This window comes from Qipengyuania sp. SM2512 (genome assembly GCF_054954005.1).
In genome coordinates this window covers 3081961-3137683 of sequence record NZ_CM143134.1, presented here as the reverse complement: position 1 = coordinate 3137683, position 55723 = coordinate 3081961, and the positions used below count along the sequence as shown (strand labels likewise).

56 protein-coding genes and 2 tRNA genes (2 of these 58 running past the window's edge) are annotated in these 55723 nt (G+C 65.1%); 39 read left to right on the top strand and 19 right to left on the bottom strand.

Translation table 11 applies throughout. The annotated features are described in order from the left end of the window. The 4 genes from ACQ5J0_RS15440 to ACQ5J0_RS15425 form a co-directional block, all read right to left on the bottom strand. Positions 1-1822 carry the 5' portion of a hypothetical protein gene (locus ACQ5J0_RS15440; protein ID WP_462568462.1) on the bottom strand. 200 nt of this gene lie to the left of the window's left edge, so 1822 of the gene's 2022 nt are visible here — the first part of the coding sequence; its start codon is at positions 1820-1822; the stop codon falls past the left edge of the window. A 243-nt stretch (positions 1823-2065) separates the two neighbouring features. Continuing rightward, positions 2066-3259, bottom strand: a complete 1194-nt coding sequence (locus ACQ5J0_RS15435; RefSeq protein ID WP_462568461.1) for an alkaline phosphatase — start codon at positions 3257-3259, stop codon at positions 2066-2068. 14 nt (positions 3260-3273) lie between these two features. After that, the gene (locus ACQ5J0_RS15430) at positions 3274-6201 is read right to left on the bottom strand and encodes a TonB-dependent receptor (RefSeq protein ID WP_462568460.1); all 2928 of its coding nucleotides are present in this window, start codon (positions 6199-6201) and stop codon (positions 3274-3276) included. Positions 6202-6241: 40 nt separating this feature from the next. Further along, a complete protein-coding gene (locus ACQ5J0_RS15425; protein ID WP_462568459.1) occupies positions 6242-7696 on the bottom strand; it encodes a purple acid phosphatase family protein in 1455 nt (484 codons plus the stop codon). Between the two features lie 200 nt (positions 7697-7896). Here ACQ5J0_RS15425 and ACQ5J0_RS15420 point away from each other — a divergent pair, with 200 nt between their 5' ends. The 3 genes from ACQ5J0_RS15420 to ACQ5J0_RS15410 are packed head-to-tail and all read left to right on the top strand — an operon-like array spanning position 7897 to position 10667. Then, complete coding sequence (locus ACQ5J0_RS15420) at positions 7897-9039, top strand: beta-ketoacyl-ACP synthase III (RefSeq protein ID WP_462568458.1); 1143 nt, start codon at positions 7897-7899, stop codon at positions 9037-9039. Positions 9040-9087: 48 nt separating this feature from the next. Beyond that, positions 9088-9840, top strand: a complete 753-nt coding sequence (locus ACQ5J0_RS15415) for a phosphatidylserine decarboxylase (RefSeq protein WP_462568457.1) — start codon at positions 9088-9090, stop codon at positions 9838-9840. 29 nt (positions 9841-9869) lie between these two features. Next, positions 9870-10667, top strand: a complete 798-nt coding sequence (locus ACQ5J0_RS15410) for a CDP-alcohol phosphatidyltransferase family protein (protein ID WP_462570139.1) — start codon at positions 9870-9872, stop codon at positions 10665-10667. On the opposite strand, the gene ACQ5J0_RS15405 is transcribed toward ACQ5J0_RS15410, so the two are convergent. Continuing rightward, positions 10633-10890, bottom strand: a complete 258-nt coding sequence (locus tag ACQ5J0_RS15405) for a hypothetical protein (RefSeq protein ID WP_462568456.1) — start codon at positions 10888-10890, stop codon at positions 10633-10635. The genes ACQ5J0_RS15410 and ACQ5J0_RS15405 overlap by 35 nt on opposite strands. A gap of 337 nt (positions 10891-11227) precedes the next feature. Here ACQ5J0_RS15405 and rpsB point away from each other — a divergent pair, with 337 nt between their 5' ends. The 12 genes from rpsB (at position 11228) to rpmE (ending at position 23249) form a co-directional block, all read left to right on the top strand. Then, complete coding sequence (rpsB, locus tag ACQ5J0_RS15400) at positions 11228-11977, top strand: 30S ribosomal protein S2 (protein ID WP_462568455.1); 750 nt, start codon at positions 11228-11230, stop codon at positions 11975-11977. Between the two features lie 101 nt (positions 11978-12078). Further along, positions 12079-13017, top strand: coding sequence for a translation elongation factor Ts (tsf, locus tag ACQ5J0_RS15395; RefSeq protein WP_462568454.1), 939 nt, complete (start codon positions 12079-12081; stop codon positions 13015-13017). Positions 13018-13304: 287 nt separating this feature from the next. Then, complete coding sequence (gene pyrH, locus ACQ5J0_RS15390; protein WP_462568453.1) at positions 13305-14024, top strand: UMP kinase; 720 nt, start codon at positions 13305-13307, stop codon at positions 14022-14024. Positions 14025-14109: 85 nt separating this feature from the next. Beyond that, complete coding sequence (gene frr, locus ACQ5J0_RS15385) at positions 14110-14667, top strand: ribosome recycling factor (RefSeq protein WP_462568452.1); 558 nt, start codon at positions 14110-14112, stop codon at positions 14665-14667. Between the two features lie 103 nt (positions 14668-14770). Further along, positions 14771-15412: a polyprenyl diphosphate synthase gene (uppS, locus tag ACQ5J0_RS15380; protein WP_462570138.1), complete on the top strand. Its 642-nt coding sequence runs from the start codon at positions 14771-14773 to the stop codon at positions 15410-15412. Next, the gene (locus ACQ5J0_RS15375; RefSeq protein WP_462568451.1) at positions 15399-16211 is read left to right on the top strand and encodes a phosphatidate cytidylyltransferase; all 813 of its coding nucleotides are present in this window, start codon (positions 15399-15401) and stop codon (positions 16209-16211) included. Before uppS ends, ACQ5J0_RS15375 begins: the two co-directional genes overlap by 14 nt. Further along, complete coding sequence (locus ACQ5J0_RS15370) at positions 16208-17365, top strand: 1-deoxy-D-xylulose-5-phosphate reductoisomerase (protein ID WP_462568450.1); 1158 nt, start codon at positions 16208-16210, stop codon at positions 17363-17365. The genes ACQ5J0_RS15375 and ACQ5J0_RS15370 overlap by 4 nt, the downstream gene beginning before the upstream one ends. Positions 17366-17406: 41 nt before the next feature. Beyond that, positions 17407-18510, top strand: a complete 1104-nt coding sequence (gene rseP, locus ACQ5J0_RS15365) for an RIP metalloprotease RseP (protein ID WP_462570137.1) — start codon at positions 17407-17409, stop codon at positions 18508-18510. Between the two features lie 225 nt (positions 18511-18735). Beyond that, complete coding sequence (bamA, locus tag ACQ5J0_RS15360) at positions 18736-21432, top strand: outer membrane protein assembly factor BamA (RefSeq protein WP_462570136.1); 2697 nt, start codon at positions 18736-18738, stop codon at positions 21430-21432. Beyond that, a complete protein-coding gene (locus ACQ5J0_RS15355) occupies positions 21432-22112 on the top strand; it encodes an OmpH family outer membrane protein (RefSeq protein ID WP_462568449.1) in 681 nt (226 codons plus the stop codon). Before bamA ends, ACQ5J0_RS15355 begins: the two co-directional genes overlap by 1 nt. 29 nt (positions 22113-22141) lie before the next feature. Then, complete coding sequence (gene fabZ / locus ACQ5J0_RS15350; protein ID WP_462568448.1) at positions 22142-22642, top strand: 3-hydroxyacyl-ACP dehydratase FabZ; 501 nt, start codon at positions 22142-22144, stop codon at positions 22640-22642. Between the two features lie 382 nt (positions 22643-23024). Beyond that, positions 23025-23249 carry a 50S ribosomal protein L31 gene (rpmE, locus tag ACQ5J0_RS15345; protein ID WP_462568447.1) on the top strand — a complete coding sequence of 75 codons (225 nt, stop codon included), beginning with the start codon at positions 23025-23027 and terminating at the stop codon, positions 23247-23249. A gap of 126 nt (positions 23250-23375) precedes the next feature. On the opposite strand, the gene ACQ5J0_RS15340 is transcribed toward rpmE, so the two are convergent. Next, positions 23376-24020 (bottom strand): prolyl hydroxylase family protein, encoded by a 645-nt coding sequence (locus tag ACQ5J0_RS15340; protein WP_462568446.1) that lies wholly within the window; start codon positions 24018-24020, stop codon positions 23376-23378. Between the two features lie 221 nt (positions 24021-24241). Here ACQ5J0_RS15340 and ACQ5J0_RS15335 point away from each other — a divergent pair. From ACQ5J0_RS15335 to ACQ5J0_RS15290, 10 genes are all read left to right on the top strand, one after another. Then, positions 24242-24318 (top strand) — tRNA-His (locus ACQ5J0_RS15335). A gap of 93 nt (positions 24319-24411) precedes the next feature. Continuing rightward, positions 24412-25476 (top strand): Leu/Phe/Val dehydrogenase, encoded by a 1065-nt coding sequence (locus tag ACQ5J0_RS15330; RefSeq protein WP_462568445.1) that lies wholly within the window; start codon positions 24412-24414, stop codon positions 25474-25476. A gap of 50 nt (positions 25477-25526) precedes the next feature. Further along, a complete protein-coding gene (gene ccmC / locus ACQ5J0_RS15325) occupies positions 25527-26261 on the top strand; it encodes a heme ABC transporter permease CcmC (RefSeq protein WP_462568444.1) in 735 nt (244 codons plus the stop codon). Beyond that, a complete protein-coding gene (locus tag ACQ5J0_RS15320; protein ID WP_462568443.1) occupies positions 26258-26413 on the top strand; it encodes a hypothetical protein in 156 nt (51 codons plus the stop codon). The genes ccmC and ACQ5J0_RS15320 overlap by 4 nt, the downstream gene beginning before the upstream one ends. Then, entirely contained in the window at positions 26410-26880 is a 471-nt protein-coding gene (gene ccmE / locus ACQ5J0_RS15315; RefSeq protein WP_462568442.1) for a cytochrome c maturation protein CcmE, read from the top strand. The genes ACQ5J0_RS15320 and ccmE overlap by 4 nt, the downstream gene beginning before the upstream one ends. Continuing rightward, complete coding sequence (locus tag ACQ5J0_RS15310) at positions 26877-28916, top strand: heme lyase CcmF/NrfE family subunit (protein WP_462568441.1); 2040 nt, start codon at positions 26877-26879, stop codon at positions 28914-28916. Before ccmE ends, ACQ5J0_RS15310 begins: the two co-directional genes overlap by 4 nt. Continuing rightward, positions 28913-29443, top strand: coding sequence for a DsbE family thiol:disulfide interchange protein (locus ACQ5J0_RS15305; RefSeq protein ID WP_462568440.1), 531 nt, complete (start codon positions 28913-28915; stop codon positions 29441-29443). The genes ACQ5J0_RS15310 and ACQ5J0_RS15305 overlap by 4 nt, the downstream gene beginning before the upstream one ends. Then, entirely contained in the window at positions 29440-29880 is a 441-nt protein-coding gene (locus ACQ5J0_RS15300) for a cytochrome c-type biogenesis protein (protein ID WP_462568439.1), read from the top strand. The genes ACQ5J0_RS15305 and ACQ5J0_RS15300 overlap by 4 nt, the downstream gene beginning before the upstream one ends. Further along, a complete protein-coding gene (locus tag ACQ5J0_RS15295) occupies positions 29877-30545 on the top strand; it encodes a tetratricopeptide repeat protein (RefSeq protein ID WP_462568438.1) in 669 nt (222 codons plus the stop codon). Before ACQ5J0_RS15300 ends, ACQ5J0_RS15295 begins: the two co-directional genes overlap by 4 nt. Positions 30546-30676: 131 nt before the next feature. Further along, positions 30677-32626, top strand: a complete 1950-nt coding sequence (locus ACQ5J0_RS15290) for a potassium transporter Kup (protein ID WP_462568437.1) — start codon at positions 30677-30679, stop codon at positions 32624-32626. A gap of 10 nt (positions 32627-32636) precedes the next feature. Here ACQ5J0_RS15290 and ACQ5J0_RS15285 read toward each other — a convergent pair whose 3' ends face one another. The 5 genes from ACQ5J0_RS15285 to ACQ5J0_RS15265 are packed head-to-tail and all read right to left on the bottom strand — an operon-like array spanning position 32637 to position 37804. Further along, positions 32637-33311, bottom strand: a complete 675-nt coding sequence (locus tag ACQ5J0_RS15285) for an inner membrane-spanning protein YciB (RefSeq protein ID WP_462568436.1) — start codon at positions 33309-33311, stop codon at positions 32637-32639. Continuing rightward, a complete protein-coding gene (gene ftsY, locus ACQ5J0_RS15280; protein WP_462568435.1) occupies positions 33311-34234 on the bottom strand; it encodes a signal recognition particle-docking protein FtsY in 924 nt (307 codons plus the stop codon). Before ftsY ends, ACQ5J0_RS15285 begins: the two co-directional genes overlap by 1 nt. Next, positions 34231-35403 (bottom strand): MiaB/RimO family radical SAM methylthiotransferase, encoded by a 1173-nt coding sequence (locus tag ACQ5J0_RS15275; protein ID WP_462568434.1) that lies wholly within the window; start codon positions 35401-35403, stop codon positions 34231-34233. Before ACQ5J0_RS15275 ends, ftsY begins: the two co-directional genes overlap by 4 nt. Then, positions 35400-36224 (bottom strand): diaminopimelate epimerase, encoded by an 825-nt coding sequence (dapF, locus tag ACQ5J0_RS15270; RefSeq protein WP_462568433.1) that lies wholly within the window; start codon positions 36222-36224, stop codon positions 35400-35402. Before dapF ends, ACQ5J0_RS15275 begins: the two co-directional genes overlap by 4 nt. A gap of 50 nt (positions 36225-36274) precedes the next feature. Further along, on the bottom strand, positions 36275-37804 hold the full coding sequence (locus tag ACQ5J0_RS15265) for a putative bifunctional diguanylate cyclase/phosphodiesterase (RefSeq protein ID WP_462568432.1): 1530 nt from the start codon (positions 37802-37804) through the stop codon (positions 36275-36277). A 347-nt stretch (positions 37805-38151) separates the two neighbouring features. Here ACQ5J0_RS15265 and ACQ5J0_RS15260 point away from each other — a divergent pair, with 347 nt between their 5' ends. Continuing rightward, positions 38152-38562 (top strand): EVE domain-containing protein, encoded by a 411-nt coding sequence (locus ACQ5J0_RS15260; protein WP_462568431.1) that lies wholly within the window; start codon positions 38152-38154, stop codon positions 38560-38562. Here ACQ5J0_RS15260 and ACQ5J0_RS15255 read toward each other — a convergent pair. After that, positions 38542-40242 (bottom strand): thiamine pyrophosphate-binding protein, encoded by a 1701-nt coding sequence (locus ACQ5J0_RS15255; protein ID WP_462568430.1) that lies wholly within the window; start codon positions 40240-40242, stop codon positions 38542-38544. The two genes, ACQ5J0_RS15260 and ACQ5J0_RS15255, sit on opposite strands and share 21 nt — an antisense overlap. 144 nt (positions 40243-40386) lie before the next feature. Here ACQ5J0_RS15255 and ACQ5J0_RS15250 point away from each other — a divergent pair, with 144 nt between their 5' ends. Then, positions 40387-40578, top strand: coding sequence for a hypothetical protein (locus ACQ5J0_RS15250; protein WP_462568429.1), 192 nt, complete (start codon positions 40387-40389; stop codon positions 40576-40578). On the opposite strand, the gene ACQ5J0_RS15245 is transcribed toward ACQ5J0_RS15250, so the two are convergent. Continuing rightward, positions 40575-41888, bottom strand: coding sequence for an MFS transporter (locus tag ACQ5J0_RS15245; RefSeq protein WP_462568428.1), 1314 nt, complete (start codon positions 41886-41888; stop codon positions 40575-40577). The genes ACQ5J0_RS15250 and ACQ5J0_RS15245 overlap by 4 nt on opposite strands. Positions 41889-42003: 115 nt before the next feature. On the opposite strand from ACQ5J0_RS15245, the gene pgsA reads away from it, so the two are divergent. After that, complete coding sequence (pgsA, locus tag ACQ5J0_RS15240; RefSeq protein ID WP_462568427.1) at positions 42004-42597, top strand: CDP-diacylglycerol--glycerol-3-phosphate 3-phosphatidyltransferase; 594 nt, start codon at positions 42004-42006, stop codon at positions 42595-42597. 116 nt (positions 42598-42713) lie between these two features. Here pgsA and ACQ5J0_RS15235 read toward each other — a convergent pair whose 3' ends face one another. Both ACQ5J0_RS15235 and rnd read right to left on the bottom strand, forming a co-directional pair. Beyond that, a complete protein-coding gene (locus ACQ5J0_RS15235; protein ID WP_462568426.1) occupies positions 42714-43610 on the bottom strand; it encodes a LysR substrate-binding domain-containing protein in 897 nt (298 codons plus the stop codon). Further along, positions 43607-44899 carry a ribonuclease D gene (gene rnd, locus ACQ5J0_RS15230; protein WP_462568425.1) on the bottom strand — a complete coding sequence of 431 codons (1293 nt, stop codon included), beginning with the start codon at positions 44897-44899 and terminating at the stop codon, positions 43607-43609. The genes ACQ5J0_RS15235 and rnd overlap by 4 nt, the downstream gene beginning before the upstream one ends. A gap of 166 nt (positions 44900-45065) precedes the next feature. On the opposite strand from rnd, the gene aspS reads away from it, so the two are divergent. The 8 genes from aspS (at position 45066) to ACQ5J0_RS15190 (ending at position 52168) form a co-directional block, all read left to right on the top strand. After that, the gene (aspS, locus tag ACQ5J0_RS15225) at positions 45066-46883 is read left to right on the top strand and encodes an aspartate--tRNA ligase (RefSeq protein ID WP_462568424.1); all 1818 of its coding nucleotides are present in this window, start codon (positions 45066-45068) and stop codon (positions 46881-46883) included. A gap of 130 nt (positions 46884-47013) precedes the next feature. Next, positions 47014-47250 (top strand): acyl carrier protein, encoded by a 237-nt coding sequence (locus ACQ5J0_RS15220; RefSeq protein WP_057883643.1) that lies wholly within the window; start codon positions 47014-47016, stop codon positions 47248-47250. 98 nt (positions 47251-47348) lie between these two features. Next, positions 47349-48608, top strand: coding sequence for a beta-ketoacyl-ACP synthase II (gene fabF, locus ACQ5J0_RS15215; protein ID WP_462568423.1), 1260 nt, complete (start codon positions 47349-47351; stop codon positions 48606-48608). Position 48609: 1 nt separating this feature from the next. Next, positions 48610-49581: an endolytic transglycosylase MltG gene (gene mltG, locus ACQ5J0_RS15210; RefSeq protein ID WP_462568422.1), complete on the top strand. Its 972-nt coding sequence runs from the start codon at positions 48610-48612 to the stop codon at positions 49579-49581. 8 nt (positions 49582-49589) lie between these two features. Continuing rightward, a complete protein-coding gene (locus ACQ5J0_RS15205; RefSeq protein WP_462568421.1) occupies positions 49590-50099 on the top strand; it encodes a 2'-5' RNA ligase family protein in 510 nt (169 codons plus the stop codon). A gap of 90 nt (positions 50100-50189) precedes the next feature. Beyond that, positions 50190-50266 (top strand) — tRNA-Met (locus tag ACQ5J0_RS15200). Between the two features lie 219 nt (positions 50267-50485). Then, positions 50486-50944 (top strand): hypothetical protein, encoded by a 459-nt coding sequence (locus tag ACQ5J0_RS15195; protein WP_462568420.1) that lies wholly within the window; start codon positions 50486-50488, stop codon positions 50942-50944. Positions 50945-51439: 495 nt separating this feature from the next. Further along, positions 51440-52168, top strand: coding sequence for a DUF4145 domain-containing protein (locus ACQ5J0_RS15190; RefSeq protein ID WP_462568419.1), 729 nt, complete (start codon positions 51440-51442; stop codon positions 52166-52168). A gap of 6 nt (positions 52169-52174) precedes the next feature. On the opposite strand, the gene ACQ5J0_RS15185 is transcribed toward ACQ5J0_RS15190, so the two are convergent. Beyond that, a complete protein-coding gene (locus ACQ5J0_RS15185; RefSeq protein ID WP_462568418.1) occupies positions 52175-52405 on the bottom strand; it encodes a hypothetical protein in 231 nt (76 codons plus the stop codon). A gap of 173 nt (positions 52406-52578) precedes the next feature. On the opposite strand from ACQ5J0_RS15185, the gene ACQ5J0_RS15180 reads away from it, so the two are divergent. Further along, the gene (locus tag ACQ5J0_RS15180; RefSeq protein WP_462568417.1) at positions 52579-53079 is read left to right on the top strand and encodes a hypothetical protein; all 501 of its coding nucleotides are present in this window, start codon (positions 52579-52581) and stop codon (positions 53077-53079) included. A 32-nt stretch (positions 53080-53111) separates the two neighbouring features. After that, entirely contained in the window at positions 53112-53552 is a 441-nt protein-coding gene (locus tag ACQ5J0_RS15175) for a hypothetical protein (protein ID WP_462568416.1), read from the top strand. Positions 53553-53916: 364 nt separating this feature from the next. Here ACQ5J0_RS15175 and ACQ5J0_RS15170 read toward each other — a convergent pair whose 3' ends face one another. The 3 genes from ACQ5J0_RS15170 to ACQ5J0_RS15160 all read right to left on the bottom strand — a co-directional run bounded on the left by ACQ5J0_RS15170 (position 53917) and on the right by ACQ5J0_RS15160 (position 54984). After that, positions 53917-54216, bottom strand: a complete 300-nt coding sequence (locus tag ACQ5J0_RS15170; protein WP_462568415.1) for a hypothetical protein — start codon at positions 54214-54216, stop codon at positions 53917-53919. Positions 54217-54656: 440 nt separating this feature from the next. Continuing rightward, complete coding sequence (locus tag ACQ5J0_RS15165) at positions 54657-54848, bottom strand: DUF6961 family protein (RefSeq protein ID WP_462568414.1); 192 nt, start codon at positions 54846-54848, stop codon at positions 54657-54659. A 13-nt stretch (positions 54849-54861) separates the two neighbouring features. Further along, positions 54862-54984 (bottom strand): hypothetical protein, encoded by a 123-nt coding sequence (locus tag ACQ5J0_RS15160; RefSeq protein WP_462568413.1) that lies wholly within the window; start codon positions 54982-54984, stop codon positions 54862-54864. A gap of 56 nt (positions 54985-55040) precedes the next feature. Between ACQ5J0_RS15160 and ACQ5J0_RS15155 the strand changes: the two genes are divergently transcribed. Continuing rightward, positions 55041-55723, top strand: the 5' portion of a protein-coding gene (locus ACQ5J0_RS15155; protein WP_462568412.1) for a S1/P1 nuclease. It continues 121 nt past the right edge of the window; only the first 683 of its 804 coding nucleotides appear in the window; its start codon is at positions 55041-55043; its stop codon lies beyond the right edge, outside the window.

Below are 55723 nucleotides of genomic sequence, written 5' to 3'. Positions count from 1 at the left end.
TGCGCGTTTCCTCATCGACGAAGAGCGCAAGCAATCCGCCATCGTCGGCAACGATATCGGCGGCGGGCTGCTGCGAATCCACCGCGTCGGTAATCACCGCGCGATCGGAAATCCTGATCGGCTGCGTCGGCGCGGCATTGCCTTGCACCTGCCGTTCCCACAGGCTGCCATCGGCCAGCCTGTAGGCGATGGTGAGCGTATCGGTCTGGTCATCGTAGGCGAGGGGAAGCACGGCGCCGTATTCGGATCGGCCGGTCCCCGCACCCCGGGCCAGTTCCCGGCGCGCGGTGAGCGTGCCGCCCGGAAGCAGGCGGCGATACCAGATGGTCCCATCCTCGCTGAAATAGGCGAGATGGACGACGTCGCCGCGACCGACGACTGCCTGAGGACCGGCATTGATGACGTCCACGCCCGGATCCACGGCGACCGGCGCGCTCCAGCTGCCATCGGCGGCGCGGATCGCATAATGCAGTCGATCGCCCAGGAATATGGCGACCACGCTCCCATCGGAGCGGACCGCCATGGTCGCGGTCTGCGCGATCGCTTCGGCGCGCGCCGCCACTTCGTCGACGATGTCCCAGCTGTCCGGATGCGTGGGGTGATCGGAGGTGCGGAAGACGTGGTAGCGCACCGAGCTGGTGACCTGATGAACGATATGGATCCGGCCATCCACCATTCGCCCGTCGACCGATTCCAGATCGCCGGTTTGCGGCCGGTTGGCACCATCGACCTCGCGCCAGCTCGCTCCGCCGTCGCTGGATTTGAGCATCATGAACTTGTTGTCGGTTTCGGCCGGTTCCATGATGAAATACAGATCGCCGTTGCGCGCCTGCCAGGGGCCGATCCGTCCGGGGTTCTCGACATAGGTGCCGCCCAGATGGCCGGGGGGAACGGCCAGCGTGATCCGCGCGACACCGCTTTGCGCAAGCGTGTCGCCGAGCGCGCCGATCATCCGGAATTCGAACCGCTCGCCATCCTCGTTGAGCGAGGGTCCATCGGCGAAGCGGCGAATCACCAGCGGCCATTCGAATTCGCCGTGATGGCCGGCGGAACCCCAATGCGGGGTCCGCTCTCGCAGCGACAGGCCGGCGCCGGGCGTGAAGGGAAGCGGGGAGCCTGCGAGCAGGTCGTCGGTGGCCGCGCCATGGGGATAGGCCGGTGCGGCAATGATGCTGATACCCGGGGTGCGCGCGACGCCTTCGATGGCGAGTTCGGCTATGTCCACCGCGCCGCCCGCCGGGACCGACAGGCCGGTTGCTCCCTCGATTGCATCCAGCGGCACGGCGAGCAGGGTTTCATCGTCGAGGCTGACTTCGATCCGGCCGTCCTCCAGCTCGATTTCGGCGTCGTGCCATGTCGATCGCGCAAGGGCGACGGCTTGCCGGGCGAGAACGGTTTCCCGGCCATCGATCACGCGGATCAGGGTTACGCCCCGATCGGGTTCGATGCGCAGCAGGCCGTGGCTTTTGGCATCGACGTGGCCGAACACCAGGGCGAACCCTCGCGTATCGTCGGCGGGCAGGCGGAAACGCGCGGCGTAGCCGAATTGCGGCAGGGGCCACGGCGCGGGATAGGTGGCGAGCAGGCCGGCCGCGCCGCCCTGTGCGCGCAACACGCGGTCGGCGCCGTCCTGACGGATAAGGAGATCATCGGTCGATTCGGACTGGATGAGCCAGCCGGGAGGAGTAACCCCGGGCGCGTGATCTGCGAATTCCAGTTCGAGCTCTCGCTTCGGATAGGGGAAGGACTGCGCGTCGAGCGTGGCCCATTCCCCGCCGTTGCGGCGTGCCTGCAATCGGAAACCGGTCGCGGGCTCGCCCACCTGGCTTCCATCCGCAGGCGGAAGGGCTGGTCGGCCGCGATCGTTGCCGCCGCCCCCGTCGCTCCGGCCCAGCCGGTATCTTCATTGAGCGGCGCGGCGAGATCGGCGCGGACGCGGTATGTCAGGTCCCGGCCCGGTGTCGGGGCGCAGCCGATCGCCGCGCTGGCCAGTCCAGCGAGGAACAAGGGCCGGAGGGCATGCGTGCGGCGAGCCGTTGCCGGAACGAGCGCGGGACCCATGACCTCAGTCGTTCGCGGCATCGGGGCTCCAGTTCCAGGCATTCAGCATGACTTCGAAGAGATGGGTGTTGGGGAAATAGCCGCGCACGCGGTCCGCGCCCGCCCCGATCGCGAGCGCCGGGACTTCCTCGGCGGTGTGGCTGTCGTTGACCATGACGTTGTCGAGCCGGACCGGACCTTCCTCGCTGCCCGAAGCCTTCCACGCGTCGTAGCCGGCCAGCAGGTCCGCCCCGCGCTTGCCGCCATCGACCTGCAGTCCGAAGGAATGATCGGCGGTGAACAGCAACAGCGTGTCGTCCAGATCGACCCGGCTTTCGACCTCGGCGATGAGCTTGTCGAAATCGGCCATGTTCTGCAGGCCCTCGCGCGGATCGTCGGTATGGGCGTCCCACTCGACCACGAGGAAATAGCCGGTCGGCGATCGCTGCAGCAGTTCGAGCGCTCGCAGGGTGGCGGCGCGCACGTCGATTGCGTCGGCAACCACGATGGGGCGCTCGTTGCCGCCGGGGACGGCCTCGATCGTTTCGTAGACCGGGCGGCCATGCTGCTGCGCCAGCGGCGCGAAGCCGGTTCCCAGCGCTCCGAGCTGGTCGCCGATGCGCTTGCGGCCCGCGCCGATCATCACGTCGACCCCGTCGCCGAACCGCGGGGCGAAGGCCTGCGCAAAGATCTCCCCCTGCTTGCCGCGATCATTGGCATGGGCATAGGTGGCGGCAGGCGTCGCATCGGCGATCGATTGACTGCTGACCACACCGGTCAGCAGACCGCGTTCCTCGGCATATTCGAGCAGCGTCTTGGTGGGTGCGCCGTCACGTTCGCCGCGTATGGCATCGGACGACTGGCTGATCACGCCGTTGCGGGTCTTCACCCCGGTCATGATGGCGGACATCCCATTGGCGGAGTCCGAGACGAAGGAGTCCACCGGCGAGGTCTCGCTGAGGCCGAGATGCGGCCATTGCTGGATGCGGAGTTTGAGCGGCTCGCCATATTCCAGCAGGCTCGCGCCGTTGAGCACCGAGACGCCGGCAGCATCGGCGACGAACAGGATGATGTTCCTGGCCTGCGCAGCCGGCTCCGCCTCTGCCTGGCCGACAGGGGCGGCCGGCGCGGCCATATCCTGCGCGTGCAGCGGGGCCGCAAAAAGCGGGAGGGAAGCGGCGAGCGCCAGCGCGAGGGCCGGGCGGAAAGTCCTGGTCACAATCAATTCTCCGATCAGAAGGTGTAGCCGAGGCCGACGGTGATCTTCCGCCCGGTCAGGTTGGCGTCCTCGGTGAAGGGTTCGTAGCCCTGGTAGGAGAACTGGGATTCGTCGGTGACGTTGATGACATTGCCGAAGATCCGCAGCCCGCCGCCGAACCGGTAGGATGCCGAGAGGTCGAGCCGCTCTTCGGGCCCGAAGAACTCGTCGCTCTCGATATCGCTGCCCAGACCTTCGACATAGTCCGAGCGGTTGATGTAGTCCGCGCGGGCGTTGAAGCCCTTCCATGCCCATTCCAGCGTCGCGGTGAACAGGAAGTCGGAAAAGCCCGGCAACGGCAGATCGTCGCGATCGGCGCGATCGGGGTAATTGGCTTCGGTTTCGGTGAAGGTCGCGCTGACCCCGGCGGTCAGGCCGCGCAGCGCACCGGGGAGAAAGACCAGCCGCTGGCGGGCGATCAGTTCGAGACCGTAATTCTTCGCGCTGGTGCCATTGGTGGGGACTTCATATTCAAAATCGCCATCCACGTCGGGAATAGGAATGCCGTTCGCGTGCAAATCGTTGAAATCGTAGACCCGGTCGTAGGAGAAATTGGAGATGTCCTTGTAGAACAACCCGACCGAGTAGAGGCCGCCGGTCTTGGTGTAATACTCCGCCTGGGCATCGAAGTTTTCCGACACCGCGGGCTGCAAATTCGGGTTGCCGTCCACGATGTCGCCGTCTTCGTTGATGAACCGGCCGCTGGCCAGTTCGCTGCGGCGCGGGCGGCCATAGCTGCGGTTGTAGCTCTCGCGCAGGATCAGATTGGGCGTGAGCTCATGGCGGAAGTGGATCCCGGGTAGCCAGAAATCGTAGGAGTTCTGCGTCCGCAACTCGCCGACCGATCCCTCGCCGTCGAGGAAGCTGACGGCGAAGTTGGTGTTGTCGAACGCGACGTTCTCGTAGCGCAGACCGGCGATGATCGTGTGGATGCCCGAGCGGATCGTGCCCATGCCGTAGCCCGCCACGGTTTCCTCGGTCGAATTGAAATCGCCGAAGAAGCTGTCTTCCAGCGTGTCTTCCTCGTTCAGTTCGAACAGTTCCGGATTGCTCGCCAGCAGCGCCACGCCTCGCGAGGGGAAGACATTGTAGATCTTGGCGCCGCCCATATGCACGTCGTCGGTCGGATCGAGGATGCTGGCATAGGGGAAGGCCTCGTCCATCTCATAGACCGCGACGGTCTGGTCGCGGGTCGCCTCGCTGCGGAAATATTTGCCGCCGGCCTTCAGGGTCAGCTCGCTCCGGCCGAAATCGAAACTGCGCTCGAGATCGGCGCGCGCGCTGTAGACTTCCTCGACCGCGAGTGCGCTGCCGACGGCCAGTTCGCCCTCGGTCACCAGCGACAGGTCGGTGCTGTCCTGACCGCTGATCTCGCTGATCACGACATCGCCGCGGGTCACGTCGTTGAGCTGGTATTCGAACTGCAACCAGGGGCTGTCCGGCTCCACGAGAAAGTTGAGCTCGTTGTCGGTGGCGAAATCCTGTCGACTGCGCGAGTAGAACAGATCGTAGGTCAGCAGGCTCTGCGTCATCTCGTGACGACCGCCGAAATTGACCGAGTACAGCTCGGTGGTGCGGTCCTCGTCGGTGCCGATCCAGCCGCGCGAGCCTTGCGAGCCGCCGTCGCCGGGCGTGCCCCGGCCCGAAGTGGGGGTCAGTTCGGCGTAGGTCTTGCGACCGCCGAGCGCGTTCTGGAAGCGCGTGTCGATGTCGATATCGGTTTCGAACACGTCGTTGGAACGGTCCGAATGGCTGTAGAAGCCGCGCAGGTAGAACGAATTGAATTCGTCGGTGCGGTAGTCGAGGTCGATATTGGCGGTGTTGACCTTGGTAACCTGCCGGTCGATTTCCCAGTGCGAGGATTCCATGAACCACACCGGATCGTCATACTGATCCAGGCCGAGTTCGGGATTGTTTTCGGGCGTGACCTGCACCCAGTCCATGTCGCGGTTATAGGATGAACGGTCGATCTCGTAGCTGCCGACGGATACGCTGACGCCGAAATTGTTCATGTCGCCGCCGAGCGCGAAGATGTCCGAATAATTGGCGCTGACCGAATAGCCCAGCTCCTCGGGAAGGTCGCTGTAGACGCCGGCGGCCTCGATATCGATCCGCTGGCCGCTGCGCTCGAAGGCGCTGCGGGTGACGACGTTGATGATGCCGCCGATCGCATCGCCGTCGCGATCGGGCGTGGCCGCCTTGATCACCTCGATGTTCGAAATGCCATCGGCCGAAAAATCGCCGGTGCTGAGGCCGCGCGCGCCGCCGGCGGAAGGCAGCCGGTTGCCATTGATCTGGAAGGAGTTGAAATCGCCCTCGACGCCGCGGATGTTGACGCCGGTCGGTTCGCCGCTCTGGTTGGTGTTGACGCTGATCCCGGGCAGCCGCTGCAGCGCATAGCCGATATTGCCATCGGGAGCCGGACCGAACACCTCTTCGGAGTAGATGTTGACGATGCCGTCGGCGGTGCGCTGCTGGTTGATCGCCAGCGCCTGCCCCGTCGCAGCCGCGCGGACCACGATCTGCTCACCGGCCAGCGCCGCGCTGTCGAGACCGATATCGGCGACCGCGCTGCCGCGCGCCGCCACGTTGACGGTCTGGCGGGCGTTGTCGAAGCCGACATAATCCACCTCGATGGTGCTCGAACCGGCGGGAACCTGAACCTGATAGCGCCCGTCGTCCTCGGTCACATCACGTTCGCCGGTCCCGGCCACGCGAACGACCGCGCCTTGCAGCGAATTCCCGGTGCGTATGTCGAACACGCGGCCCGTGACCGTGGCCTGGCCCACTTCGCTGCTGGCAGCGGCCGGAGCCTCCTGCGCCTGAGCCGTGCCTGTTGCCAGAGCGGCAAGTGCGGAGGACGCGAGCAGGGCAAAGGCCTTGCGGCCGGACAGATCCGTCATGGTTGTTCCCTTTGGTAAGTTATTGTTTGTTGTTTGAAAATTAGTCCCGCACGCTCTCGTAAGGCAGCGTGTTGGAAAAGCGTCGTTCGGCCGGAAGGTCGGACCTGCGGGGCGCGATGGTCTTGATGCCGGTATCGGATTTGGTCAGCTGGACCTCGTCGTAAAGCTCGCCATCGGCGGTGTAGGCGGCATAGTGCAGCGCCTCTCCGTCGATCCCGATCACCTGACAGAACTGCGTGTTCTCGCCCATCCGCTCGAGCGTGACGCCGGTGGGCGCGTACTGGTCCCAGCCGCTCTCGTTGAACTTGTACTGCTTGGGGCCGGAGACCGAATTCACGAACATCGTCGCGATGGCGTTCCGGTCTGCCGTATCGGTGGCGGCGGTGCGGTTCGGTGTCTGGCTCCGATCGCCGACACTGCCCCGGGCATAGGTATGATCGTGCCCCTGCAGGACCAGATCCACCTTGTGCTTGAGCAGAATGGGCAACAGGATTTCGCGTCCCTCGGGATTGTCCCGATCTCGGCCCGAGGAAAAGATCGGGTGATGCGCGGTCACGATCCGCCAGCGCGCACCGCTCTGCTCGAGCTGCCGGTCGAGCCACGCAGCCTGCTCGCTCATGTCGTCGATATTGGTGTTCAGGACGAAGACGTGCAGGTCGGCCGAATAGCGCACGGCATAGACGGTCTCCTGCAGCTCGGCCGAGAGACCCGGCTCCTCGGGCAGCCGGAACTGAGGGCGCCAGAGGATGGAGAGCAATTCCAGCTCTTCCTCTTCGGTCAGCGGGTAGTCGTCATATTCGTGATTGCCGGTCACCGGGATGGCGGGGATCATGCCGTGGATGAAGCCGCTGGCCCGGAACCAGTGCGCCCATTCGAGATCGCGCGAGCCGCGATTCACGAGATCGCCGGCGTGGAGAATGAAGCGGGCATCGGGCGCGCTCTGGAATGCGGCACGGATGACGCGCGGCCAGTGGGAGGCGAGCCCGTTTTGCGCATCGCCCAGATCGATGAAGCGCAGCGGACCCGAAAGCGGCGCGGTGCGGGTGTGAAACCATTCGGACCAGTGTCCTTCGGCGCCCTGCACGCGGTAGGCATACAGCGTATCGGGTTCGAGGCCGTCGAAGCGCAGCGAGTGGTGGCTGGTCGCCGGCAGATCCTGGTTGTGCTCGACCGAGAAGATCTTTCCGGCATGTTCGAACCGGGCGAGATCGAGGCGCTGGGTCTCGGCCACCACCGAAGTGGCGAGCTGATCGAAGCGCGCATCGGGAAGCGCCCTGGCGATCTCCGCCCTCGTCGCCCCGACGCTCTCGGCGGTACGCCAGCTCACGCCGATCGAGGTCGCCGGATCGCCATCCATGGTCACCACGATCCGGTCGGGCCATTCGCTCGGCTGCTGCCACGGCGCCTGGTCCGATTGGTGTGCGCCCTTATGAGATGCGGCAGGAGCCGCCGAGCAGGCCAGAGCCGCTGCGGCGACGATCGCGATTCGTTTCATTTCGGCCCCCTGTTCTGTGGAGGCCGCTAGGAGGCGGACATTGCGGCCGTGCGTCGGTTCAGCGTCGCATCGAAGACAATGCTGCGGATATTTTGCTTCCCCGCATTCGCCAGTGCCGGCCGCGCCAGCCGCAAGTGCCGGGGGCATACAGCGTGCGCGTGGCCTTGCCGTAGCGGCTGCGCGGGATTACGCGTTTCGCCATGAGAGCAGATATCGTGCCGACGGGTCGTCCCGTCATCTCCGCCACCGGGTTGTTCACGCCGGCGGAGAGCATCACCAACGAGGAGCTGGTCGCCAGCTTCAACCTCTATGTCGAGCGCTTCAACGCCGAGCACGCTACGGGAATCGCCGCCGGCGAGGTGGAAGCGCTGCAGCCGAGTTCGGTCGAGTTCATCGAGAAGGCGAGCGGGATCAAGGCGCGCCACGTCATGACCAAGGCGGCGGTGCTCGATCCTGCGATCATGGCGCCGCGGCTCGACGAGCGCGGCGACGACGAGCTGTCGATCCTGGCTGAGATCGGCGTTGCGGCGGCGCGCGATGCGCTGGCGCGCGCCGGGCGCGATCCGGGCGATGTCGATGCGGTGCTGTGCGCGGCATCGAACATGCAGCGGCCCTATCCGGCGATGGCGATCGAGATCCAGCAGGCGCTGGGGATCAACGGTTTCGCCTTCGACATGAATGTCGCCTGCTCTTCCGCAACCTTCGGGATCCAGACCGCTGCCGATTACATCCGCGCCGGCAACGCCCGCAGCGTGCTGGTGGTGAGCCCCGAGATTACCAGCGGCCATCTCAACTGGCGCGACCGCGACAGCCATTTCATCTTCGGCGATGGCGCCACCGCGGTGCTGGTCGAGGATGCGGCTATGGCGCCGGCGGTGCATTGGGACATTCTGGGCACGCGGCTCAAGACGGTGTTCTCGAACAATATCCGCAACAATTTCGGCTATCTCAACCGCGCCCATCCCGAAACCGCGGATGCGCCGGACAAGCTCTTCGTCCAGGAAGGCCGCAAGGTGTTCAAGGAGGTCGTCCCGATGGTCGCGCAGATGATCGTCGAGGAGGCCGAGCGGCTCGCGCTCGATCCGCAGGACCTGCGGCGATTGTGGCTGCACCAGGCCAATGCGGGGATGAACCGGCTGATTGCGCAGCGCGTGCTGGGTCACGAGGCCAGCGAGGACGAGAGCCCGACCGTGCTCGACACCTATGGCAACACCTCGAGCGCAGGATCGATCATCGCCTTCCATCTCCACTGCGAGGATCTGCAGTCCGGCGACACCGGGCTGATCTGCAGTTTCGGAGCGGGCTATTCCGCGGGAACGGTGTTCCTGCGCAAGGCTGGCTAGCGCGCCCGGGCGCTTGCGGCTGGGCGGCGCGTACCCTAGACGGTGCCGATGGCAGGCGAACTCCTCGACAATCAGGGCCGCGGCGATGTTGCCTGGTCCTTGCCCCGCATCCATCCCGAAGGTCGCAAATACGGACTGATCGCGATCGCGGTCAGCCTGGTGTTCCTGCTGCTGTTCGATTGGGAGATCGTCGGCTGGCCGCTGCTGGCGCTATCGGCGGGCATCTTCGCCTTCTTTCGCGATCCGGAACGGGTTGTCCCGCACGAGGATACGCTGATCGTCTCGCCGGCGGACGGGCTGGTCTCGCTGATCGCGCTGGTCGAGCCCCCCGAGGAACTCAAGATCGACGATGGCAGCGGGATCGATGGTCTTCCCGACGGACCGGTGACCCGGATTTCGATCTTCATGAGCGTGTTCGACGTCCACATCAATCGTGCGCCGATCGCGGGGGTGATCCGCCGGCTGGTCTATCTCCCGGGCAAGTTCCTGAACGCCGATCTCGACAAGGCGAGCGAGGAAAACGAGCGCCAGCACATATTAATCGAGCGCGCCGACGGGACGCGGATCGGCTTCACCCAGATCGCCGGCCTGGTGGCGCGGCGGATCGTGCCCTTCGTCAAGCCGGGCGACACGGTCGGGGCAGGGCAGCGCGTCGGGCTGATCCGCTTCGGCAGCCGGGTCGATGTCTATCTTCCGGCGGGCACCGATTCCCGGGTTCTGCTGGGACAGCGCTGCATCGCGGGCGAGACCGTGCTGGGCGAAATCGGGACACAGAAACTGATCGAAGGGGTGAGCCAGTGAGCGCCGATCCACGCGGGGAGCGGCCGCGGCTGGGCCCCAAGGCTACCGAGGACGAAGCTTTCGAGCTGGGCCAGACGCGTCCACGCGGTTTGACGCTGCGGGCGCTGCTGCCCAATGCGATCACCGCCGCCGCGCTGTGTTCCGGACTGACCGGCATCCGGTTCGCCATTGCGGGGCAGTGGAGCCTGGCGGTTTTCGCGATTATCCTTGCAGGGCTGCTCGACGGGCTCGACGGGCGGATCGCCCGCATGCTCAACGCGCAATCGCGCTTCGGTGCCGAGCTGGACAGTCTGGCGGATTCGCTGTCCTTCGGGACCGCGCCCGCGATCATCATCTATCTCTGGTCGCTGCACGACATGTCGCGGCTCGGCTGGTTCGCGGCGCTGGCTTTCGCGATCTGTTGCGCGCTGCGATTGGCCCGCTTCAATGCCCAGATCGACACCGACGAGCAACCGCACAAATCGGCCGGGTTCCTGACCGGCATCCCCGCGCCCGTGGCGGCGGGCCTGGCGTTCCTGCCGTTCTACTTCTGGATGGCGACGGGGCAGGAGTTCTTTCGCGATCCGCTGCTCGTCGGCCCGTGGCTGGCGGTCATCGCAGTGCTGATGATCTCGAACCTGGCGACGATGAGCTGGGCATCCTTGCGTCCGCGCCGGACCATCCGGTTGGAACTGCTGGCATTCGTCGGGCTGCTTTTTGCAGCACTCTTGCTCGAGCCCTGGTGGACACTGGTCGCGATCTGTCTCGGCTACCTGGCTGCGCTTCCCTATGGCTGGATGCGCTATGCAAAGATCAGGCGGCAGCGCGCAGCGAGGCCCGCTGAATAGGCTGGCGCGACCTCAGCGCGCGAGCGGGCTGCGTATTTTGGTTCCGCACGCCGGTGGGTGCTTGCGGAGACGTGCGTTCGCCATCGCCCATCTGCCGCTTCAATGCTCCATAGGCCGACCACCAGCGCAGGGCGCTATCGGCCAGCACCGCCAGGCAGGCAATCGCCAGAAAACCAAGGACCGTAAACAGAACAAGAGCAAGCATCGGCTGTCTTTCCTTCACTCGATGCGATCCCAACCCGGTTGACAGGATGTGGATAGCCAGTGGAAAACTTTCATCGCCCGCATTTCGTTCCGGCGATGCGCCATATGTTCCCTATTTGTTCCGGGTGGTCAAGCGGAAATGCGGCTGGCGGGCGCAGTTCGGCGACGAATTGACGGTGGATTTGCGCGGTCATCCGCGCTAAGGGCCTGCCGTCCATCGCGGATTCGGCCACTTCCGGCACGGCTCCAAGCGGACAAATCCACATGGCAGGCGCTTCATACCGGTGCCCGATAGCGGGAATGCTCCGCATCTCGGGTTCCAGCCTTCCAGAGGTCAAACCGGAAAGGAAATACTTATGGCGGCTCCTACCGTCACGATGCAGCAATTGATCGAGGCCGGTGCCCATTTCGGCCACCAGACCCACCGCTGGAACCCGCGCATGAAGCCGTATATCTTCGGCGCGCGCAACGGCATCCACATCATCGACCTGTCGCAGACCGTACCCCTGTTCGCACGTGCGCTCGACTTCGTCGCGCAGTCCGCGCGTTCGGGCGGGAAGGTGCTGTTCGTCGGCACCAAGCGTCAGGCGCAGGATACGATCGCCGAAGCCGCCCGCGCCTCGGGTCAGCACTTCGTCAACCACCGCTGGCTGGGCGGCATGCTCACCAACTGGAAGACCATCTCGGGTTCGATCAAGCGTCTCAAGACGCTCGAGGAGCAGCTTTCGGGCGACACTTCGGGTCTGACCAAGAAGGAAGTTCTCCAGCTCACCCGCGAACGCGACAAGCTCGAGCTCTCGCTCGGCGGCATCCGCGACATGGGCGGCATTCCCGACGTGATGTTCGTGATCGACGCCAACAAGGAAGAGCTCGCGATCAAGGAAGCCAACGTCCTCGGCATTCCGGTGATTGCGGTGCTCGACACCAACACCGACCCCACCGGCATCGCCTTCCCGATCCCGGGCAATGACGACGCCAGCCGCGCAGTTCGCCTCTATTGCGACGCGATCGGCGAGGCGGCCCGCTCGGGCAAGGGCGAGGGCGTGATCGACAGCGGCCAGGACTTCGGCGCGATGGACAATCCGCCGGAAGAAGCCGCGGCCTGATTGCGGCGCGGGTGCGTCATGCACCCGTCAAAACTCCAGTCTAGGCGCCGGTCCGAGTTGTCTCGGCCCGGCGCCGCATATCATTCGAGAAGGATCCCACCATGGCGAATTTCACCACCGCCGACATCAAGGCGCTGCGCGAGCGGACCGGCGCGGGCATGATGGATGCCAAGAAGGCGCTCGTCGAATGCGACGGCGACCTCGAGGCGGCTGTCGACGCGCTGCGCGCCAAGGGCCTCGCCACCGCGCAGAAGAAGTCCAGCCGCACCGCAGCCGAGGGTCTGGTCGGCGTCGCCGTCGCCAATGAGTCCGGGGGCACCAAGGGCGTTGCAGTCGAGATCAATTCCGAGACCGACTTCGTCGCCAAGAACGACCGCTTCCAGGATTTCGTCCGCAAGGTCACCGAAACCGCTCTCAAGGCGTCGGGCGATGATGTCGAGGCGCTCAAGGGTCTCGACTATCCCGACGGCGGGACCGTGAGCGACAAGCTCACCGACAATGTCGCCACCATCGGCGAGAACCAGCAGATCCGGCGGATGAAGACCGTGTCGGTCTCCAAGGGCATGGTCGTGCCCTATATGCACAATGCGGTTGCGCCTAACCTCGGTAAGATCGGCGTGCTGGTCGCGCTCGAGAGCGAGGCGGGCGCCGATGTGCTCGAGGCGCTCGGCAAGCAGCTGGCAATGCACATCGCCGCGGCTTTCCCGCAGGCGCTCAATGCCGAGGGTCTCGATGCCGAGACGATCGAGCGCGAGCGCAAGATCGCGGCCGAGAAGGCAGCCGAGAGCGGCAAGCCGGCCGAGGTCCAGGAAAAGATGGTCGACGGTGCAATCAAGAAGTTCGCCAAGGAAAACGCGCTGCTGAGCCAGGTTTTCGTGATGGACAACAAGACCGCGATTTCCGACGTAGTTGCCAAGGCGGGCAAGGATGCCGGCCATGCGATCGAGCTGAAGGATTATGTCCGCTTCCAGCTCGGCGAGGGCATCGAGAAGGAAGAGAGCGATTTCGCCGCGGAAGTGGCGGCTGCCGTCAAGGGCTGAGCGCCCAACCAACTCCTGCAATTTGCGGCCGCCGGATTTCGATCCGGCGGCCGTTTTTGTGCGCCTTTCCCGATTCGCGGGTAGTTGGTTGATGAAACACAACCGGGGGAAGGGTGCGTGGCCGGCCCGGCGGGCGAATCGCGCCTGCAATGGCCCGCGGCGAGGCTAGCGGGCGTTTCGCGTGTAGGAAATCCCGATCTGGCCCGGCGCCCCTTTCCCCTTTGCGCCTCCGCCGCGAGGGGGCTAAGGAGCCGCAACCCTTGGATTTAACGGACAGCTCTCGCCCCATGACCATGCCCCCGATCAAACGCGTCCTGCTCAAGCTGTCGGGCGAAGTGTTGATGGGGGATCAGCAGTTCGGGATCGATCCCGCCTTCGTCATGGAACTCGCCAAAGAGGTGAAAGCCGCGCAGGCGGGCGGGCTCGAGATCTGTCTCGTCATCGGCGGCGGCAATATCTTCCGCGGGATGGCGGGCGCGGCACAGGGGATGGACCGGGCGCAGGCCGATTACATGGGCATGCTGGCGACGGTGATGAACGCGCTGGCGATGCAGAGTGCGCTCGAGCAATTGGGCGTGCCCACCAGGGTCCAGTCGGCGATCGAGATGGACAAGGTGTGCGAGCCGGTGATCCGCCGCCGCGCCGAGCGCCATCTCGAAAAGGGCCGCATCGTGATCTTCGCCGCGGGCGTGGGCGCCCCCTATTTCACCACCGACAGCGGCGCCGCGCTGCGCGCCGCCGAAATGCGCTGCGACGCGCTGCTCAAGGGCACCAGCGTCGACGGTGTCTATGATTGCGACCCCAAGCACAACCCGCAGGCGAAGCGTTACGATACGGTCACTTACGACCGGGTGCTGGCGGATAATCTCAAGGTGATGGATGCCAGCGCCGTTTCGCTGTGCCGCGACAACGACATCCCGATCGTGGTTTTCTCGATTCGCGAGAAGGGCAATCTGGCGCGCGTGCTGGCAGGCGAGGGCGCCCGGACCATCGTCGGCAAGGCGTAGAAGCGAGCGAGACAGCGCGCGCCGCCACGGATAGATCCCAGCGACAACAGTTTCAGAACCGACCAACAGACCGAGGATTTCAACCATGGCCAAATACGACAAAAGCGATATCGAGCGCCGCATGGCGGGCGCGGTGGAGAGCCTCAGGGGCGATCTTTCCGGCCTGCGCACCGGGCGCGCCAATCCCGCGCTGCTCGATCCGGTGACGGTCGAGGTCTATGGTTCGATCATGCCGCTCAACCAGGTGGCGACGGTCAACGCGCCCGAGCCGCGCATGCTCGCGGTGCAGGTCTGGGACAAGGCCAACACCACCGCAGTGGAAAAGGGCATCGCCCGCGCCAATCTGGGTCTCAACCCGATGACCGACGGTCAGACCATCCGGCTGCCGCTGCCCGATCTGACCGAGGAGCGCCGCAAGGAGCTGGCCAAGCTCGCGGGGCAGTATTCCGAGAACGCCAAGATCGCGATCCGCAACGTGCGCCGCGACGCGATGGAAGCGCTCAAGGAAGACGAGAAGAAGAAGGAAATCTCCGAGGACGACCGCAAGCGTCTCGAGGACGAGGTCCAGAAGCTGACCGACAAGCATGTCGCCGAGGCCGATCAGGTCGCCGAGGCGAAGGAGAAGGAAATCCTCACTCAGTGAGACTCGCTCCGTCCCATCCGGCCCAGCGCCTGCCCGCGGGGTCGCACCAGTGACCGGGCCTGCGAGTGCCGACTCCGGTCGCGCGCGCCATGTCGCGATCATCATGGATGGCAATGGCCGCTGGGCCAAGCGGCGGCATCTGCCGCGCGCGATCGGCCATCAGCGCGGGGTCGAAGCGGTGCGCCGGCTGGTGCGCGAGGTCGAAGCGATGGGGCTCGACTGCCTGACGCTCTACGCCTTCAGCAGCGAGAACTGGAAGCGCCCCGAGGACGAGATCGATCATCTCATGGGCCTGCTGCGCAAGTTCATCGTGTCCGATCTGCCCGAATTCATCGCCAATGACGTCCGGCTGAAAATCGTCGGCGATTACAAGGCGCTGGCGCCCGATATCGTCGCCATGCTCGAGGATGCGCTCGACCGGACCGCCGGGGGCTCGCGGATCCTGGCGGTGGCGCTCAACTACGGCTCGCAGCAGGAAATCGTCCGGGCGGCGGCGCTCGCCGCGCAGGAGGGCGATATCACCGAGGAGAGCATCGCGCGCCATCTCTACACCGCCGACCTGCCCCCGCTCGACCTGCTGATCCGCACCAGCGGCGAAGTGCGGCTGTCCAATTTCCTGCTGTGGCAGGCGGCCTATGCCGAGATGATCTTCACCGATGTGCTGTGGCCGGACTACACGCCCGCCCATCTGGCCGAGGCGCTGGCGCAATTCGCCGAACGGGAGAGACGCTTTGGCGGATGCTGAGCCGACCCCGCAGTCGGAACCGGATCGGGCCGAAGACCTCGCACCCGATCGCAAACCTGGGCGCGAACGCAAGCGCGACCGCGCGCGGGCGCGTATGAAGCGCTATGTCGATGTCCCGCTTTCGATCCGGACCTCGGATCTTCCCGTCCGCGCGGCCTCCGCGCTGGTGATGATCGCGCTTGCTGCGGCGGCGGTCTGGGCAGGCGGAGCGTGGCTCGCCGGATTTATCGGCGCGGTCGCGCTGGCCACCTTCGTGGAATACGTCCTGCTTGGGCACCGTGCCTTCTCGAGCTGGTCGGGGCGCGGCGTCGCGCTGGTTTTCGGGCTCGTCTATATCGGTTTCGCCGGGCTGTTGCTGGCGCAGATGCCGGTCTTCCTCATGGTCGGGGTGATCGGCACGGTGATCTGCGTCGACACCTTCGCCTATTTCTTCGGCCGCACCATCGGCGGACCCAAGATCGCGCCCGCGATCAGCCCCTCCAAGACCTGGGCGGGGCTGCTGGGCGGCGTGGTCGGCGCGAGCCTGTGGCTGGCGGGTTTCGTCTGGATGCTGGCCGGGCGGGGCTCGTTCGACATGGTCGGTTACGATATCGCCGAACTGGCGCAGATCGTGGGTCTCGGCGCGGTACTGGCGGTGGCGGCGCAGGCGGGCGATTTCTTCGAAAGCTGGCTCAAGCGGCGCGCCGGGCGCAAGGATTCCTCCAATCTGATCCCCGGTCACGGCGGGGTGTTCGACCGCACCGACGGACTGATCCCGGTCGCGCTGCTGGCCGGGCTGATCCTGGCGCCCGCGGCGTGACCCGCTCGCTCACCATTCTGGGCGCGACCGGCTCGGTCGGCGCCTCGACGCTCGATCTCATCCGCCGCAACCGCGCCGACTGGCGGGTGGTGGCGCTGACCGCCAATGGCAATGTCGCCGAACTGGCGGGCCTGGCGCGCGAATTTTCCGCCGAGATCGCGGTGGTGGCGGACGAGAGCTGCCTCGCCGATCTGCGCGACGCGCTGGCGGGCAGCGGGATCGAGGCCACCGCAGGACGCAAGGCCTTGTGCGAAGTGGCCGCGCGCCCGGTCGATATGACCGTCGCGGCGATCGTGGGCTGCGCGGGTCTGGCGCCGGTGATGGCCGCGATCGAGCAGGGCGGCACCGTGGCGCTGGCCAACAAGGAAGCGCTGGTCTCCGCCGGCGCGGTGATGACCGCGGCGGTCGAGCGCCACGGCGCGACGCTGCTGCCGGTGGATTCGGAGCACAATGCGATCTTCCAATGCCTCGCGGGAAACGATCTCGCCGAGGTGTCGAAGATCACGCTCACCGCCAGCGGCGGCCCCTTGCGGACCTGGACCCCGGCGCAGCTCGAGGCCGCCACCCCGGCGCAGGCGGTGGCGCATCCCAATTGGGACATGGGCGCCAAGATCAGCGTCGATTCGGCGACCATGATGAACAAGGGGCTCGAACTGATCGAGGCGCATCACCTGTTTCCGGTCGGGCTCGACAGGCTTTCCATCGTCGTCCACCCGCAAAGCGTGATTCATTCGATGGTCGAATTTCGCGACCGTTCGACGCTGGCGCAATTGGGGCCTTCGGACATGCGGGTGCCGATCGCTTCCTGCCTCGCTTGGCCGGCGCGGATGGAATCGCCTTGCGACCCGCTCGATCTGGCCGCCATCGGCCAGCTGACCTTCGAGGCGCCCGACGAGACCCGCTTTCCCGCGACCCGGCTGGCGCGGCAGGCCGCCGAGGCGGGCGGGGCGATGCCGGCGGTGCTCAACGCCGCCAACGAGGTTGCGGTCGAAGCTTTCCTCGCCGGTAAGATTGGGTTCACCCGGATTGCGCTAGTGGTCGAACAGGTGCTGGAAAGCGGCAATCTGCCGCCCGCACCGCACGCACTCGACGAAGTCCTCATGGTCGATCAGGCGGCCCGTGCGACCGCCACCGCCCTTCTGGGCCAGTATTAGGCTGGAGACTGACTGACTTGGACGCTTCGATCCCCTTCTGGATGTATCTCATCGGCTTCCCGCTACTGCTGGGGCCGCTGATCACGCTGCACGAGCTGGGCCATTATCTGGTCGGGCGCTGGTTCGGGGTCGAGGCCGAGGCCTTCTCGGTCGGTTTCGGCAAGGAAGTGGCCGGCTGGACCGACAGCCGCGGGACGCGGTGGAAGCTCTCGGCGCTGCCGCTGGGCGGCTATGTCCAGTTCAAGGGCGACATGAACCCCGCGAGCATCCCGGATGCCAATGCGGCGGACGACGGCGGTCGCGGCGGGTTCCACCAGGCCTCGCTATGGAAGCGCGCGCTGATCGTCTTCGCAGGTCCCGCGACCAATGTGCTGATCGCGCTGGCGATCTTCGCTTCCTTCTTCGCTCTTTACGGGCAGCCGGTTGCCGCCGATCCCGAGCGCCAGCTGACCATCGAGGCCTTTGCCGAGCAATCGCCGGCGCGCGAGGCCGGGCTGGAGGTGGGCGACCGCATCCTCGCGATCGAGGGCCAGCGGGTGGAGGATTTCGCCGCGGTGCAGGACGCGGTGATGCTCTATCCCGGGCGCACGCTCGCTTTCACCGTCGCGCGCGACGGCACCGAGCGCAGCTACCCGGTGACCGTGCGCGCGGAGGAGATGACCGACCGCTTCGGCAACAGCTCGAAGATCGGGCTGGTCGGCATCCGGTCCGCGGGCTCGGACTATGTCTACGAGCGCGCCGGCCCGGTCGCGGCGGTGGGGCTGGCGGTCGATCACTCGATCGGCGTCATGGACATGATGCTCACCGGAATCGCGCAGATCTTCACCGGCGAACGTTCGGTTCAGGAGCTGGGCGGGCCGGTCAAGATCGCGAAATATTCGGGCGAGCAGCTCAGCATGGGGGCGATCACCTTCGTCAATTTCGTCGCGCTGATCTCGCTTAACTTGGCATTCATCAACCTCCTGCCAATTCCCGCCCTCGACGGCGGGCACCTGGCTTTTTATGCGGCGGAGGCGATCCGCCGCAAGCCGGTGGGTCAGCGCAGTCAGGAATTGGCGTATCGCACCGGCATGGCTCTCGTGCTCATGCTGATGATATTCGTCACGATCAACGATCTGGTGAGCCTTCCCGTATTCGGGAATTAGCCGGGGGAAAGAAAGCGTCGGCCGTCCGCCGCGCCGCCTGCAATACTTGATTGCATGGGGTGCATCGGGCAAAGGGCAGCGAGCCTGCCCGGATCAGCGGTGTCGCCCCTCCGGGAGACGGCGTATTGTCCGGGTCCGACGGTGTTTTAAGGGACGGGTATCTCCTTGTCGAACAATGCTTATACGACTTCGGCTGTAGTTTCGCGCGCCTGGCGGCTTCCCGCCATGCTGATGGCGGGGACGATCCTCGCGGGCGTCCCGGTCGCGGCGATGGCGCAGGAGACCTCCGAAACGCCCGAAACGCCAGCCGCCGCGCAGCCCCCGGCAGCCGGCGCAGCGCAGGCGGCCGCTCCGCCAGTCGCTCCGGCAGCCGCGCCGCAGGGCGAGATCGTCCAGTCGATTTCGGTCGCCGGTGCGCAGCGGCTCGAATCGCAGACGATCCTGTCCTACATCCGGCTGCGTCCGGGCGAGGAATGGAACCAGGTCGTCGGCGATCAGGTGCTCAAGGATATCTACGCGACCGAGCTGTTCGCCGATGCCGATGTCCGCTTCGAGAACGGCAATGTGCTGATCACCGTGGTCGAGAACCCGGTGATCAACCGCATCATCCTGGAAGGCAACGACCGGATCAAGAGCGACAAGATCGTCCCCGAGATCAAGCTCGCGCCGCGGCAGATCTTCACCCGCTCCAAGGTGCGCGCCGATGTCGCGCGGATCATCGAGCTCTACAAGCGCCAGGGCCGTTTCGCCGCCACCGTCGAGCCGCAGATGGTGCAGCTGGCGCAGAACCGCGTCGATGTGATCTTCGAGATCGACGAGGGGCCCAAGTCCAAGGTCCGCCAGATCAACATCATCGGCAATGAGGCGTTTTCGGACGGCGATCTGCGCGGCGAGATGATCACCAAGCAGGCGCGGCTGACCAGCTTCCTGAGCTCCAACACCAGCTACGATCCCGACCGGCTCGCCTTCGACCAGCAGAAGCTGCGCCAGTTCTATCTGACGCAAGGCTATGCCGATTTCCGCGTCGTCTCGGCGGTCGCAGAGCTGACTCCCGACCAGCGCGATTTCATCATCACCTATGTGGTCGAGGAAGGCGAGCGCTACAAATTCGGCGAAGTCGAGGTCGAAAGCGAGCTGCGCGATTTCGACAGCGCCTCGATGACCGGCCGTCTGCCGATGCAGAGCGGCGACTGGTACGACGCGGAAGCGGTCGAGAACACGGTCGAACAGCTGACCGATCTGGCGGGCACCTTCGGCTATGCCTTCGCCGACGTCGCGCCGCAGTTCAACCGCAGCCGCGAAGACCTCACGATGGACGTGACCTTCGTGCTGCGCGAGGCGCCGCGCGTCTATGTCGAGCGGATCGACGTCAACGGCAACACGCTGACGCAGGACAAGGTCGTGCGCCGCGAGTTCCGCGTGGCCGAGGGCGACGCGTTCAACTCGCTGCAGGTCAAGCGCTCGGCGGCGCGGATCAACTCGCTGGGCTTCTTCCAGGAGAATTTCGAGATCAACCAGGTCGAGGGCAGCGCCCCCGACCGGATCATCCTCGAGGCCAATGTCGAGGAGCAGGCGACCGGCGAACTGCAGCTTTCGGCGGGCTTTTCCTCGCTCGAAAGCTTCATCCTGCAAGGCTCGATCCGGCAGCGCAACTTCCGCGGCCGCGGCCAGACCGTCGGGCTCAGCCTGAATTACTCGCGCTTCTCGCGCTCGGCGCAGGTGAGCTTTTCCGAACCCTATGTGTTCGACCGGAACATCTCGGCGGGCGTCGATATCTACCGCAAGGACTACAGCAATTTCGGTTTCAACCGGAACAACAACAACAACCGCAGCTTCGAACAGGCGACTACCGGTTTCTCGCTGCGCGCGGGCGTCCCGCTTAGCGAATATTCCTCGCTCGTCGGCAGCTACACGCTCAACCACGACGATGTCTCGATCGGCGACGAGTATTTCCGGGATTCCGATGGCGACGGGATCGCGACCTGCGATCCCTTCCAGGCCAGTCGCTTCCTGTGCGACGCGATCGGAGCGCGGACCAGCTCGATCCTCGGGCTGACGCTCTCGGTCGATTCGACCGACAGCCGCCTGCGTCCCACGCGCGGTCGCAATATGGCGGTTACGGCGCAATATGCCGGTCTCGGCGGATCGGTGAATTACTTCCGGGTCAACGGCAAGGTGGGCCAGTATTACCCGCTTCCCGCCGGTTTCATCCTCGCGCTGACCGCCGAGGGCGGGGCGATTCGGAGCTTCGAGGACCGCGGCGTTCCAGGGACCGACGACGTCCGTTTGACTGATCGCTTCTTCCTGGGCGAGCCGCAGATCCGCGGGTTCGACATTCGCGGGGTGGGCCCGCGGGTGTTGCGTCGACCGATCATCGACTCAGATGGCGACGGTATCGGCGAAGTTGTAACCGATCGCGACAGCATTCAAGACGACGCGATCGGCGGCACGGCCTATTATCTCGGCCGGGCGGAGATCGAGATTCCTTTGGGGACCGGCGCTCGTGAACTCGGCCTGCGTCCGTCGATCTTCCTCGACGTGGGTGGATTGTTCAACATCACCGACCCGGCGCTGTTGCAGAATCCGCTCGGCAACGAGCGTTTCAATCCCTTGCGCGATGCCAGCGGCAATCCGATTTATCTCAATCCGGGTGCCGATCCCGATGTTACCACCGACGACACCGTCGTCGCCATTCCGGTCGGCGACCCGATCCCGACCGGCTTCGTGGCGCAGGGCAGCGTCGTTCGGGCGTTCGAGGAGGTCTTCCTCGGCGACAGTGCCAGCCCGCGCATTTCGGTGGGTATCGGCGTCAACTGGAACTCACCCTTCGGTCCGTTCAGGATCGATCTCGCCCATGTGCTGAAGAAGCAAGAGGGCGACGACACCAAACTCTTCTCCTTCAATGTAGGAACGCAATTCTGATGAAACTTCTCTCCAAAACCCTCCTGACCGCTGGCGTCGCTGCCGCCGCATTCGCCGCTGCTCCCGTCAGCGCGCAGGTCCAGGGCAATTTCGGCGTGGTCAACACCCCGCTCGCCATCGCCCAGACCAATGCGCTGCGCACCGCCTTCCAGCAGGTCGGCACCACCTACCAGACGCAGATCACCACCATTCAGCAGCGCCAGCAGCAGATCGAGACCCTGCTGACGCAGCTCGACACCAACAGCGACGGCGGGCTCGACGAGGCGGAGCAGGCTGCCGCTCAGTCCACCCCGCAATGGCAGCAGATCCAGCAGATCGAGCAGGAAGTCGGCACGCTCAGCAACCAGATCGATCTCGCGCGCGTCTATGCGCTCGAGCAGATCCTGCGCCAGTACAGCCCCGCGCTGCAGCAGGTCGTGACTCAGAACCAGGTGCAGATGGTCGTATCCCCCGACGCGGTGCTGTATTCGGCGCCCGCCGCTGACATGACCACCAAGGTCGTTGCGGCGCTCAACACCGCCGTTCCCAGCGTGCAGACCACGCCGCCTGCAGGTTGGCAGCCGGCCCGCCAGTCGGTCTCGCTCTACCAGCAGGTCCAGCAGATTTTCGCCATCGCTCAGCAGCAGCAGGCGCAGCAGGCGCAGCAGCAGACCCCGGCCCAGCAGCCGAGCGGTCGCTGACAGCGAACGACGCGTAAAGAGTGGCAGAGATGAGCGATAGCGGCAGCGCCCCCGGCGCCGAGAACCCTCCTGAAATCTCCGAGGCGAAGAGCCTCGATATCAGGGGCGTGCTCAAGGCGCTGCCGCATCGCTATCCGCTGCTGCTGGTCGACCGAGTGCGCTCGATCGAGCATGGCGAGCGGATCCACGCGGTCAAGGCGGTCTCGTTCAATGAGGAGTTCTTCCAGGGTCATTTCCCCGGCGCACCGATCATGCCCGGCGTGCTGCAGATCGAAGCGATGGCGCAGGCCGCGGCAATCCTCGGGATCGAAACGCTGGGTCTCGCCGGATCGGGCAAGCTGGTCTATTTCATGGGGATCGAGAACGCCAAGTTCCGCGCCCCGGTCACGCCCGGCTGCCTGCTCGAGATGGAAGTCGAGTTCACCCAGAAGCGCAGCCGGGTCTACAAGTTCAAGGGCAAGGCCAGCGTCGAGGGCAAGACCACCTGCGAGGTCGAGTTCACCGCGATGATCGCGGATCCTCCCGAGTAGGTTTTTGCTTTGCGCACGCCATCCGGCGTGCGATTTCCTCGCTCACGCTCCCTGCGGTCGCATCGCTGCGGGCGCGCGGTCGCGCTTGCGCTCGCCTTCGGCTCGCGTTCTGGTGCCAGCCAATAGGCGTGGCTTGGTGGCGGAGCACGGGGCCGAATGGCCCCGCAAGGCCGACCGGCCGCCCGCAGGCCCGAAAGGGCCGAGGAAATCGCAAGCCGGATGGCTTGCGGAAAAACGGAATGGAAAACAAATCCCACGCCATCCGGCGTGCGCGAAACAAAATACTTCGGTTGCTTTTCGCCGCGGCCCCCACTAAACGCGCGCCTTCCCGACACACAGCGGGGCCGGTCGGAACCGGTCCTCACGCTTGGAGATACGAGCCATGAAGGCCGAAACCCACCCCGATTATCACACCATCACGGTCAAGATGACCGATGGCACCGAATTCCAGACTCGCTCCACCTGGGGCAAGGAAGGCGCCACGCTCGCGCTCGATATCGACCCCACCAGCCACCCGGCATGGACCGGCGGCAAGCAGCAGCTTCAGGAAGGTGGCCGCGTTGCCGCCTTCAACAAGCGCTTCGGCGGGCTCAGCCTCAAGAAATAACCCCGGCTTCCGCGCATCGGCGCGGCCAGGGTTCACCAGTTGCGGCCGCAAGGTCGTGAGGGAGGGCGGTCCGACGGGGCCGCCCTTTCCGTATGCGTCTTGCGCGCAGTCGATCGCGCGCGGATTCTAGACGTAGGGCTTCTCGCGGTACCATTTGGTGATCACGTATTTCCGGCCCTTGCGCACCTTCATCCCGTGATGAAGCGTGTTGGGATTGCCGCGTGGAAAGCCGTCCGGATCGGGCCGCCGGTTGTTCCAGCACACCAGCTTGCCCGCCTCGGGGGTGAAGCTCTTGCCGATGGTCTTGAATCGGGTTGCGCCGCCGGCAGCGACATCGTTGAGATAGACCATGAAGGTCCAGGTCCGCTGTCCTGCTACCGCGCAATAGGTCCGATAATCCTGCCCCTCGGGATTGAACCAGTCGCAATGCGGTTTGAATTCCTGCCCGACATCGTAGCGCTGGCCCTGAACCGGCTCGCCATGCAGCGGATCGATTCCCGATAGCGCCAGCAGCCGCTCTTCCAGCGCCAGAACGGCGGGATGGCCCGGCGCCAGATCACAGGTCTCGCTGGTGCGGAAATAGCTGTCGCCATTGTCGTCGGCGATGGTCGAGGGCCGGCGATCGGTCTCGATCATCGCGATCAGTTCGGCGCATAATTCGGGCGCGATGAAGCCGCGCAGCTGGAACAGTTCGAGCTTGTCGGTCGGCACGCGCTGCACGTTCCGGTGCGAGGGCAAAAGCGCCGCCGAGGATTCGCCTTGTCGATCCATGGGGGCGTTTCTTATCGATCCTGGCCGCCGGGACAAGCGGCGGAAAACGGACCGGGCAAGATAATTACGTGCGCAGCGACCCGGACCCCTTTTTTCCTTCCCATCGCCCCCGCCTTGTGCAACAGGCACGCGCCGCGGCCCCAAGCGCTTGACGCTTGGGTTCTGCGCAGTAACAGGCCCCACTTCACGGGCCCGGCACAGGGCCGGCCCGGGGGCATGTGGCGATCGTAGCTCAGTTGGTTAGAGCGCCGGTTTGTGGTACCGGAGGTCGGGGGTTCGAGCCCCCTCGGTCGCCCCATTTTCCCCCCAATTCCGCGCGCCCCGCCGGGCCGCGATCGCAGGACGACGGCCCCCGCGGGCCGGGCTCACATTGGACGGGATCGATAGCGATATGACGGCATTCTGGACCGAAGCGGATTACGACGACCACGAGCTGGTCCAGCTGGTCCGCGATCCCAAGTCCGGTCTGACCGCGATCATCGCGCTGCATTCCACCCATCTCGGCCCCGGCGCGGGCGGAACGCGGTTCTGGCACTATCCCGATCCCAAGGATGCGATTCGCGACGCTCTGCGGCTGAGCCGCGGGATGAGCTACAAGAACGCGATGGCCGGGCTGCCGATGGGCGGCGGCAAGGCCGTGATCCTCGCCGATGAGAGCAAGACCAAGACCCCGGAAATGCTCGCCGCCTTCGCCGATGCCGTCGAGGCGCTCGGGGGCCGATATGTAACTGCCGAGGATGTCGGCATTTCCGAAGCCGATATGGCGCTGGTCGCCAAGCGCACGCAGCATGTCTCGGGCCTGCCCAATGACGATGCCGATGCCGCCGGCGGCGATCCGGGACCCTTTACCGCGATGGGGATCTATCACGGGATCAGGGCGGCGGTGCGCCACAGACTGGGCAAGGACAGCGTCGAGGGCGTCCATATCGCGATCCAGGGCACCGGCAGCGTCGGCGGCGGGGTCGCCCGGCTGCTCGCCAAGGACGGTGCGCGGCTGACGCTGTCGGACATCCATCACGACCGGGTCGAGGAACTGGCGCGCGAGCTCGACGCCGAGACCTGCGCCACCGACGCGGTCATGGGCATCACCTGCGACGTGTTCAGCCCCAATGCGCTGGGTGCGGTGCTCGACGACGAGGGCATCGCCCGGCTCGATTGCGCCATCGTCGCGGGCGGGGCCAACAACCAGCTCGCCCGCGCGGGTCATGGCCAGCTGCTGGCCGACCGCGGTATTCTCTACGCACCCGACTACGTCATCAACGCCGGCGGCATCATCAGCGTCACGCTGGAATATCTCAGCCGCCGCGAGGGCAAGGACTGCGACATCAACGAGGTCCGCAAGCGGCTCGCGCAGATCCCCGGGCGGCTCGAGGAAATCTGGGCCGAAAGCGACGCCACCGGCGTCTCCTCCGACCAGGTCGCGGACCGGATGGCGCAAAAGCTGATCGGGCGCTGAGCCACGCTCTTGCATGGGGCGAACGAGCCTGCCAGAACGGAGGAAATCCGATGCATGGCTTCGCCAATCCCAAGCGCTTTCTGTCGCTGGCCCGCTGGCTGACCCCTTTATTGCTGGTGGGCGGGCTGGTGCTCGCGGGCGGCGCGCTGCTGTGGGGCTTCTTCGTGGTTCCGCCCGACCGGCTGATGGGCGAGACCGTCCGCATCCTGTTCCTGCATGTGCCCACCGCCTGGCTGGGGATGGGCGGCTGGTCGGCGATCGCGCTGTCGAGCCTGGTCTATCTGGTCTGGCGCCACCCGCTCGCCAATCTGGCGGCGCGCGGCGCGGCGGTGCCGGGGCTGGTGTTCACCGCGCTGTGCCTCGTCACCGGCTCGATCTGGGGACGCCCGACCTGGGGCACATGGTGGGTCTGGGACGGGCGGCTGACCAGCATGCTGGTGCTGTTGTTTCTCTACCTCGCCTATATCGCGCTGGCGCAGGCCGCCGAGCGCGAAGGCGTGAGCCCGCGCATCCCCGCGATCTTCGGATTGCTTGGCGCGGTCAACATTCCGATCATCAACCGCTCGGTGGTGTGGTGGAACTCGCTCCACCAGCCGCCCAGCATCACCGCCGGGGGCAGCAGCATCGATGCCGCATTTCTGGTGCCGCTGATGGTTGCGGTGCTCGGCTTCTCGTTGCTGTTCGGCGCGATCGTGCTGATGCGGATGCGCACGCTGCTCGCCGATGCGCAGGCGGAGGCGCGGCTGCGGCGCAAGGCGATGGATGCGGGGGGAGACCCGAGATGATGCGCGAGGCGCTCGACCAGTGGCATTTCGTCCTCGCCGCCTATGCGGTGGGGTTGATCGGCATCCTGGCGACGACCGCCTGGGCCTGGCTCGCGATGCGCCGCGCCGAGCGCCGCCGCGACCATGCGCGCGAGCGGACGCGCGGCCGGTGAGCGCGCTCAAACCCAAGCACCAGCGGCTCGTGCTGGTGGTGGTCGCGCTGATCGCGCTGGTCGCGGCCGGCCTGCTCGCGGCCTATGCGCTGCGCAGCCAGGCGAGCTATTTCTACCTCCCCGAACAGATGCGCGACGACCCTCCGGCCATCGGTCAGGCGGTCCGGCTGGGCGGGATGGTCGAGGCCGGCTCGCTGGCGACCGATCCGGACGGCTTTACGCTGCGCTTCATGGTCACGGGGAACGACGGCGCGCGGGTGCCGGTGCGCTTTGCCGGGATCGCTCCCGACCTGTTCGTCGAAGGCTCCGGGGTGGTCGCCGAAGGGCGGCTGGGCCCCGACGGAACCTTCGTCGCCGACAATCTGCTCGCCAAGCACGACGAGAACTACGTCCCGCGCGAGCTCGAGGGGATGAGCGACCTCCAGGCCGCCGAGATGGCCGAAGACACCACGGTCGGGCTCGAATGATCGCAGAGCTCGGACTGGCCGCCCTGTGGCTCGCCGCGGCGCTGGCGGGGCTGCAGACGATCGCGGGTTTTCTCGCCGTCCGGGCGAACACGCCGACCGCGCTCGGCGCGCTGATCCGCCCCGCGGCGGTGGTGCAGGGCCTGTTTGCGGGCCTGTCCTTCTGCGCGCTACTCTATGTCTTTGCGATCACCGACCTGTCGGTGAAGCTGGTGGCGAGCAATTCGCATGCCTTGAAGCCGATGGTGTTCAAGCTATCGGGCGCCTGGGGCAATCACGAGGGCTCGATGCTGCTGTGGGTCACGGTGATGGCGCTCGCGGGCGGGCTGATCGCGGTGATCGAACGGCGGCTGCCCGATCGCACCATGCAGGCGACGCTCGCCGCGCAGGGCTTCGTCGCGATGGGGTTCTACGCCTTCCTGCTGCTCAGCTCGAACCCGTTCGAGCGGCTGCCGATCCCCGCCGCCGAAGGCATGGGGCTCAACCCCCTGCTGCAGGACATCGGCCTCGCCTTCCACCCGCCGACGCTCTATTTCGGCTATGTCGGGTTGTCGATCGCCTTCAGCTTCGCAGTCGGCGCGCTGCTCACCCGGCAGGTCACCCCCGCTTTTGCCCGCGCGATGCGGCCCTGGGTGCTGGGCGCCTGGGTGTTCCTCACCGTGGGCATCACCGCGGGCTCCTATTGGGCCTATTACGAGCTCGGCTGGGGCGGCTGGTGGTTCTGGGACCCGGTCGAGAACGCCTCGCTGATGCCCTGGCTCGCCGCCACTGCTCTGCTTCACTCCGCCAGCGTGCTCGCGGCGCGCGACGCGCTGCGGGTGTGGACCATCATGCTTGGCGTGGTCGCCTTTTCGATGAGTATGCTCGGGACCTTCCTGGTGCGCTCGGGCATCCTCACCAGCGTCCATTCCTTCGCGGTCGATCCCGAACGCGGAACCTTCATCCTGCTGCTGCTCGCGCTCTATATCGGCGGCGCGCTGCTGCTGTTCGGCTTGCGCGCCAGCACCATTTCCGAAGGCAAGCGCTTCGCCATTGCCAGCCGCGAGGGCGCGCTCGTGGTCAACAACGTCATGCTCAGCGCGATCCTCGCCATCGTCCTGCTCGGCACGCTCTACCCGCTGCTGACCGAGGCCTTCGATGTCCGCGTCTCGGTGGGGCCGCCCTATTTCAACCCGGTCGGGGCGATTTTCGTCGTCCCGATGCTGCTGGTGATGGCGGTGGGTCCGCTGCTGCGCTGGCGGCAGGACCGTTTCGCCCGGATTTCGCGCGAGATGATCGCGCTGGGCGCGATCCTGGTGGTCGCGCTGATCCTCATTGCGGTGCTGGGCGATGTCGCCCTGCTGCCGCTGCTCGGCCTCGCGCTGGCGGCGATGCTGGCGGTGGCCAGCTTCCTGCCGCTGCGCGGGCGCAATCTCACCCGCGTCCCGATCGCGACCTGGGGCATGGTGGTGGCGCATTTCGGCATCGCCGTGGCGCTGTTCGGCATGGCCAGCGAAAGCGCCTTCACCGAGGAACGGCTTGCCGCGCTGGAGCCGGGCGGCACGACTCAGGTCGGCGACTGGGCGGTCACGCTCGATGCGATCGTACCCGTCGCCGGACCCAACTGGACCGCGATCGAGGGGCAGCTCAGCGCCCGGCTCGGCGACGGAACTCCGATAGAGATGCGCCCGCAGTCGCGCACCTTCTGGGCGCCGCCGCAGCAGACCGCCGAGAGCGTGCTCGCCACCCGCTGGAACGGCCAGCTCTATGCGGTGATGGGCGATGCTGCGGGCGACGGGCGCTGGCAGGTCCGGCTGTGGTGGAAACCCTTCGTCACCTTCATCTGGTACGGCGGCCTGCTGGTCGCGCTGGGCGGGGTGCTGGCGATCATCGGCAGGGTGATCGACGATCTGCGGGCGCGCAATCGCCGCCGCCGCGCCGCCGCGCTGGGCGAGGAGCCCGCGCCCGAAGACCGCTTGCCCGAAGACGGCTGGCCCGAAGACCACCTGCCCGAAGACCCGGCGCCCGGGCCCCCGGTGCCCGAGGAGAGCCGAGCATGAGCGGCTGGCGCATGTGGGTTCCGCTGCTGCTGTTCGCCGGATTCCTCGGCGTTGCGGGCTATCAGCTGTCGCAGCCCAAGAACGAGTTCATCGAAAGCCGCATGGTCGGCCGCGATCTGCCCTATTTCGACCTGCGTGCGGCCACCGCCGACCGCCCCGGGATCGCCAGCGCGCAGTTCCGCGACGGACAGCCGCGGCTGCTCAACATCTGGGCCAGCTGGTGCGTGCCCTGCATCGCCGAAGCGCCCTATCTCGAGCGGCTGAAGGAGCAGGGCGCGCCGATCGTCGGGGTCGCCATTCGTGATCGACCCGAGGATGTCGCGCGCTTCCTCGAACGCCACGGCAATCCCTATGTCGCGATCGGGGCGGACGATCTGTCCGAAGTGCAGTTCGCCATCGGCTCTTCGGGTGTCCCCGAAACCTTCGTGATCGATGGCGAGGGGCGGATTACCTACCAGCATATCGGCGATATCCGCGAAAGCGATGTGCCGGTGCTGCTCGAGCAGCTGCGGGAAGCGGGCGCATGATCGCTGTTCGCGCCTGTTTGCCTGCCTCGCTGCTCCGTTCTTTCATGACGCTGCTGGTGCTGTGCCTCGGCGCGCCGCTGCTGGCGCAGCAGTCGCTCCCGCCCGCGCCCTATGCCAATCGCCAGCTCGATGACCCGGTGCAGGAGGCGGTGGCGCTGGAATTGATGGCGACCCTGCGCTGCCTCGAATGCCAGTCGCAGTCGATCCACGACAGCAATTCCCCGATGGCGGGCGACATGCGTCACCAGGTCCGCGTCAGGGTCGCCGCAGGCGAAGACCCAGAGTCGATCCGCGCCTGGCTGATGGAGCGCTATGGCGACTATGTCAGCTACACACCCCAAGTGAGCGCCACCACCTGGCCGCTGTTCGTCGTGCCGTTGCTGCTGTTGCTGACAGCGGGCGCGATCTTCTGGCGCCGCTTCGGGAAGCGTACATGATCTGGCTGGCGATCCTTGCACTCGCGGGGCTGGGGTTCCTCGCCGCTGCCTTCCTGTTCGGTCTGGCGCGCAGCGGGTGGACGCTGTTCGGCGCGGCGCTGCTGTTTGGCCTGACGGGCTACGCATGGCAGGGCTCGCCCGGCCAGCCCGCATCGCCGGGTGCCGGTCCGGAACAGATTGCCGAAACCGGCGAGCTGATGGTCCAGGCGCGGCGCGAGTTCTACGATCCCGAGACCATGCCCTCGCGCTATGTCGTCTCCGCCGACGCGTTCGCGCGCCGCGGGCAATATGAGGATACGGCCAATTTCCTGCGCAATGCAGTGGCCGAGAACCCGCGCGACGACGAGGCCTGGGTCGCGCTGGGCAATGTGCTGGTCGAGCATGCGCAAGGCCAGCTCAGCGCCGCGGCGCTGTTCGCCTATGCCCGCGCCGAGGAGCTCGCGGGCGACAACCCCGCGCCGGGCTATTTCGTCGGACTGGCGATGCTGCGGCAGGGCGAATTTGCCCAGGGGCGCCGGATGTGGGCAGAGATTGTCGCCGAGGCGCCCGAGGATGCGCCCTGGCGACCGGTGGTGGCGGATCGGCTCGAGCGGCTCGATCTGCTGCTTTCGGGCGGCGGGATGCCCCCGGTTCCGACCCCTGCTCCGGCCCCGGCCCCGCGCTAGCACGACGCTAGCCGCGTGCATGCCGCGATGTTGCGGGTGCGAAGCCTAACTGCTAAGCGCCGCGACCTTGCGGTACGGCACTGCTGCCGCGCGCGAAGGATCAACCCCATGACAGCAGCGACTCTGCACCGATGAGCGAAAGCCAGGTGCCCCAGAAGCATCCTTCCGCCGAGAGCAATGGCGGGACCGCCGGAACGAGCGGTGTCGGCAAGAAGGCGACCAAGGGCGCGCTTGCGGTCGGCGCGATCGGCATCGTCTTCGGCGATATCGGCACGAGTCCGCTCTATGCCTTCCGCGAGACCTTCGCCGGGGCGCATCCGCTGGCGCTCGACGACATGCACATCCTCGGTGTGGTCAGCCTGATCTTCTGGTCGATGACGCTGGTGGTCTCGCTGCAATATGTCACCATCCTGATGCGCGCCGACAACAAGGGGCAGGGCGGCAGCCTCGCGCTGGTCGCGCTGATCTCGCGGCATATCAGCGGTTCGAAATACGGCTGGCTGGCCGTGCTGCTCGGGGTTTTCGCGACCTCGCTGTTCTACGGCGACTCTATGATCACGCCCGCGATTTCGGTGCTTTCGGCGGTCGAGGGGCTCACCGTGGTCAATCCCGACATGGAGAGGCTGGTCATTCCCATCGCGCTGGCGCTGCTGATCGCGCTGTTCGTGATCCAGAAGCGCGGCACCGCCAAGGTCGGCGCGCTGTTCGCGCCGGTGATGATCGTCTATTTCATCGTCCTGGCGGGGCTGGGCATCAACCAGATCGTCCAGCATCCCGAAGTCCTGTGGGCGCTCAACCCCTATTACGCGCTCAATTTCTTCGTCATCGACGGCTGGCTGGCGTTTCTCGCGCTGGGTTCGGTGGTGCTCGCGGTGACGGGCTCGGAAGCGCTTTATTCGGATATGGGCCATTTCGGCCGCGGCCCGATGCGGCTCTCGTGGTTCGGCTTCGTGATGCCCTGCCTGCTGCTCAACTATTTCGGCCAGGGCGCCATGGTGATGAGCCTGCCGCCCCTCATGGCGAGCGAGGCGATCCAGAACCCGTTCTTCTTCCTCGCCAGCGAGCAGTTCCGCCTGCCGCTGGTGCTGCTCGCCACGGTCGCGACCTTCATCGCCAGCCAGGCGGTGATCTCGGGCGCCTTCTCGATCACCCACCAGGCGATGCAGCTGGGCTTCATCCCGCGCCTCTCGATCCGCCACACCAGCGAGACCGAGGCGGGACAGATCTATATCCCGGTGGTCAACTGGGCGCTGATGGTTGCGGTCATCATCCTGGTGCTGACCTTCCAGAACTCCTCCAACCTCGCCGCCGCCTACGGCATCGCGGTGACGGGCGCCGTGACGATCGACACGCTGCTGATGGGCGTTCTGTTCGTCGGCGTCTGGAAGTGGAGATGGTGGTACGCCGCACCGGTGGTGGCGGTGTTCCTGATCGTCGACGGCGCCTATTTCGCCGCTAACCTCACCAAGGTGGCCGATGGCGGCTGGTTCCCGCTGGTGGTCGGGCTGTTCGCGTTCACGCTGCTCACCACCTGGGCGCGGGGACGCAAGCTGATGCGCGACCGGATGACCGAGGTCGCGCTGCCGATCGAGATCTTCGCCAAATCGGCCAAGAACAGCACCACCCGCGTGCCCGGCACCGCGATCTTCATGGCCAGCCAGACCGCGGGCGTGCCCTCGGCGCTGCTGCACAACATCAAGCACAACAAGGTGCTCCACGAGCGGGTGGTGATCCTCACCATCGAGATCGCGGACGAACCCTATGTCGACGAGAACGCGCGCTGCGAGATGCACGATCTGGGCGACGGCTTCTACCGCGCGGTGCTGCATTACGGTTTCATGGAGGAAACCGACGTGCCGCGTGGCCTCAAGAGCATGTCGCGCTGCGGCGGCGAGTTCGACATGATGAACACCAGCTTCTTCCTCAGCCGCCAGACGCTGATCGCCAGCGAGAAGCCGGGGATGCCGATCTGGCGCGAGAAGATCTTCGCCTGGATGCTGCGCAATTCGGCGACCGCGATGGAGTTCTTCCGCCTGCCGACCAACCGCGTGGTCGAGCTGGGGAGCCAGGTCGAGATCTAGAACCCGGCGGTCATTCCCCGGTGGGGGGCTGGTCCTTGAGCACCTCGTCGGCGTCTTCCAGCGCCAGCCCGTGTTTGAGCAGCATCGGGATCTGGGTAAAGGTGAACAGGAAGGTCAGCGGCATGAAGACCCAGATCTTCGCCCACAGCCAGCTTTCGAAGCTGAGCTGCGCGCGCAGGACCTCGTTGAGGACCGCCAGCGCAAGGAAGAACACGCCCCAATTGCGCGACAGCTTGAGCCAGCCCTGCCGGTCGACGCCCTCGAAGGCGGCCTCGAGCAGGATCTGCAGCATCGCACGCCCGCGGGCGTAACCGACCAGCAGCACGACCCCGAAGAACACATAGATCGCGGTCGGCTTGATCTGGATGAAACCGGGATCGCGCAGCCAGATGGTCAGCGCGCCGAACCCGACGATCAGCGCGGTCGAGAGCATCAGCATCGGCGAGATCTTGCCGAACTTCCACTTCGAGAAAGCGAGCGCGGCCACCGCGGCGACCATGAAGGCCATGGTGCCGTAGATCACCGCGGCGATTTCGCCCAGGGGGCCGGGCTCCTCGGGGGCGGCAAACTTGTAGACGCCGAGGAAGACCAGCAGCGGGCCGTAATCGACGAGGATGTTGAGCCAGCCGGACTTGGGCTTGGCATCAAGGGGCTTGGCATCGAGGGGCTTCACAGGATCGCTCATCATGCGACTCCTGCGATCACGCGCGCGACCAGATCGGGGTCGAAGGGACGCAGATCGTCGATCTTCTCGCCCACCCCGATGGCGTGGATCGGCAGGCCGTATTGCTCCGCCGCCGCGACCAGCACGCCGCCGCGCGCGGTGCCGTCGAGCTTGGTCATCACCAGCCCGGTGACGCCCGCCATTTCGCGGAACACGTCGATCTGGTTCAAGGCATTCTGTCCATTCGTGGCATCGAGCACCAGCAGCACATTGTGCGGCGCTTCGGGGTTGAGACGGCCCAGGACCTTCCGGATCTTGGTCAGTTCGTCCATCAGTTCGCGCTTGTTCTGCAGCCGTCCGGCGGTGTCGACCACCAGCACATCGGTGCCGCGCTCGGTCGCGGATTTGACCGCGTCGAAGACGATGCTGGCCGGGTCGCCGCCCTCTGGACCGCGCACCAGCGGCACATCGATCCGTTCGGCCCAGGTGGCGAGCTGGCCGATGGCGGCGGCGCGGAAAGTGTCGCCCGCGGCCAACATCACCGAATAATCGTCTTCCTGGAACAGATGCGCCAGCTTGGCGATGGTGGTGGTCTTGCCGCTGCCGTTGACGCCGATCACCAGCACAACCTGCGGGCGCGGGAAGGCGGTGATCTCGAGCGGGATCGCGACCGGGCGCAGGATCGCCGCGATCTCCTCGGCGACCGCCTCCTTGAGCTGCTCCTGGGAGATCTCCAACCCGAAGCGCTTCTCGCGCAGCTTCTCGCGAATCCGCGCTGCTGCCGATGGCCCGAGATCGGACATGATCAGCGCATCCTCGACCTGGTCGAGCGTCGCGTCGTCGAGCCGCGCGGTGCCGACCGCCTCGGTGAGGTTTTCCGCCAGCCGCTGCTGCGTCTTGCGGAAACCGCCGAACAGCCGCTCGCTCCAGCTCGTCTCGCTCATGTCAGCAGGCCGTCCTTGATGGTCTTGGGGGTTATGGCGACAATCGCGCCCGCGGGCGTGCCGGCGGGCAGCGCCACGCGCGCGAAGCCAGGGGTGTAGCCGGTCCCGTCGCGCTCCGCGAGGACCGGGGCCACCTTATCGACCAGCGTCACCAGCCACTCGCCGCGCGCCTTCGCCACCGCGTCGCGCAATTCGGCGGCGCGGTGCTTGATCAGCGGCCGCTCCAGCTGCGGCATAAGCGCGGCGGGGGTGCCGGGGCGCGGCGAATAGGGGAAGATGGGGCCATGGACGATCCGCAGTTCGCGCACGATCGCCAGATTGGCGGCGTGGTGCTCCTCGCTCTCGGTCGGAAAGCCCGCGATCAGATCGGCGCCGACCGCAAGATCGGGGCGCCGTTCGCGCAGCTGCTTGACCAGAGCCACCGCATCGCCGCGCAGATGGCGGCGCTTCATCCGCTTGAGGATCAAATCGTGGCCGTGCTGGAGCGAGAGATGGAGATGCGGCATCAAGCGCTGCTCGCTGGTGAACAGTTCGAACAGCAGCGGGTCGATCTCGATCCCGTCGAGCGAGGACATCCGCAGCCGCTGCAGTCGCGGGAAGCGGTCGAGGATCGCCTGCACCAGCGCGCCCAGCGGTGGGCGGCCGGTCAGGTCCTGACCCCAGCTGGTGACATCGACCCCGGTCAGCACCACCTCGGCGGCGCCGCGGGCGCAGTGCTGTTCGACCTCCGCGCAGACTTGGTCGATGGTGAGCGAGCGGCTGGGTCCGCGCCCCTGCGGAATGACGCAGAAGGTGCAGGCGTGGTCGCAGCCGTTCTGGACCGCGATGAAGGCGCGGGTGTGAAGGCTCGCCACCGGGGCGGGGCGCGCGGGTACGTTCCAGGCGCGCGGATCGAGCTTGGCGGCATTGGCGATCAACCCGTCGACCTCGGGCATGGCGCCGAGCTGGTCGCGCTCGATCTCGGCGGCGCAACCGGTCACCAGCAGCCGCGCACCGGGATGCGCGCGGCGCGCCTTGCGGATCGCCTGCCGCGTCTGGCGCACCGCCTCGAGCGTCACCGCGCAGCTGTTGATCACCACCAGATCGTCGGCGCCGCCCAGCATGGCGCGGATATCCTCGCTTTCGGACAGGTTGAGCCGGCAGCCGAGCGAAATCACCTCGGCGCTCATGCGTAGCCGTCCCATTCGAAGGAGCCGCGATAGGCTTCGGTGGCGGGACCGGTCATCACGATGCTGGCGCCCGCAGCTGGATTGCTGTCCGCCCATTCGATCGTCAGCGGACCGCCGGGAAGCACAACGGTAACGCGGTTTTCGACCAGTCCGCGCCGCATCGCGACCACTGCAGTGGCGCAGGCACCGGTGCCGCAGGCGCGGGTCAGGCCGGCGCCGCGTTCCCACACCCGGAGGCGGATTCGGGTGCGGCTCTCAATGGTGGCGCAATTGACGTTGACCCGCTCGGGGAACAGCGGATCGTGCTCGATCTCCGATCCGATGCGATCCAGTTCCACGGCGTCGCAATCGTCGACGAAACACACCACATGGGGGTTGCCGACATTGACCGCGCCGGGGTTCTCCATCCCTTCCCAGCCTACCGGCATGGACAGCGTGTCCATCGGATAGGCGAGCGGGATCGCGTCCCAGTCGAAGCGCGGGTGGCCCATATCGACCCGCGCACCGCCGCCATCGGGTTCGACCGCGATGATGCCGCCGGCGGTCTCCACCCGCGCCGCGCTGCCGTGAAGCAGCGCCACCGCGCGCGCGGCATTGCCGCAGGCGCCCACTTCGCCGCCGTCGCTGTTGAAGATCCGCATGCGGAAATCGGCTTCGCTGCTGGGCTCGAGCAGCACCAGCTGATCGCAGCCGATCCCCTCGCGGCGGTCCGCCAGCGCCGCCGCAGTGTGCGCGGTCATCGCGGGCAGGGGGGCGGTGCGCGCATCGAGCACGACGAAATCATTGCCGAGGCCGTGCATCTTGATGAAGGGAACGCGCATGTCTGCGCGCATCTATGCCGCCGGGCGGCGAAATTCCACCCCGGGACGGATCAGACCGCGCGATTGCCGACGATCGGCCGGGGCAGTCGATCGCTGGTCCGGGTCTCGCTTCCCGAAAGCAGGCCGCTGTTGTGGAGCCGCGTCAGCACCTCGTCGGCGGGTTCGGGGCGGCCGTAATGATAGCCCTGTCCCTTGAGGCCGCCCATCTTGCGCAGCATCTCGAGCACCACTTCGTTCTCGATCCCTTCCGCGGTGATCGGCATCTTGAGCCCGTTGCCCATCGAGATAATCGCATCGACCAGATTGGAGCCCTCCTCGCCGGTGTTGAGCTCGCGGATGAAGCTGCGGTCGATCTTGATCCGGTCGAAGGGGAGCGAACGCAATTGCGACAGGCTGGCATAGCCGGTGCCGAAATCGTCGAGACTGACCTTCACACCCTGGTTGCGCAGGCTGGTGATCATGCTGCGCACCAGTCCGACATTGTCGTGCAGCGCGCTCTCGGTGATCTCGATGTCGAGCCGCGAGGGCGGAAAATTGTGTTGCAACAGCAGCTTGAGCAGCTTTTGCGCAAACCATGGATCGCGCATCTGCACCGGGGAAATATTGACCGACAGGGTGAGCCTCGGGTTCCAGCGCTTGGCGTCCTCGAAAGCCTGCTGCATCAGCTTCTCGGACATTTCCGCGACCACGCCGATTTCCTCGGCGATCGGGATGAAGATGTCCGGGCCGACGATCCCCATGTCGGGCGAAAGCCAGCGCGCCAGCATTTCGAAGCCGACCAGCTCGCCGGTCTCGAGGTCGATCTGCTGTTCGTAGAAGGGGACGAATTCGCCCTTGGCGATCCCCTTGCGGATGCCGCTTTCCAGCTCGTTGCGGAAGCGCAATTCCTGTTCCATCGCCGGTTCGAACCAGAACAGGCGGTTCTTGCCCTGCTTCTTGGCCTGATACATCGCGATATCGGCCTTGTGGATCAGCCGGGTCGAGACCTCCGCATCCGCGGGCTCGACGAGATTGACGCTGCTGGCGATGCCCACCGACATGGTGATCTCGATGACGGTGTCCTTGACCACAATCGGCTGCGCCACGCGCTCGATCAGCAGCGAGGCGAGATGCTCGATCTTGCCGGGCATGACCGGATCATAGACCACCGCCGCGGCGAACTCGTCGCCGCCCAGCCGCGCGAGCAGGGCATCGGCGGGGAGGATGTCGCCCATCCGTTCAGAAGTCTCGGTCAGGACCGCATCGCCGGTGTTGTGGCCGTTGAGATCGTTGACCTGTTTGAAATTGTCGAGATCGACCAGAATGACGGCCAGCGCCCTGCCTTGGCTTTCGGCTTCGGCGAGCAGCTCGGCCATGGCCGGGGCGATGCTGCGGCGGTTGTAACAGTCGGTGAGCGGGTCGATTTGCGCGAGCCGCCGCGCCTCCTCTTCCGAGCGGCGGCGCTCGCCCAGTTCCGTATTCATCGACTTGTAGCGGTTCCAGCCCAGCAGGATCAGCGCGATGTTGAGCAGCAGCGCGTTGGTCAGCAGCACATCGGGCTGTTCGGTCAGCCCGCGCCATGCGCTCACCAATTTCGGCATGACCGTTCCACCGGTGCCGATGAACAGGATGATCGCGGCGGCAGCGATTCCGAATGCGACGAAGTCCCTTTCCCGGCGAACGGAAGTTGAGAATTTCGCGCTCACTGCCTCGCGGAATGACGTTGATTCGGCGGTCAAGATTCGCCCCCCTTTATGCTGAGCGACCGCGCAAGCTATGCCCGAAGAGGCTGAAGAACCGGTTAAGCGCGCCGTCCGGTGGCGCCGTGCGAGCAGGAGAGCTCCGGATTGGCGGTGGCGGAGCGGGACAGGATTGCCTATCCACGCCGCGACGAAATCCCGCGACACTCGCCCCCCAACACTTCCCCGTATACAAGGACCCTCCCGCCATGCTGCGCTACTGGCTGATGAAATCCGAACCGTTCAAATATGGCTGGGAGGATCTCGAAGCCGAGGGCGAGGGCACCTGGGACGGGGTGCGCAACCACCAGGCCAAGAACAATCTCGCGGCGATGGCGGTGGGCGACCAGGCGTTCTTCTACCACTCGCGCGAAGGGCTCGAGATCGTCGGGATCTGCGAGATCAGCGTGGCCGGCATCACCGATCCGACCGATCCCGAGGGCAAATGGGCCGCGGTCAAGGTCAAGCCCAAGACCAAGCTGCCGCACCCGGTGACGCTCAAGCAGATCAAGGCCGAGCCCAAGCTCGCCGAGTGCCAGCTGGTGCGCTATTCGCGGCTCTCGGTCGCCGAAATTCAGCCCGACGAATGGTCGGTGATCCTAGGCATGGCCGGGATCTGAGGCGGTTGCGTGGGCGCGCAAGCCGCTGACGCTCGCGCCGCTGGCGGCCAACTGCTCGATGTCGATGCGGGCGTGGATCAGGCGCAAGCCTGAGCGTCCCTTTGCCGCAACCAGCGCATCCTTGAACTGCTGCGTGGTTTCGGCGCGTGCGGACCAGCCGCCGAAGGCCTGCGCCAGCGCAGCGAAATCGGGATTGATGAGCTCGGTGGCCGAGATCCGCGCGGGGAACTCGCGCTCCTGATGCATGCGGATGGTGCCATAGGCGCCATTGTCGACCACGATCGCGATCATGTCGCAGCCGTGCTGGACGGCGGTGGCCAGTTCCTGCCCGTTCATCAGGAAATCGCCGTCACCCGCCACCGCGACCACGGTGCGGTCGGGGAAGCGCCGCGCGGCGGCGACCGCGGCGGGGACGCCGTAACCCATGGCTCCTGCGGTGGGGGCGAGCTGCGTGGGAAAGCCCTCGTAGCGCCAGTAGCGGTGCCACCAGCCCGAAAAATTGCCCGCGCCGTTGCAGATGATGGTGTCCGCGGGGAGGGTGTCGCGCATGAACTGGACGCAGGCCCCCATGTCGAGCGCATGGTCGGTGGGGAGCGCGGTGGACCACTCTTCCCATTCGGCATGCGCCTGCGCCCCGGCGTCGAAATCGATCGGGGCCTCATCGTCCCATAAAGCGGCGGATTCGGCGAATTCGGCCATGTCGGCGCAGATCGCGAGATCGGTCTGGTACACCCGCGACAATTCCTCCGGGTCGGGGTGGATGTGGACCAGCGTTCGCTCGGGTCCGGCCAGCGCGGGCACGGAGTAGCCGTCGGTAGTCGCCTCGCCGAGCCGGGCGCCGACCGCGATGACGAGATCGGCATTCTTGACCCGCTCGACCAGCTTCGGGTTGGGTCCATAGCCTAGATTGCCGGCATAGACCGCGCTCGATGGGCTGATCGCATCCTGGCGGCGGAAGGCGGTCGCGACGGGCAGGCCGAGCCGCTCGGCGAACAGCTGGAAATGCTGCCGCGCCTTGGCGTTCCAGCCCGCGCCGCCGATGATGGCGATGGGAGAGGCGGCATCGGCGATCAGCGCCATCAGCGCCTGCATCGCATCGGGGCAGGGCGCCTGTGCGGGGCGCGCGACGAAGGGGCGCGGCACGGCCTCGACCGCGCGGCCGAGCATGTCCTCGGGCAGCGCCAGCACCACTGGCCCCGGACGCCCCGAGATGGCGGTAGCATAGGCGCGGGCGACATATTCGGGAATCCGCGCTTCGTCGTCGATCCGCGCGGCCCATTTGCAGATCGGCCCGAAGAAGGCGGCGAAATCCATTTCCTGGAACCCCTCGCGGTCGCGCATTGAGGAGGCGACATCGCCGACGAAGAGGATCATCGGCTGCGAATCCTGCATCGCGACATGGACCCCGATACTGGCATTGGTGGCGCCCGGTCCGCGGGTGACGAAGCACACGCCCGGCCGCCCGGTCATGGTCCCATCGGCGCAGGCCATGAAGGCGGCGCCGCCTTCCTGCCGGCAGGTCACCACATCGACGCGGGTCTCGCCGTGCAGTGCGTCGAGCACGGGCAGGAAGCTCTCGCCCGGTACGGTGAAGATGCGGTCGCAGCCCTGTTCGATCAGGCAATCGACCAGCAGGCGGGCGGCACCCGGCGTCGCGCCGGCGGGAAATGGGTCAGTCATCGGGTGGGATTAACCGGGCAGGAGGGCGCAGGCAATCGGCGAGCAACTCCTGGCGGCGCGCACCGCCGCCCGGTCCTGTGCCAGAACGGAGCAATTCGCATTTCGGGGGGAGCAATATGGTTACCAAATGGTTAACGCTGCATCATGAGAAGATCGCTAGTCCTCACCGATGAAACCGCGCGCCACCCTTTTCGCGCCAGCCTTCCGCCGCATGTGCGCAAGCGCGAGGAGGGCGAAACGTCGCCGCAATCCTGGCGGCTGACCGCGAGCGACGTCCGGGGTGTGGCGACGACCTATTTCGCCACTTTCGCCGCGACGCTCGCCTTTCTGGTCTAGACGACCGCCGCTCCGGCGAGTTCGATTCGGTAGAGCCGGCTCCCCAGCCAGGCCGAGATCAGACACATCGCGGCGCTGAGCAGCACCTGTTCGATCACCGCCATCCCCAGCGCGGTAAGGCCCATCGCCAGCAGCGAGCCGCCGACCATGGCGAAGGAATTGACGATATTGTTCGCCGCTATGGTGCGCGAGGCAAGCTCCGGCGCGACCCTGGTGGTCAGGAAGGCGTAGAGCGGCACCACGAACATGCCTCCGGCGATCGCGATCCCGAGCAGGCTGAGCAGCAGCAACGCCGCCATCGGCTGAACCACGAACTCACCCAGGCTCAACTGGCCGCCCGAGGCATCGCCGGTCCAGCTGCGCGCGATCAGATAGAACCCGATCACGAACATTCCCATCACGATCACCGCTGCCGGCGCGTATCGCGCCGAAACCTCGTTCTTGAGCAGCGCGTTGATGCTGACCGATCCGATCGCGATGCCGATCGAGAACATCACGAGGAACAGGCTGGCGACTTCCTTGCTCGCCATCAGCACGTTCTTGGCCAGCGGCGGGAACTGGATGAACAGCACCGCGCCGATCGTCCAGAAGAAGCTGATCGCGAGGATCGCATACCAGACCTGCCGGTCGTGCATGCAACCCGAGATCAGCCGGATCGAGCTGCGCCACACGTTCCAGTCGATGGCCTCGACCTCGCCCATAGGCGGGGCGGGGGGGATCTGCCGGCTGACCAGATAGCCCACCACCGCAGTCGCCAGGATGCCCGCAGCGGCGTATTCGACCGGGATGACACCGGCCAGGATGGTGCCCGCAAGGATGGCGACATAGGTTCCGGCCTCGACCAGCCCGGTGCCCGCCAGCACTTCTCTTTTGCGCAGGTGCTGCGGCAGGATCGCATATTTGATCGGACCCAGGAACGTCGACTGCACGCCGGCGAGGAAGAGCGCAAACAGCATCAGCGGAATCGCGAACGCATCCACCGCGATCCCGCGCCAGGCGAGAAACAGGCCGATGGCCCCCAGCGTCATGATCCCGAATTCGCACAATTTGACGATGCGGATGATCCGCGCCTTGTCGCGCATGTCCGCGAGCTGCCCGGCGATGGCGGAGAAGACGACGAAGGGGATGATGAACAGCGCCGAGGCGATGCCCGAGAACATCGATTCGTTTTCTTCGGAATTGTAGAGGCTGTAGACCACGAACAGCACCATCGCGGTCTTGTAGAGGTTGTCGTTGAAGGCGTTGAGCAATTGCGTGCAGAACAGCGGCAGGAAGCGCCTTCTGGTGAGCAATCTTGTCGTCGTGGTCATATCCGCGAGCATGTCCTTGGAAAGACAGTTTGCCCGCCCCTAGAGCACCCGCACCAAGCGACAAAGGAGAAACCAGCGCTTTTGCGCGCCCCGATCCCGCGCTAGGAGAGTGGCGATGCTGACGCTGCCCAACATCCTGACGCTTTCGCGCATCGTCGCGGTTCCGCTGCTGGCCTTCCTGCTGTGGTGGCCCGGCTGGCAATTGGGCTATGCGCTGGCTTTCGCGCTCTACTGCCTGATGGGGATTACCGACTATTTCGACGGCTATCTCGCGCGGTCGAGCGGCGCGGTGAGTCGGCTGGGGGTGTTCCTCGATCCGATCGCGGACAAGATCATGATCGCTGCGGTGATTCTGGTGCTGACCGCGCAGGGCTGGCTGCGCGGACCGCTGGTCGGCGATTTCCACGTCATCGCCGGGCTGATCATTCTGGTGCGCGAGATCGCGGTGTCGGGCCTGCGCGAATTCCTCGGCGGGTTGCAGGTCTCGATGCCGGTCAGCCGGCTGGCGAAATGGAAGACCACATTCCAGATGGTCTCGCTGGGCGCGCTGATCCTGGCGGGCGCGCTGCCGGGCTGGAATTTCATCGCCGCGGAAACCGTGTTCAACGTGCCGCATACGGTGGGGATCTGGACGCTATGGGCTGCCGCGATCCTGACGCTGATCACCGGCTGGGACTATCTGCGGGTCGGCCTCAAGCACATGGACTGAACGGAGGGTCGGTTGTGGCCGATGGACGGCCATGGTTTGCCGCGTCGCTGCGCTCCTCGCAATGACGGCGATTGGAGGCGAGACAACCCACGATTCGGCCTCCCGGCATGTTTCGCTCAGCCGGCGCGCAATTCCCCGGCGAGCAATTCGAAATCGCTGCGCCGCGGCGAGTTCTTGCGCCAGATCAGCGCGATCTCCCGCTTGGCATTGACCTCCTCGAGCGGGCGGGCGACGACTCTGGTGCCTTCCAGGATGCCGGCATCGATCGCCATCTGCGGCAGCATCGTGACGCCAAGCCCGTTGTCCACCATCTGCACCAGAGTGTGCAGGCTGGTGGCGATCATCGTCGCCGAACCGCGCAGGCCCGGACGGTCGCAGGCTGCCAGCGCATGGTCCCGCAGGCAGTGCCCGTCTTCGAGCAGCAGCAGCCGCCCTTCCTCGAGCATGCTCGTCGGAATCTCGGCGGGCGGGTCGCGCGGATCGTCGTGCGGCAGCGCCACATAAAGCAAATCGTCGGCGATATGCGCCATCTCGACCTCGCCGGTGGCGAAGGGCAGCGCCAGCAGCGCGCAATCGGCGCGGCCATGCTGGAGCGATTCGACCGCGTCGGCGCTGGTTTCCTCGCGCAGCATCAGTTTCAGGTCGGGGCGTTCGCGCCGCAGCCGCGGCAGGATGCGCGGCAGCATGAAAGGCGCGATGGTCGGGATCACGCTCATCCGCAGCTGGCCCGCGAGCGGCTTGCCCGCAGCCTTGACCAGATCGGACAGCTCTTCCGCTTCGCGCAGGATGCGATGCGCCTTCTCGGTCACTTCCTGGCCCAACGCGGTGAACCGCACCACGCGGCGGCTGCGCTCGACCAGCGTCACGCCCAGCAGCGATTCCAGCTCGCGGATTCCGGCGCTGAGCGTGGATTGCGAGACGAAGCTGGCTTCCGCGGCGCGCCCGAAATGCCCATGCTCATACAGCGCAACCAGATATTGCAGCTGCTTGATGGTGGGCAGATAGGTGCTCATCCGGCCGGCTGCCTGGCGTCGAGCTCGTCGGCCCCATCGCCATCCTGGTCGTCGAACTCCTCGAAGGTGCCGTCGTCGTCCGAAAAATCGTCCGCGTCGAATCCGTCGGAGTCCTCCTGCGCGGATTTCTCCATGTGCGTCATGTGCAGCTTGCCGCGTTTAACTGCGAAGGCTGTGCGGCCCTCGACCAGTTCCAGCGCGTCCTTGCCGAACACCTCGTAGCGCCAGCCCTTGAGGATCGGCAGGTCGCGTACCCCGGCGGCCAGCGCTTCCATCTCCTCGGTGCGGGTGAGCAGCCGCGAGGCGACATCGATCTCGCGCGCGCGGATCTTGAGCAGCAGCTTGAGCAGGTCGGCGACCAGCGCGCCTTCCTTGCCCAGCGGCGCTCCGCGCTTCATCTTCTCGGGCAGTTCTTCCTTGGCCAGCGGCTCGGCCTTCTCGAGCACCTTCATCATTCGCTTGCCGATGTCGTTGTCGCGCCAGGCGTTGGACAGACCGCGGACCTTGGCGAGATCGGCCTGGCTCTTGGGCGGATGACCGGCGATATCGGACAGCGTCTCGTCGCGCACGATCCGTCCGCGCGGGATGTTCTTGTGCTGCGCCTCGCTCTCGCGCCAGGCGGCGAGCGCCTTCAGCCGGCCGAGCACCGCGGGGTTGCGGCCCTGCTGGCGAATGCGCTTCCATGCCTCGCCCGGCTCGTTGACGTAATTGGCCGGGTCCGAAAGCTTGTCCATCTCGGCATCGAGCCAGCCGCCGCGCCCGGTCTTGATCAGCTTCTTGAGCATCCGCGGGAAGATGGTCGAGAGATGAGTCACATCGCCGATGGCGTATTCGATCTGGCGGTCGGTCAGCGGGCGGCGGCTCCAGTCGGTGAAGCGCGCGCCCTTGTCGACCGTGAAGCCCAGCCAGCTTTCGACCAGATTGGCATAGCCGATCTGTTCGGACTGGCTGATCGCCATGCTCGCGATCTGCGTGTCGAAGATGGGATGCGGGGTCTTGCCGGTGAAATTGTGGACGATCTCGACGTCCTGACCGCCGGCGTGGAAGACCTTGAGCACGTCCTCATTGTCGCACATCAGATCCCACAGCGGCTTGAGATCGATCCCCTCCGCCAGCGGATCGATCGCCGCCGCTTCTTCCTGGTTGGCGATCTGCACCAGGCACAGCTCGGGCCAATAGGTGTTCTCGCGCATGAATTCGGTGTCGACGGTGACGAAATCGCTCTTCGCCAGACGCTCGCACAGTTCGGCCAGCGCGTCGGTGGTGGTAATCAGTTCGTGGATTTTCATCGTTCTTTTCTTCTCTGTGGGCGGAGTACCGCCCCCGGCCGACCGCTCGCCTTGACAAAGCTGGGGTCATGCCCTGTTAGCGCGCGCGTTTCCTGCTAAGGAGCGCGCCACGCCCAATCGATGGACGCCCCTAGCGCCATACATCCCAAATGTGAAAGACTTCCAGATGCACGCCTATCGTACCCACACCTGCGCCGCGCTCACCAAGGAGCAGGTCGGCGACACCGTGCGCCTGTCGGGCTGGGTCCACAAGAAGCGCGACCATGGCGGGGTGCTGTTCGTCGATCTGCGCGATCACTACGGGATGACGCAGATCGTCGCCGACGAGGACAGCGAGGCGCTGGCGCTGCTCGACGGGCTCAAGCTGGAATCGGTGGTCACCATCGACGGCACGGTCAAGGCGCGCAGCGAGGGAACGGTCAATGCCAACCTGCCGACCGGGGCGATCGAGGTCTATGCGCGGTCGGCGACGGTGCAGAGCCGCGCCGGCGAATTGCCGCTGCCGGTCGCGGGCGAGCAGGAATATCCCGAGGATATCCGCCTCAAATACCGCTTCATCGATCTGCGCCGCGAGCGGGTCCACGCCAATATCATGCTGCGCAACCGCGTGATCACCAGCATGCGCGGGCGGATGATCGATCAGGGCTTCTCCGAGTTCCAGACCCCGATCCTGGGTGCCTCGAGCCCCGAGGGCGCGCGCGACTATCTGGTGCCCAGCCGCCTTCACCCCGGGCGCTTCTACGCGCTTCCGCAGGCGCCGCAGATGTTCAAGCAGCTGCTGATGGTCTCGGGCTTCGACCGCTATTTTCAGATCGCGCCCTGCTTCCGCGACGAGGACCTGCGCGCCGACCGCGCACCCGAATTCTACCAGCTCGATTTCGAGATGAGCTTCGTCACGCAGGAAGACGTCTTCCAGACGATCGAACCGGTGCTGGCGGGCGTGTTCGAGGAATTCTCGGGCGGCAAGAGCGTGACCCCCGCGGGCGAATTCCCGCGTATCCCCTATGCCGAGGCGCTGCTCAAATACGGTTCGGACAAGCCCGATCTGCGCAACCCGCTGATCATTTCCGACGTCACCGATCATTTCCACTCGTCCGGCTTCGGCCTGTTCGAGAAGATCGTCGGCGGCGGCGGGCGCGTCCGGGTGATCCCGGCACCCGCCACGCAGGACAAGAGCCGCAAGTTCTTCGACGACATGAACGAGTGGGCGCGCCGCGAGGGCTTCGCCGGGCTGGGCTATGTCACCCGCAAGGGCGGCGAGTTCGGCGGCCCCATCGCCAAGAACCACGGCACCGAAGGCATGCAGAAGCTCTACGAGGAGCTCGGGCTGGGCGAGAACGACGGGCTGTTCTTCGCCGCCGGCAAGGAGAAGGACGCCGCCAAGCTGGCCGGGGCCGCGCGCACCCGCGTCGCCGAGGAGCTCGGGCTGATCGAGGAGAATTGCTTCAAATTCTGCTGGATCGTCGATTTCCCGATGTTCGAATACGACGAGGAGCTGAAGCGAGTCGATTTCAGCCACAACCCCTTCTCGATGCCGCAAGGCGAGATGGAGGCGCTGGAAAGCCAGGACCCGCTCGATATCCTCGCCTGGCAATACGACATTGTCTGCAACGGCTACGAGCTGAGCTCGGGCGCGATTCGGAACCACAAGCCCGAGATCATGTACAAGGCGTTCGAGATCGCCGGTTACTCGCAGGACGAGGTCGATGCCAATTTCTCGGGCATGATCGAGGCGTTCAAGCTGGGTGCGCCGCCGCATGGCGGTTCGGCCCCGGGGATCGACCGGATCGTGATGCTGCTCGCCGACGAACCCAACATCCGCGAGGTGATCGCCTTCCCGATGAACCAGCGCGCGCAGGATCTGATGATGGGCGCCCCCTCGGTGGTCAGCGCCAAGCAATTGCGCGAACTCAGCATCCGCACCGTCGAGGCGCCGCAAGCGGATGAGGCGAAGAAGGTGCGCACCGACAATATCGGCGACTGAACGCGAGGGGGAGCGCCCGCAGCCGTTACGCCAGCCTTGGGCGGATCGGCCACGCCACCCTCTTGCGCTCCCCCGCCGCCTTCATTAGGGCCACAGACAATTCGGTAACCCCAACTCAAGAGAGAATATTATGAGCGATACGGCCGACCGCGTGCAGAAGATTGTCGTCGAGCATCTCGGAGTCGAGGCCGACAAGGTCACCCAGGAAGCCAGCTTCATCGACGATCTGGGCGCGGACAGCCTCGACATCGTCGAACTGGTGATGGCGTTCGAGGAAGAGTTCGGCGTGGAAATCCCCGACGACGCGGCCGAGAAGATCGCCACCGTCGGCGATGCCACCAAGTACATCGAAGAGCACAAGGGCTGATCGGGCACACCTGCTCAACCCGCCGCCGCTGAGCGCGCGGGACCGGACAGGCCCGACCCGGTAGCGGGCCGGGCCTGTTGCATTTTGCGGAGAGACACATGCGTCGAGTGGTCGTCACGGGACTTGGTCTGGTCACCCCCCTGGGGAGCGATGTCGAGACGGTCTGGAAAAACCTTATCGCGGGTGAGAGCGGCGCCGGGCCGATCACCCATTTCGACGCCTCGGACTACAAGTGCCAGATCGCCTGCGAGGTGAAGCCCAAGGATCACCCCTGGGGCTTCGATCCCGATCGCCGCGTCGATCCCAAGATCCAGCGCCAGGTCGATCCCTTCATCATCTTCGGCATCGATGCCGCGGGGCAGGCGCTCGAAGACGCCGGTCTCACCGACATGTCGGAAGAAGAGAAGATGCGCACCGGCTGCTCGATCGGCTCGGGAATCGGCGGATTGCCGGGGATCGAGAAGGAATCGATCAATCTGCACGAGCGCGGCCCGGGCCGGGTCAGCCCGCATTTTGTCCACGGGCGGCTGATCAATCTCATCACCGGGCAAGTGCAGATTAAATACGGTTTCATGGGCCCCAACCATTCGGTGGTCACCGCCTGTTCGACCGGCGCGCACTCGATCGGCGACGCGGCGCGGATGATCGCGGCGGACGATGCCGACGTGATGCTGGCGGGCGGGGCGGAAGGCACGATCAATCCGCTCGGAATCGCCGGTTTCGCGCAGGCGCGCGCGCTCAACATGAGCATGAACGACCGCCCGACCGAGGCCAGCCGCCCCTATGACCGCGACCGCGACGGTTTCGTCATGGGCGAGGGCGCGGGCGTGGTCGTGCTCGAGGAATACGAGCGCGCGAAGGCACGCGGCGCCAAGATCTACGGCGAGGTGACCGGCTACGGGCTCTCGGGCGACGCCTATCACGTCACCGCGCCGCATCCCGAGGGCAAGGGCGCCGAACTGGCGATGCGGATGGCGCTCAAGAAGGCCGGGCTCGACACCGGCGATATCGACTACATCAACGCCCACGGCACCTCCACCATGGCCGACACGATCGAGCTGGCCGCCGCGATGCGGGTCTTCGGCAAGGATCTGGGCGGCGCCTCGATGTCGAGCACCAAATCGGCGATCGGCCATCTGCTCGGCGGCGCGGGCGCGGTCGAGGCGATCTTCTGCCTGCTCGCGATCCGCGATCAGGTGGTCCCGCCCACGCTCAACCTGCACAATCCGGACGAGGGTACCGAGGGCGTCGATCTGGTGCCGCTGGTGGCGAGAAAGCGCGAAGTGCGCGCGGTCCTCAACAACAGCTTCGGATTCGGCGGCACCAATGCCAGCCTGATCATGCAGAAGGTGGACTGACATGAAGCGCATCGGCTGCCTCGCCGCGGCCGCGCTCGTTCTCCTCGTCGCGGTGATCGCGATCTGGTTTGCGAGCGGCTGGTATTCCAGCGCCGAACTCGAAGAGGATACCGCCTTCATCGTCCCGTCGGGGGCGACGCTGACCTCGGTGGCGCGCCAGATGGAAGAAGACGGCGTGATCGCCGCAGCCGATTCCTTCCTGCTGCGCGCCAAGATACTCGGATCCTCCGACCCCATCCAGGCGGGCGAATTCCTGCTGCCCGCCAGCGCCAGCCAGGCGAGGCTGCTCGACATCCTCCAGCATTCGCAGCCGATCCGGCGGATGATCACCATCCCCGAGGGCACGCCCTCGATCATCGTCCACGAACGGCTGATGGCGGAGCCGCTGCTCACCGGCGAGATCCCCGTCCCGGTCGAAGGTTCGGTGCTGCCCGACAGCTATGATTTCGAACGCGGCGAAGAGCGCGCGGCAGTGCTGGCGCGGATGCAGGCGGCGATGCAGAACTATCTCGCCGAAGCCTGGCCGCGCCGCAAACCCGGGATCGCGGTGGACGATATTGCCGAGGCGGTGACGCTCGCCTCGATCGTCGAGAAGGAAACCGGGGTGGCGCGCGAGCGGCGCATGGTTGCCGGGCTCTATTCGAACCGGATCAGGGACGGGATGATGCTTCAGGCCGATCCGACGATCATCTATCCGATCACCCGCGGCAAGCCGCTCGGCCGGCGCATCCGCCAGTCGGAGATCGCCGACATCAACGACTACAACACCTATTCGATGACCGGGCTGCCTAAGGGGCCGATCACCAATCCCGGACGCGAGGCGATCGCCGCGGTGCTCGATCCCGAGACGACCGACGCGCGTTACATGGTCGCCGACGGCAGCGGCGGGCACGCCTTCGCCGAGACGCTGGCCGAGCACAATCGCAACGTCGAGAAATGGTTCGCGCTGCGCCGCGAGCGCGGGGAAATGTAGCACCGGCGGTGTCGGACGGCGCGCTCATCCTGACGGCGGAACTGCCGCCCGAGCTTCATCGCTGGGCGACCGATCTGCGCACCGCGCATTTCCCGCCCGAGCGCAATCATCTCGAAGCGCATGTCACGCTGTTCCACGCGATTCCGCCGCAATGCGAGGACGAACTGCGCCGGCTGCTGGCGCGCGAGGCGGGAGGCATCGCGCCGATCCGCGCGCGGCTCGAAGGCCTAATGCCGCTGGGGAGCGGCACCGCGCTCAAGCTGACGAGCCCCGGGATACTCGACCTGCGCGACGCGATCGCCGAGCATCTCCACGGGCTGCTCACGGCGCAGGACCAGCACCGCCCGCGGCTGCACGTCACGATCCAGAACAAGGTCGCGCCCAAGGAAGCCAAGGCCCTGCAGGCGCAGCTGACGGGCACGATCGAGCCGCGCGATTTCGCCTTCCCGGGGCTGGCGCTGCACCGCTACCGCGGCGGCCCCTGGGACTTCGTACGCCGCTTCGCCTTTCGCGGTTGACCGCACCGCGGCCCGGCCCTAAATGCCGCGCCTGTTCCCGCGCTGGCGGGAAGCTGCGCCAAGGGTTAAGCCCCCGCGCAGTGCCCCTGGGGCGGAGTAGCTCAGCTGGTTAGAGCAGCGGAATCATAATCCGCGTGTCGGGGGTTCGAGTCCCTCCTCCGCTACCAATTTTTTCATCATACAATTTTTGGCCTGGTGGCGCGATACCGCCCCGGATTGGGTCCATGCTGCATTCCCTGCGGGTTACGGGATTTGGCCCGGATTTCCGCCATTCTCGCCAAAGTCCCGGCGCGTCCGTGCAACATGGATGCAACATAGGCGGACGCAATTGACTCGGCTTGTCGCTCAATAGATGCTGCGTTCCAAGGTATTGGGGAACGCAGCCTATGATCGAGGCAATTTTAAGCGCAACGACTGGCGTTAAGGCGGCGATGGACATTGCCCGGGGTATAAATACAACCATCACCGCTGCAGAGGTCGCAGAGGTGAAAATTGGCCTTCTCGATCGCTTAAGCGATGCACAGGTCGCACTTTCAGATGCGCGAGAGGAAACACAGAACCAGCGCGAAGAGGTGAGCAGGCTCCGTGCTGAGATCGCTCGGTTCGATCAGTGGGACGCGGCGGCCGAGAAGTATGTTTTAGCGGACACAGGCAGGGGAGCGTTTGCCTATGTCCCGAAGGACATGGACCCCGATCCAAAAAACGGTCACTGGCTATGTCCAAACTGTTTCTCAAATCGAAAGAGATCGCTGCTGATCTACGATCAGCGTGGGCCCTATACGGCAATGGCATGCCACCCTTGCGGATGGGAAGTTGTCATTAACGGGCGAAAGCCGCTGAAATGATTATCTCGATGAGGAACTGAGGTGTGGCAAAACGCTATCTTGCCGTCGCGGAAAAGCGAGATCATTGCTTGCGGCGTATGAGGGAGACTGAGAGTCGCGTAGGTTCTGCTGCTCGCTTCCGTCCGGTAGCGAACAACATGGCCGCAGGCCCTTGTGCGGGTTGCATTGAAATAGAAAAGCACACCTACGCTGCGGTTGACGCGCCGCTCATGCCGCTAGACAATTGTCCGCACCCAGATCAGTGCGCCGGTCATTATCGTCTGGAGGTCGACTACGACAAGCTCTGAGCTCGAACGAATTCTGCAGAAACGTGCCCAGATAATGCTGACCTTCCGCCATATCTAGGAATGTTCTGCCATCCCCGCATACGGATGCGACCTGCGTTCAGTCAGGCGTCGACCATCGCCGCATGAACACTGCGGCTACTCGTTGACCTCACCTCATTTATGCCGGATCACGGGTCAATCGGGGCAATATTCCGCGAGGGGAGCTATTATGAATTTTCTGTGTCCGCATTGCGGGACGCCTCAGGTCGTCACGTCCGAAGCCACAGATCAAAAGCAGGATGTGCTTTCGCCGGGACGTGCAGCCGAATTCGACGGAAAATCTCATCTCTATTCCGACATCGAAGCCGTGCGTTGTGCGGACCCCGATTGCAATAAATTGACTATCTACGTCCAGTTTAGAGGTGGACAATTCAATACAGAAATGCGCGCAGTTGAATACACCTACAAAGATATATTCGTTGGGCAGGTCTATCCTGCTACTAGTGGCAAACCTTTTCCGGCAGGCGTTCCTTTGCCGATGCTGGAAGATTACAATGAAGCTTGGGCTATAATTTCCTTGAGTCCAAAGTCTTCAGCGACTTTAGCGAGGCGATGTCTCCAGGCGATGATCCGCGATTTTTGCGGGATCCAAGAAAGGACATTGTATGCCGAAATCGAGAAGCTCGAAGAGAGATTAGCGGCCGACGACCTTCCGAAAGGTGTCGAGCCGGAGACGATCGCCGCGATGCGAGTGCTCAAGGACAAGGGCAATATCGGCGCGCATATGACTGAGGTCGACGGCGTTATCGTCGACGTCGAGCCCGGGGAGGCTGAGCAACTCCTTGGCCTGATCGAGATGCTTTTCTCTGACTGGTATGTCGCCCAGCATAAGCGGCGGGAAAGGCTTGCGGCGATCGAGGCAATGGCCAACCCATCTGGGAATGCGACTACTCAGTAGGGCGCGTTAGAACTCACTCTCCACCGGGCTGATATGCGCGCCCCTATGCCCGCAAGTCTGGCAGCGCATTCGGTGTTCCATTGCTTCGATCTGTCGTGACGCGCGTCGTCGATGCAATTCCTGCAGCATCTCCACCGCGCTGGCATCGATCACCCGCTCGCACCCCAGGCAGCGGATGCGGAGGTTGTAGCCCCTCCGGGCGAAATCATTCACCGAATCGAGCTTGTGACGAGCCATTCTCCATATGGAACAGGAAGGGAACAGAGGTCAAAGGCTGTAGGGGGTGGGGCGTTGGGTTCGCCGCGGGCCTCGCAAGCCGAACCCTATTAGCGCCATTAATCTGCGCGGTTATCCCGCTTATTTGATGATTGGAAATTGCCTCGATCTCTAGGACGTGCATCAATGCCGTGATGCAAGATGATGATACCGAGCAGGACTTATTGCCCTCCAACGACCTCCAGGCGGCGCAAATTCGGGAGATCGCGTTAAACGGGGTGGAATCGCTCCAGCAAATTGCCCGCAACATGCAGGACAGCGCCGCTGCCCTAGGTCGTTGGATCCTCGCATCTTTGCTAGCTATGAATTCCGGTGGCGCCGTAGCGGTGTTGTCTGCGTCAGGCGACGTGATCGGACCGTTAGGTCCGCCTTTGGTTTGCTTCAGCATCGGCGCCGGGCTTGCGCTCGCAACAGGTATCAACGGTCTCGTGACAGGTATAAGGGTCGGTCCAGTAATTGGCACCTCAATAGAATTGTTGCGCCTAAGCGTTTTTGAAAGCGCGATTCATGCTTCGACTAAGCGTCAAATGAAAACGATTATGCCGATCCTTCGCCAACAAATCATAATCTCCGCTAGTCTTGCGGGCGCTTCTTTGGGAGCATTTGCGCTTGGTATTGCCTCCGCTGTTAGTTAACCAAGGCAACGCCAGGAAAATAGGGGTAGGATATGTTTCCTTCAAAAGAGATCATTGCGAAGCACGCTAACGAGATGAAGGAAGGTGAGTTTGCATTCCTAGCTAGTTTGGGCGGCACACCATATGTCGCCTCAATGTTGGTGGATCAGCTTTGCTTGGTTCGTTTGGCTCAAGACAACCCCGACCATGATTGGTTTTACGCGGATCGAGCACCAGGCGTTGCCGGCGTTCTCCAAAACGTCACGATTGAAATCGACCCGGCGAGTATCGCTGAGGAAGGGAGAATTGGTGACCTTGTCCATCACCGCACCAACTACTCTATCGTAGTGCGTGTGGGCCCCACCACCGGCCCGGCTCCCATTGCGACGGTCGATCAGGATGCAAACGGTAGGAAGTTCTTCTACTCTCGCTGGCGCGCTGTGAAGCGGATAGGCGAAGAGGTGCATGTGCTTTTCGAACGAAACGTGTCTTAGGGAGACTGCTAAAGCCGCCAAGCCGCAGCAATGTCGCCATCGCCAATTTTGTCACCTACAGGTTCTTGGGGCGCGTCCACGCAATGGGTTGCGCGGAGGCCGATCGGTTAGATGTCGGGAAGCTCCTTCGCCGGCGAACCTGCTTTGCGCTGGTGCGATCTGGTAGGTGCAAGGGCGCAGCCCTTGCCGGGTCTTGGGGTCGATGGGCTCCGTCCTTGCGGCACTCTAATGCGCGGCAATGTCAGCTAGTTCCCGACCCGGCGCTAGCGTAACGCCGCCGCGATACTGGAATGAAATGTCCCGAATGCCCTCGAAGACACTAAACGCGGCGCAGGCCTGCTGTTCCGTAGATTTTAGAAGCGCCTTAGTCTAGTTTAGCCATGCATTCGATGTAATCCGCCGCTTGGCGGTGAAAGTCATCGACGTCTCTCGCATACTGCTGAAGCTGCCGAAAATATTGATCCACCTCATTGCGATAGCTATCGACCTCCCACTGGTCGCAGCTTCTAGAGCTGGCGCAAAACGGCTTGTTCGGCTTGGATAGAAAGACACTCGGCGCCATCGGTTGAGAACAAAATCCGTAAGCAACGGCCTCGGGGGCTGTAGCCTGAGATCCGATCAGGAAAGTCGCTGCGAAAAGAAAAAATAGACGAACGCGTTTCATCGGTGTCCCCTGCTTCGCGCCCGTTCCGTTGGGCTGCCGGGGTTACAGCTCGCGACGTTGGAAAGGTCAACCGCCCAGCCGCTTGTCGAATCCTCCATGCCATCTAAATCTCTGTCTCCATAGGGTCCCCGCCGGGCGGTGAGCCATCGGGTGACGCATGCTTCCAGGCGATATGGCGGCACATATCCTCCGTCGTTTTGATGACCAGCCGTTTGCACGCTCTGCGATCCACCGGAGACGGTAGCCGTGCCGGGTCTAGTCCGAGATGCTGTCGAGCCGCTTCGAGCTCATGGCTTGCGCCGGATGGCCCAGATGAGCGCAGAGCAAGCGGTGATGACGGCAGCGATGGCCGCAAGCGCAGCCGGATCGAGAATAAGCATGGCAACCTTCCGAGTCGATGGAAGCTCGCTATGTTCACATTTTGTTCCAAGTAGGAAAGTTCAATCTGGCGGTTGTGAACACTCGCCGAGCTGGTCGTAGCTGCGCGCGACGCGATTCCAGAGCGCGACTGCCTGCGGTGAGCCCTGTGTGTCGAAGTGCGTAATCCGCTCGGCGATGAAGCAGGCGCCGAGCTCTCCATGCGTCCGCTCCACCCACAGCGCCAGCGCCCAGATTTCTTGCTTCGAGGTCATCGCTATCGCAAGATCATCCGCGAAACAGAAACAGCAGCAAACCACCAGCCGCAAAGATCATGAGGACCCCGAGCAGTGTCGCTTCCAGCGAAGCCAGACGCTCTTTCTTCGGATCGTGTGGCTCCCAATCTCTCATCGCCGCGAGATTGTCATCTGGCGATGGTGAATGGCAAGTCCAATCGAGGAGTTAAGATGCCCTACAGAGCCTTCCTGATCGCCGCTGCCGTTGCCGTATCCCTGCCTTCCCCTGCTGCGGCATGGGGTCAGCTGGGTCACCGGGTCATCGGCGAGATTGCCGACGAACGCATCAGCGGCAAAACCCGCGCCGAGATCGAGCTGATCCTTGGTCAAGAGGATTTGGCCGAGGCATCGACATGGGCTGACGAAGAGCGATCCAATTCAGCCGTGTTCTGGCAGCGCGAAGCTGGCCCCTATCATTATGTGACCGTTCCCGAAGGTCAGACCTACGCCGAGGTCGGCGCTCCTGAAGAAGGCGATGCCTTGAGCGTGCTGGATCGTTTTGTCGCTACAGTCCGCGACCCCAGTGCCTCTCGTGAGGACAAGGCCCTCGCGCTTCGCTTCATCGTGCACATAGTCGGCGACGTCCACCAGCCGCTACATGCTGGAAACGGAGACGATCGCGGCGGCAACGATGTGAAAGTGCGCTGGTTTGGCGACAGCACGAACCTGCATTCGGTCTGGGACAGTAAGATGATTGAAGGACAGAACCTGTCCTACACCGAGTATGCGACCTGGCTGAACCGCCAGATTGAGCCCTCCGAGACGATCGCTTGGTGGGATGCAAACCCGCAAGTCTGGATCGGCGAGAGCACGCAGATCCGCGATACGATCTATCCAGCCGCCGGCGAAGAGAT

Coding starts and splice junctions, on each gene's coding strand:
- ACQ5J0_RS15430 (WP_462568460.1), bottom strand. CDS start 6,201: ATGACGGATCTGTCCGGCCGCAAGGCCTTTGCCCTGCTCGCGTCCTCC.
- ACQ5J0_RS15425 (WP_462568459.1), bottom strand. CDS start 7,696: ATGAAACGAATCGCGATCGTCGCCGCAGCGGCTCTGGCCTGCTCGGCG.
- ACQ5J0_RS15420 (WP_462568458.1), top strand. CDS start 7,897: ATGAGAGCAGATATCGTGCCGACGGGTCGTCCCGTCATCTCCGCCACC.
- ACQ5J0_RS15415 (WP_462568457.1), top strand. CDS start 9,088: ATGGCAGGCGAACTCCTCGACAATCAGGGCCGCGGCGATGTTGCCTGG.
- rpsB (WP_462568455.1), top strand. CDS start 11,228: ATGGCGGCTCCTACCGTCACGATGCAGCAATTGATCGAGGCCGGTGCC.
- tsf (WP_462568454.1), top strand. CDS start 12,079: ATGGCGAATTTCACCACCGCCGACATCAAGGCGCTGCGCGAGCGGACC.
- pyrH (WP_462568453.1), top strand. CDS start 13,305: ATGACCATGCCCCCGATCAAACGCGTCCTGCTCAAGCTGTCGGGCGAA.
- frr (WP_462568452.1), top strand. CDS start 14,110: ATGGCCAAATACGACAAAAGCGATATCGAGCGCCGCATGGCGGGCGCG.
- uppS (WP_462570138.1), top strand. CDS start 14,771: ATGGATGGCAATGGCCGCTGGGCCAAGCGGCGGCATCTGCCGCGCGCG.
- rseP (WP_462570137.1), top strand. CDS start 17,407: ATGTATCTCATCGGCTTCCCGCTACTGCTGGGGCCGCTGATCACGCTG.
- bamA (WP_462570136.1), top strand. CDS start 18,736: ATGCTGATGGCGGGGACGATCCTCGCGGGCGTCCCGGTCGCGGCGATG.
- ACQ5J0_RS15355 (WP_462568449.1), top strand. CDS start 21,432: ATGAAACTTCTCTCCAAAACCCTCCTGACCGCTGGCGTCGCTGCCGCC.
- fabZ (WP_462568448.1), top strand. CDS start 22,142: ATGAGCGATAGCGGCAGCGCCCCCGGCGCCGAGAACCCTCCTGAAATC.
- rpmE (WP_462568447.1), top strand. CDS start 23,025: ATGAAGGCCGAAACCCACCCCGATTATCACACCATCACGGTCAAGATG.
- ACQ5J0_RS15340 (WP_462568446.1), bottom strand. CDS start 24,020: ATGGATCGACAAGGCGAATCCTCGGCGGCGCTTTTGCCCTCGCACCGG.
- ACQ5J0_RS15330 (WP_462568445.1), top strand. CDS start 24,412: ATGACGGCATTCTGGACCGAAGCGGATTACGACGACCACGAGCTGGTC.
- ccmC (WP_462568444.1), top strand. CDS start 25,527: ATGCATGGCTTCGCCAATCCCAAGCGCTTTCTGTCGCTGGCCCGCTGG.
- ACQ5J0_RS15320 (WP_462568443.1), top strand. CDS start 26,258: ATGATGCGCGAGGCGCTCGACCAGTGGCATTTCGTCCTCGCCGCCTAT.
- ACQ5J0_RS15310 (WP_462568441.1), top strand. CDS start 26,877: ATGATCGCAGAGCTCGGACTGGCCGCCCTGTGGCTCGCCGCGGCGCTG.
- ACQ5J0_RS15305 (WP_462568440.1), top strand. CDS start 28,913: ATGAGCGGCTGGCGCATGTGGGTTCCGCTGCTGCTGTTCGCCGGATTC.
- ACQ5J0_RS15300 (WP_462568439.1), top strand. CDS start 29,440: ATGATCGCTGTTCGCGCCTGTTTGCCTGCCTCGCTGCTCCGTTCTTTC.
- ACQ5J0_RS15295 (WP_462568438.1), top strand. CDS start 29,877: ATGATCTGGCTGGCGATCCTTGCACTCGCGGGGCTGGGGTTCCTCGCC.
- ACQ5J0_RS15290 (WP_462568437.1), top strand. CDS start 30,677: ATGAGCGAAAGCCAGGTGCCCCAGAAGCATCCTTCCGCCGAGAGCAAT.
- ACQ5J0_RS15285 (WP_462568436.1), bottom strand. CDS start 33,311: ATGAGCGATCCTGTGAAGCCCCTCGATGCCAAGCCCCTTGATGCCAAG.
- ftsY (WP_462568435.1), bottom strand. CDS start 34,234: ATGAGCGAGACGAGCTGGAGCGAGCGGCTGTTCGGCGGTTTCCGCAAG.
- ACQ5J0_RS15275 (WP_462568434.1), bottom strand. CDS start 35,403: ATGAGCGCCGAGGTGATTTCGCTCGGCTGCCGGCTCAACCTGTCCGAA.
- dapF (WP_462568433.1), bottom strand. CDS start 36,224: ATGCGCGTTCCCTTCATCAAGATGCACGGCCTCGGCAATGATTTCGTC.
- ACQ5J0_RS15265 (WP_462568432.1), bottom strand. CDS start 37,804: ATGCCGAAATTGGTGAGCGCATGGCGCGGGCTGACCGAACAGCCCGAT.
- ACQ5J0_RS15260 (WP_462568431.1), top strand. CDS start 38,152: ATGCTGCGCTACTGGCTGATGAAATCCGAACCGTTCAAATATGGCTGG.
- ACQ5J0_RS15255 (WP_462568430.1), bottom strand. CDS start 40,242: ATGACTGACCCATTTCCCGCCGGCGCGACGCCGGGTGCCGCCCGCCTG.
- ACQ5J0_RS15250 (WP_462568429.1), top strand. CDS start 40,387: ATGAGAAGATCGCTAGTCCTCACCGATGAAACCGCGCGCCACCCTTTT.
- ACQ5J0_RS15245 (WP_462568428.1), bottom strand. CDS start 41,888: ATGACCACGACGACAAGATTGCTCACCAGAAGGCGCTTCCTGCCGCTG.
- pgsA (WP_462568427.1), top strand. CDS start 42,004: ATGCTGACGCTGCCCAACATCCTGACGCTTTCGCGCATCGTCGCGGTT.
- ACQ5J0_RS15235 (WP_462568426.1), bottom strand. CDS start 43,610: ATGAGCACCTATCTGCCCACCATCAAGCAGCTGCAATATCTGGTTGCG.
- rnd (WP_462568425.1), bottom strand. CDS start 44,899: ATGAAAATCCACGAACTGATTACCACCACCGACGCGCTGGCCGAACTG.
- aspS (WP_462568424.1), top strand. CDS start 45,066: ATGCACGCCTATCGTACCCACACCTGCGCCGCGCTCACCAAGGAGCAG.
- ACQ5J0_RS15220 (WP_057883643.1), top strand. CDS start 47,014: ATGAGCGATACGGCCGACCGCGTGCAGAAGATTGTCGTCGAGCATCTC.
- fabF (WP_462568423.1), top strand. CDS start 47,349: ATGCGTCGAGTGGTCGTCACGGGACTTGGTCTGGTCACCCCCCTGGGG.
- mltG (WP_462568422.1), top strand. CDS start 48,610: ATGAAGCGCATCGGCTGCCTCGCCGCGGCCGCGCTCGTTCTCCTCGTC.
- ACQ5J0_RS15195 (WP_462568420.1), top strand. CDS start 50,486: ATGATCGAGGCAATTTTAAGCGCAACGACTGGCGTTAAGGCGGCGATG.
- ACQ5J0_RS15190 (WP_462568419.1), top strand. CDS start 51,440: ATGAATTTTCTGTGTCCGCATTGCGGGACGCCTCAGGTCGTCACGTCC.
- ACQ5J0_RS15185 (WP_462568418.1), bottom strand. CDS start 52,405: ATGGCTCGTCACAAGCTCGATTCGGTGAATGATTTCGCCCGGAGGGGC.
- ACQ5J0_RS15180 (WP_462568417.1), top strand. CDS start 52,579: ATGCAAGATGATGATACCGAGCAGGACTTATTGCCCTCCAACGACCTC.
- ACQ5J0_RS15175 (WP_462568416.1), top strand. CDS start 53,112: ATGTTTCCTTCAAAAGAGATCATTGCGAAGCACGCTAACGAGATGAAG.
- ACQ5J0_RS15170 (WP_462568415.1), bottom strand. CDS start 54,216: ATGAAACGCGTTCGTCTATTTTTTCTTTTCGCAGCGACTTTCCTGATC.
- ACQ5J0_RS15165 (WP_462568414.1), bottom strand. CDS start 54,848: ATGACCTCGAAGCAAGAAATCTGGGCGCTGGCGCTGTGGGTGGAGCGG.
- ACQ5J0_RS15160 (WP_462568413.1), bottom strand. CDS start 54,984: ATGAGAGATTGGGAGCCACACGATCCGAAGAAAGAGCGTCTGGCTTCG.